Below are 57,671 nucleotides of genomic sequence, written 5' to 3' on the forward strand. Positions count from 1 at the left end.
TTTCTTCGGTCCAAATTTCAAGATATCAATATGAGCCGGAGCATGTTTTACTGCCCACTCAATCGCCGATTCTCCACCCCAAGCAGCTACAACATCCACTTGACTAATGATTTCTTTTGCCTTTAATGCTTCTCCCTCATGAGGCCAGTACATAACAGATAGAGAGCGGGAAATCGGATGATGTGCGTCGACATCAATAAAGCTCATTGCTAAAGCATGAGCCGTAAATGGATCAGACGCTGAAACACGAATAATATTCTGATTTTTTGTCAAGATACCTCTTAATATTGAGGTGACACCAGCTAATGGAACATTTCCAGCCAGTAAATGTAATAAACGCCCTTTTGGAAAAGCTTTTACGTAACATTCACCTTGTGGATACCATTCATCTTGAATATGGGTTGAACCTAGCTCGGTTTCTATAATATCGTATAGCGCACTTTTCGAACAAAGAAGCATTGCAATCCAGTTCGCTTCTAATTTCGCCATTTGAGGTGAATAACCTAAAAAGGTGATAAGGGAACGAATATAAGCTCTTCTTCTAGAGTACTCTTCATTTTTCCAACGCTGACCAACTGTGTAAATAAAATTGATTATTTCATTGACACTTTTAGATATATTACTTCCAGAACTAAATATCTCTGAAACATCAATAGATTCTAAGCTAGGCAATTTCACAGACGCATCATTAAACTTCAATTGATAATAATCATCAAAGTCAGATAACACGCGTCCATTTATAATCAGGGGAAGGTTTTTTTCCATAATAATTCAGCTCCTCTTATCGTTAATTCAATCTAGTAAGAAGAGTAATAAATGGAAAGTAGATGAAAAATTTTTAAGTATAAACTTAACGAATGTCTGATTTTAAAGTCAATTTAATGTCTTTAATAGCAGTAGAATTAAAAATGCTTATTATCTCATTATGTTTAAAACAAGGGGTTAAAATATAGATTCTGACAATAAATGAGAGTTAGAATCGACTTATAGTAACAAAATTGATTTTAGGTGAAATTTATATTTAAGTATACAAGCACTTAAAATAACCATCATAAAATTGTGAATATTAAAAGTTAGAGAAACAAAAAAATAACTCCAACCTAATTTACGAAAGATCTAAAAGGTTAGATCAACGAAAAAAAGATTTTTTTGTAGTAATGAAATATCACCTTGTGAAACCAGCACTAAAACCTCTCGCTTTTTGAATATCAAAAAAAGAATCATACAAGGGTTAAAAATATAATAACTTATAAAACAGTAGCTTATATCTGGCATGTTTTTTTCATGTCTTGCCTTACTATCCACACAACAGGACTCACTTATGAAACATCTGCCTACCTCAGTTGGTGTGCTCGGAATGCTGATGGCAAGTTCAGCACTCAATGCGACACCTTTTTCAACTTGCCCTAGCGAAGCATACCTGATTCAGGGCCAGCCAGCTTCGGTAAATGCAGTCAACTTAGTAACGGGTACCTATTCTGAAGTTGCTGCTAACATAGGCCTTGGCGATTCAAAGTTCAATGCTGCGGGTTTCAATCAATCTGACGGCTACATATATGGTAATGATGGTGAGCACCTTCGCTTCCTTCGTATGGGAAGTGACTTTCAAGCAGAGGTTCTAAACGTCAGTAATCATCCCAACTACAATTTCTCAGCTGGGGACGTATATAACAACCACCTTTATTTGTACAAATCCTCGAAGGGTATCTTCAAAATTGCTCTCGCCCCTCTCGCTTCTGATCCTTCTGCATCTCTATCGATAGTGACGGTAAAAAGCTACAATTCAACAAAAGCCTCTCACGCTGATATTGCTATACATCCTATTACTGGGGTGATGTACGGTATTGATAACAATACAGGTATCCTATATGAATACCAATTATCAAACGGCAGCAAGACGAACAGAGGTCATACTGGTCTAGGTGGTGATGTATTCGGGGCTCTATATTTTGATGGTGCGGGTTACTTGTACGCTGCGAGCAACAATACGGGTGATATATATCGTGTCAACCTAAGTACTCCTGGTGATTTTTCTGATATTGCTGGCACCTACTTTGCCACTGGTCCTGCTTCAGGGAGTAACGACGGCGCTCGATGTGCTACTGCACCTTTAGTTGCAAGCAGCTCAAATATTGATTTTGGTGATGCACCTGACTCTTACGACACTCTTATCTCTTCAAATGGCCCGCGTCATGAGCTTAATGGCATTACGTTTCTTGGTTCCAGTCCAGCAGATGGTGACCCTGATGGGCAAGCAGATGACAACCTTTCAGGTAATGCCGACGAAGATGGCGTAGGCTTTGTTTCCGCCCTTGACCCTGGTTTGAGTTCTGTCATCACCGTCAATGCATCAACCACAGGCTATCTATCTGCTTGGTTTGACTGGAACCGAGACGGCGATTTTTTAGATCCTGGTGAACAAGTCTTTACCGATGAACTTCTCAGCGCAGGCACCAATGTAATGCCATTTGTGGTCTCTACATCTGCAACAGCAGGCGCAAGTTGGAGCCGTTTCCGCTTTAGCCAAGAAACAGGGTTAAGCTACAATGGCGGTTCAACTTCTGGTGAAGTAGAGGATCACCCAATTACGATCACAAATAACGGTTACTCCATTGAGTACTTCCCAAGTGCAAACAGCTTCGCTACGGTTGCATTTGAAGATAACTGGCCGTACACCGTCGATTACGATATGAATGACGTTGTCGTCAAGTTCCGTATCACCGAGATGCTTCTTGCCAGTCATATTGAAAACATCCAAATCACCGGTGATTTAGCTGCCTATGGTGCTAGTTACAAAAACGGGTTTGCGATTCGTCTTCCTGGCATAGATAAGAGCATTATTGAAACGGGGCTAACAACGCTCTCCATTAATGGTGTCGAACAAGCAACAAGCGGGCTAGAAGCCATTTCTAATGAAGCGATCTTCATCATTGATGATAACTTGAGTGACTTTGCTTCAAGCAGCTGTGACTATTTCCGAACAGAGTCAGGTTGTACCGACAGCATTGCCCTTAACTTTACTCTTAATATCTACTTTACTGAAGACTCTGACCGTTCTGGACTTCAAACTAAGCCATACGACCCATTCATCTTTGCAACACCAGACGAATACCACGGTGAAGGCATTTCTTTCCAACCTGGTCGTAAATGGGAAGTACATTTACCTGGTCAAGCACCAACCGAACAATTCGATACTAGCCTATTCGGCATAGGGCTGGATGCAAGTAACAGTGGTACGAATAACTACTTTAAAACAGCAACCTATCTGCCATGGGCTCTATTAATTGTCGAAGATTGGAAGTGGCCTTTAGAGCGTGTAGACATGGTCGTAGCCTATCCAGAATTCAAAACATGGGCTGAATCAGGTGGTGTTCAAAGTACAAACTGGCATGAATCACCAACAACAGCTAAATGCTACATTCCATAGGGAGAGAAGAGTATGAAAATTCTATTCACGATATTAATGGGATTAGTGTTAACCGCTTGTGGTGGAGATGGTGGGAGCTCTGGCTCTTCCACACCGCCGATCAGTGTAACACCGGAAGCTCAACCAGAAGTCACCATGACAGATTTGGTTGTACCAGATGACTTTAACTTTAATCCTGTAACAGAGAGCTCTTTAGAAGTTGATATTAGCGGTTTAACAACGCAGCGAGCTCACTTAAGTCTCTACAAATCGTTTACTAATGACGACAATGCAGGTTATGTGGCGAACTATGCTTCCAAAGTTGCTTCTGTTCCTTTGAGCGATGGAGTGGCAAACTTTGATTACACCATTTCTGACAATCAAGGGGAAATGCTGGTAGAGATTTGGTTTTACGATGGGTCAGATCCTATTCAAAAAGTTATCTCTGCGGGTAATTCAAGCGTTGTGATGTAGAATGCACCTAGCATAGTACATTTGTTACAACGACTAAATAAATCGCATGCCTCACAAAGCATGCGATTTTTATTTGCCACTCGTACATACCCAATTAATATTTATACTCAAGTGACCTCGCTCTGAATCAAGCACCTTGAGGTCACTTGGGGGGATAAGCTCACTCATCAACGACAAAAGCGCTCTAACGACATTTATCATGAACACACCCAAGAAATACCTTTCTGCTTTCTTATTCACGGTCATTATTGCGGGTTTACTTTTTTACTATGCCTCACTAGGAAAAAGCACCCCAATATCAGCTTTTGTGATCAATAATACCTTAACTCAATCACTCGATGGTCAAAGGCGTTATTTAACGGTACACTTTGAATCTATTGGACAAAGGCGTGTGCTCGTTCCGGTCACCGCTAACTGTCCTGAAAGCTTCCTAGTAACGTTTTCTCAAGTTCGTCGTCCTTTTATTGAACCTTCATTCACTTTTTTACACTGTAAGCCGCCAATACCATCGGCAAACTGACGACTTTCAGGGCTGTTTAATCGAATCAAAACGTTAGAACAAAAAATCATTCACTCAGCAACCGTTCAATAAGCAAACTATTTATTAAAAAGAAAGGAAAACATTATGAGCGCTCTTATTTCCGTCGATGAGTTACAGTCAATAATTGGACATAGTAATGTAAAGTGCTTGGATGCCAGTATTGCTTTCCAAATACCCTCAGAAACCACGAAAATACAAGATTGCTGGATTCCAGGAACACTTCGTTTTGATTATGACAACGTATTTTGCCAGCCTAATTCTCCTCTGCCTCATATGATGCCAACGGAAAATGATTTTAATGAACAAGCTCAGCAATTAGGTCTTAATCATGATGATATTCTTGTGGTCTACGACAATTCAGGCACTCTCGCCTCTCCTAGAGCTTGGTGGATGCTTAAGGCGATGGGCCATAAGAAAGTTCATGTTCTTAATGGAGGGCTGCCAGCTTGGATTGCAGCTGGTTTACCGACGCACTCATCCATCACAGAGTCACAATCAACAGGGGACTTCTGTGGCAAATTAGACCCAACCGCTTTTGTAGATGCACAAACGGTTCTCAGCCATGTTGACAATATAAGCGCTAATATTGTTGATGCTAGAGCTAAGCCTCGCTTCCTTGGACAAGTTGCAGAACCCAGAAAAGGGCTTAGAAGTGGTCATATCCCCCATTCATGTTGCCAGCCTTTCCAAGAACTGATTTCAAATGGAAAGATTAAAGACAACAGTGAACTTAAGCCCTTTTTCGATGCACTTAACCTCAAGCAAACTAAGCCGACTATTTTTAGCTGTGGCTCTGGTGTGACCGCATGTATTTTACTTCTCGCAGCGTATCAACTGGGCATAGAAAAGCTGTCTGTCTATGACGGTTCCTGGACAGAATGGGGCTCCAATGATACCTTCCCAATAGAGAAGGGCTAATGGCCTAAGATAAAAGGTTAAGCGCCTGAAATAAAGTATTAAGCTCTTGAAATAAAAGGTTAATCACTTGAAGTAAAGGATTAACCTCGCAATTATCTCAATACCTAGATCATATCGATACCTAAGTCATATCAAGACCTAAGTAAGCTCAAGATGCTGTACTCAACGAGACGGCATAGTTGAGCTGCTTGGGTACAGTAAGCAACTCTTAAAGTACATTGAGACAAAGAAGCTCTAGCTTGTAAATAAATCACTCTTCGCTTGCATTTGCTCATCAAGATTAAGCACCGTCAAAGCATTACTCACGCTTGTCGCGATGACATCAATCACACCTGTACGTAAAGCACCTAATAGTGCTAAAGGCTTACTGTTTTCGGCAGCAATAGCAATCACCTCGGCAATTGGCCTAAACTCTTCGATGCCCAAGCCAATCACTCGATCACTCATCACTGTATTAGCCACTCTGCCATGAATGTCAAAAAAGTCATACCCCGCGAAGTCTCCTATTACTCCTTGAGTTAAACGGGACTGGACGACTTCTTCTGGTGTAAACCATCCAAGGTCAACCATGTAGCTATTTTCATTCATATCACCCACCCCTACGAGGGCAATATCGGCTTTGCGGGCTAAATCTAAGGTTTGTTTAACCGTTGCATTTTGCATAAAAGCCATTTTTTGCTCAAGATTTTCCGCATAAGCAGGCGCATAAAGTGTTTCAGAGCTACCACCATATTTCTTGGCAAATTGCCGACAGATATGATCGGCATTGTACTTACCACCACGAGGGTGAATTCCTCCAATACCACAAACAAATTTACAATCCCTTGGGGTGATCACACCGATATGATGAGCCACTGAGGAGACATTCCTTCCCTGCCCAACCGCCACTACCATGCCATTTTTCAGTGAGCTTGTTAAATAATTCGAGACAAGGCCGGAGACTTGTAAGCGCTGTGCATCTTCGTTAGGTTGATCCAGTGCTACCAAAGCTCGTTTTACACCAAAACGTTCAATCAAGCGTTGCTCAATTTTAGCACTGAAGACCGGATGGTATTTCACCGTAATTTCAACAATGCCCTCATCACGCGCCTGCTTTAGCATTCGACCAACTTTTGCCCGTGATATCGCAAATTTTTTCGAAATCTCTTCTTGAGTTGCGCCATCCTGATAATAAGCGATAGACATTTCGGTCAGTAACTCTGTACTCTCAACAGTAATTTCTTGATTTGAATGACTCATGCCATACTCTTCTATAAGTCTGCATTAAAGCAAAATGCTCATGCACCTAGGGTCTGCTGACTTTTTGCAGTCAAATTTTGCGCAATCAATCAACAAATATTCATTAATTTAGCCGTAACTTTTGCTCACATCAAGAACATTTGCTCAGTTAAATTTCGTTTCTCACAATAGCACCCTTTGCAACTTCATCTCTAAAGTAAACGATTACTTTGATATTTAATTCACACCTCATAAAAAAACGTTGATAAAGTTTCGTTTAAATCGTTTTCCATGATTGACTTTCCTTATAGATAAGATAAATATGGATACATCATTTACTCAGCTACTGAGCAATTGTTCAGAAATGATTGAGTATTCGCTTTTTGAACAGCGAGCTTAAATAAAGCAAGCTGGCCTAGAAACAAATAAGCCGTGGCAAAGTGAGCCACTCTTTAAATAGGATGAACGATTATGAGCAACAAGTTAGAGCAACTTCGTAAACTAACCACAGTCGTCGCAGACACTGGCGAAATTGACGCAATCAAAAAATACCAACCAGAAGATGCGACAACGAACCCATCTCTTATCCTAAAAGCGGCTCAAATTGAAGAGTACGCTCCTCTAATCGACGCTTCTATTGAATACGCAAAAGCACAAAGCAACGATAAAGCACAACAAGTTCAAGACACTTGTGACATGCTTGCAGTAAACATCGGTAAAGAGATTCTAAAAACGATTCCTGGTCGTATCTCAACAGAAGTAGACGCTCGTCTATCTTATGATACGGAAGGCAGCGTAGCGAAAGCACGCCAGCTAGTAAAAATGTACAACGACGCAGGCATCACTAACGACCGCATCCTAATCAAACTGGCTTCTACTTGGGAAGGTATCCGCGCTGCAGAGATCCTCGAAAAAGAAGGCATCAACTGTAATCTAACCCTTCTATTCTCTTTTGCTCAGGCTCGTGCTTGTGCTGAAGCTGGCGTATTCTTAATCTCTCCATTCGTTGGTCGTATCATGGACTGGTATAAAGCGAGAGAAGGTCGTGACTTCGAAGCTCAAGAAGATCCAGGCGTAATCTCTGTAACAAGTATCTACAACTACTACAAAGAGTACGGCTACAACACGGTAGTGATGGGCGCAAGCTTCCGTAACATCGGCGAAATTCTAGAACTTGCAGGTTGTGACCGTCTCACTATCGCTCCAGCTTTACTTGCTGAATTGGAAGCAGCAGAAGGTGAAGTCGTTGAGAAGCTGGTTGACTCTAAAGGTGCGAAAGAGCGCCCAGCAGCAATGACTCACGCTGAATTCCTATGGGATCATAACCAAGATGCAATGGCTGTTGAAAAACTAGCTGAAGGTATCCGTAACTTCGCTATTGACCAAGGTAAACTAGAAGACATGATCGCAGCAAAGCTGTAATTTCACAGAATTAATCAAGGGGAACGTTGGCGTTCCCCTTTCAATTTCCAATTACAATATTGAAAGACTGGTAGTTATTATGGACCGCAAAAATCTAGCTAATGCTATTCGTGCACTAAGCATGGACGGTGTACAACAAGCAAACTCTGGCCACCCAGGTGCACCTATGGGCATGGCTGACATCGCTGAAGTTCTTTGGCGTTCTCACCTGAATCACAACCCATCAAATCCGGAATGGGCTGACCGCGACCGTTTTGTACTGTCTAACGGTCATGGCTCTATGCTGATCTATTCTCTACTGCACCTTGCAGGCTACGAGCTTTCTATCGACGATCTTAAGAACTTCCGCCAGCTTCATTCGAAGACCCCAGGTCACCCAGAATACGGCTACGCGCCTGGTATCGAAACAACAACGGGCCCTCTCGGTCAAGGCATCACTAACGCAGTGGGTATGGCAATGGCTGAGAAAGCACTAGCCGCTCAGTTCAACAAAGAAGGCCACGAGATTGTTAATCACTTTACTTATGCTTTCATGGGTGATGGCTGCTTGATGGAAGGTATTTCGCACGAGGCTTGCTCTCTTGCAGGTACACTAGGCCTTGGCAAACTGATCGCATTCTGGGATGACAACGGCATCTCTATCGACGGTCACGTTGAAGGTTGGTTCTCTGATGACACACCTAAACGTTTTGAAGCTTATGGTTGGCACGTCATTCCAGCGGTAGATGGTCACGATCCTGAAGCAATTAACGCTGCTATCATTGCTGCAAAAGCAGACCCACGCCCTACGCTTATCTGTACTAAAACGATCATCGGTTTTGGTTCTCCAAACAAATCGGGTTCACACGACTGTCACGGTGCGCCACTCGGTGCTGAAGAAATTGCAGCGACACGTAAAGAACTAGGTTGGGAACACGGTCCTTTTGAAATTCCGCAGGAAGTCTACGCAGAATGGTCAGCAAAAGAAGCAGGCGCAGCTAAGGAAGCTTCGTGGAACGAGAAACTTGCAGCTTATGAAGCAGCATACCCTGAGCTGGCCGCTGAATTCAAACGCCGCGTAAACGGTGAACTGCCTGCTGAATGGGAAGCAAAAGCAAACCAAATCATTGTTGACCTTCAAGCAAACCCTGCAAACATCGCATCACGTAAAGCTTCTCAAAACGCACTAGAAGCGTTTGGTCAAATGCTTCCGGAATTCATGGGCGGCTCTGCTGACCTAGCGCCGTCTAACCTAACCATGTGGTCTGGCTCTAAATCTCTAGAAGCAAACGACTTCTCTGGTAACTACATCCACTATGGTGTACGTGAATTCGGTATGACCGCGATCATGAACGGTATCGCGCTACACGGCGGTTTCGTGCCTTACGGCGCTACATTCCTAATGTTCATGGAGTACGCTCGTAATGCAATGCGCATGGCGGCTCTGATGAAAATTCAGAACATCCAGGTGTACACGCACGACTCTATCGGTCTTGGCGAAGATGGCCCAACTCACCAACCGGTTGAGCAAATGGCCTCTCTGCGTCTTACTCCAAACATGAGTACATGGCGTCCATGTGACCAAGTTGAGTCTGCAGTAGCATGGAAACTGGCGATTGAACGTAAAGACGCACCAACGGCACTGATTTTCTCTCGTCAAAACCTAGCGCAACAAGCACGTACAGCAGAGCAAGTCGCTGACATCGCGAAAGGTGCATACATCCTGAAAGACAGTGACGGCAAGCCAGAGCTGATCCTAATCGCGACAGGTTCTGAAGTTGAACTCGCAATGAAAGCAGCTGAGCAACTTACCACTGAAGGTAAGAAAGTACGCGTTGTTTCAATGCCATCTACTGATGCATTCGACAAGCAAGATGCTGCTTACCGTGAATCTGTACTACCATCAGACGTCACCGCTCGTATCGCAATCGAAGCGGGTATCGCTGACTTCTGGTACAAGTACGTAGGCTTTGACGGTCGCATCATTGGCATGACGACATTTGGTGAATCTGCGCCGGCAAATCAGCTGTTTGAAATGTTTGGTTTTACGGTAGAAAACGTCGTGAATACAGCAAACGAACTGCTTGCTTAATCACTGATTATTAGTTTCTTCTACTGCCTGTCTGATGGCTTTTGACAAGAAACAAAAAAAAGCCCCGTCATGAATGCGGGGCTTTTTTGTTATAGCAAACTCGTGATGACGTTAGCCTCGCTTGTGTTCAAGTCACTTTTCTCCAAATCACTTCTCCTCAAATTGATTAGCGAGTTGATAAAAGTCTTGCACTTGTTCTTTTAATTGTCTGCTGTTTTGCTCGACGGAGTTCGTCGCTGCAAGATTTTGCTCAGCAGTGGAGGCAATAGAGTGGATATGTTGATTCACGTCACTAGACAACTGAAGCTGTTTATCTGCAGAATCTGCTACGTCGACCATTAACCCGCTCATACTTTGCATCATTTCTTCTACCTCAGATAAACGCCGAGTGCTTTCTTCAGCCACTTTTGAACATGTATCCGTTTGCTCTTTATTGGCGAGGATCTCTTTTTGCCAACTTTGAATCGTATTCAGCATTGCTTCAAGAGAAGAATGAATTTGTTCCGTTGCACTAGACGTTCTGCCAGAAAGCGCTCTTACTTCGTCAGCTACAACGGCAAAGCCACGTCCTTGTTCACCCGCTCTGGCCGCTTCTATTGCCGCATTTAATGCCAATAAATTGGTTTGATCGGCAATACCAGCGATCTCTTCCATGAGATGACTTACCTTTTGCGCTTGATCACTCAGTTGATATGTCGTTTCCGTAGCTTGCTCAGCTTGTTGGCTCAATTGCGTTAAGTTGGTATGTGTTTGGTCAATGGTTTCTTTAGCCACGAGGCAAGACTTTAGTGTGTCATCAATCAATAGGTGCGCATCATGAGTACTCGATGAAACCGAATTTGCCGAGATTTGCATCGACTCAGCCGCATCACGAACTTGTTTGATGTTTTTATTTTGTTGATTAAGTGCAATGGAAGCTTCGGTTGTGGTCTGACTCAGCTCCTCAGCACAATCTTGTAATGGCAAAGCAGAGTCTGTCATCCGGCCTAACACTGTACGAATTCGAGCAGAAAGCAACTTTATATGATAATCAGCAATCGAAAATGGCTTATCCCCTGAATAAACCAAACGACTGATGCTATCGTATTGAGATTGCAACTTCTTAAACTGCAAGGGGGTATCAATAAGTTCATGACGAAATAGAGCTGCAAGCGTTCCTATCGGAAGCAATGCAGCAAGCCACGCCAATGGCCCGTCAAGTGTCAAGCCAAGACTTAAAGGTGGTGCAATTAATGCAGCGAAAAGAGTGAGATAACGTAGATTATCTTTACTCTTCCAACGTTTGGTATAAGGCCTTTTTTCCGCTTTCAAAAGATTTCGGTAAGCTTTCTGTGCCGCATTTACCCATACTTGCTTTGGTTTGACCCGTACAGACTGGTAACCCACGATCTGATGCGATTCATAAATTGGGGTAACATAGGCGTCTACCCAGTAATAACCCCCGGATTTAGTTTTGTTTTTCACGATCCCACGCCATGCTTTACCTTGCTTTAAATGTGCCCACATATCAGCAAAAGCCGCTTTCGGCATGTCATGGTGCCTCACAAGATTATGGTGCTGACCTAACATTTCCTCTTTGGTATATTCTGCAACGTCACAAAATGCATCGTTACAATAAGTAATAACGCCTTTAAGATCAGTTGTAGAAACTAACTCATCTGTTTCTTTAAGGTGTGTTTCTTTGTCGGTATGAGAATCTAAAGCAGGCATAGGATGAGACTTCTTGTTTTATTAATACATCGTTTGAAAACAGCGCCAAATTGGCTTCTTAGTCGCCGGTATTACTCACTTCAGCATATTCATTTTTTATCTAGGCTAAACAACAAAAAGCATACTGGTATGAGTGAGGTTACGCTTTTGTTTTGGCAAACCATGATAAAGGCGCTGAAATTGTTTTAAACAACAGGATGTTAAAGAAAAACACTCATGAAAGCGACAGGCAAAACACAAAATATTTACCCAGATAACATTACATCAACAGTTACTTTGGAAGATGTGAAGTTTTTCGCAAAAAAGAATTTACTCTACGGGGAGCGGCTTAGAACTAACAAAAAAGCCAGCATGTTACGCTGGCTTTACCTTCAATCATTTAGATATTATCCAAACTGGAAGTGGTTTCTATTTCTCACGACGAGCTTCTACAGCGTCCGCAAGCTGACGAAGAACCGTTTCAGTATCTTCCCAGCCAATGCATGCGTCAGTGATCGATTGGCCGTAATTGGCCGCCTTACCATTCACTAAGTCTTGACGACCTTCTACAAGGTGAGACTCGATCATCACACCAAAGATTGCGTCTTCACCACCAGCAATTTGTTCAGAAACATCATCTGAAACCAGCATTTGACGCTTAAATTGTTTAGAGCTGTTCGCATGACTGAAATCAATCATCACTTTCTTCGGTAAACCCGCTGATTCCAGTTCATCCTTAATTTGAGCAACATGCGCTGCGCTATAGTTTGGCTCTTTACCACCACGTAAGATAATGTGGCAGTCAGGGTTACCGGCGGTCTCGACAATGGCAGAGTGGCCATATTTAGTCACAGATAAGAAATGGTGTGACGCGCTTGCTGACCGAATCGCATCGCTCGCAATTTTAATATTACCGTCGGTACCATTTTTGAAACCAACTGGGCAAGATAAGCCTGATGCAAGCTCTCGGTGTACTTGAGATTCAGTTGTACGAGCACCGATCGCGCCCCAACTGATTAAATCTGCAACATACTGAGGTGTGATCATATCTAGGAATTCACTGGCGGTAGGCAAGCCCATGTCAGTAAGATCAAGCAGAAGTTTACGCCCTATTCTCAAACCATCATTGAGTTTGAACGTGTCATTCAAATAAGGGTCGTTGATTAATCCTTTCCAGCCTACCGTTGTTCTTGGCTTTTCAAAATAAACACGCATTACAACTTCAAGCTGCTCTCCGAGTTCATCACGTAAAACTTTCAGCTTTTTACCGTAAGCAACAGCAGCTTCAGGGTCATGAATCGAGCATGGGCCAACAATAACAAGCAATCGATCATCTTTGCCTTCTAATATGTTGTGAATGGCATTTCTACATTCAAATGTGGTCGAAGAAGCCGTCTCTGTTGCTGGAAATTTCTCTGTTACTGCAATAGGTGGCAACAACTCTTTTACTTGATTAATTCTTACATCATCGGTCTGAAACATTACTTCTACTTCCTAGTTACATCTGGCTGATTATTTGTCTTATTTAGCCGCATACAAAATGGCCCTGTCGGATGACGTATCAACCTTAAGCTCATTTACTTTCTTGGTATAGATAACTTATCGACTTAGAAGTAGAGTTTCAATCATTTTTTATCAAAAAATGCAAATAATCTCATTCGTTAATAACTAAATACAGCGTAAATAAAAACTTACACCCATTACTTGCGAGCATCTGCTGTAAATCGCCAATCAAACATGGATAACGCTCATAGCGCTGTGACTGAGTTTGTGATTTGACGATATAAATAAAAGACTCAAGAAATACACCGAAGCACAACATACTGACGCTGAGTTCACATAAGTCATTTAAAGCTAACCTAAGTTTTTCTTTGAATGAAAATTTTTTGACTATACTTTGAAGGTTTGTGATGAGGCTCGCGTCGCTTTTTGTAACACCGTCTAAGCTGTTGAAGCCTGTGTCCAAATCGAAATAATACTAAACAGGTATCTTAATACTACTTAGTACTTCCTGCCAATAAGGCTAAGTAGAAGTGAACATGTAATCAATACAAGGAAACACTATGAAAAAAGTAGCAATTGCAGTAGCAGCAGTGGTGGCTGGTGGTCTAATGAACTCTGCCCAAGCTGAGATGTACCTTGGGGGCAAATTAGGCATGACTAGTCTGGATAATGCTTGCTATCTAAACAGTCCTTGCGATGATGATGCGTTTGGCACTGGTTTGCATATCGGTTATGACTTTACAGATATGATCGCTCTTGAGTATGGAGTGGATTACCTCGGTAATTACGAAGGTAATTTCAAACACGCCAATACCGTTGACACTATTGATGGGCACCTGTGGGCACTTACACTAGCTCCTAAGCTTAACTGGCACGTAAATGACACCTGGAACTTATTTGCTAAGCTTGGTGGTGCATACATGATCTCAGGAAGCGAGAAAGACATCGTTCCTACTGGTTCTTTGGGTGCAGAGTACACTATCGATAATAACTGGAGTGTACGCGCGGAATACCAACGCTACCAAGGTTTCTCTGATAATGTGATCGACGATATGGACGCTGACTTCTTTGGTCTTGGTGTGAACTACCGTTTTGCTCCAGCTCCTGTTATCGCTGCTGTTGTGACAGAAGAAGTCATTGAAGTCGAGCCTGTTCTTCTTACTCGTACTCACAAAGAAGAATACGGTACAGGTACTTTTGAGTTTGACAGTGCTAAGTTAACAAACTCTGTGACCGAGCGCCTAAACAATCTTGCAAACTTCTTAAAAGAGTTTCAACAGGCTCAAGTAGAGATAACAGGTTACACGGATAACTCTGGCCCAGCAGCTTACAACCTTAAGCTTTCTGAGCGCCGTGCTCAAGCTGTTGCGGATTACCTAATCGCGACAGGTGTTAATGCAGACCGCTTTACTGTGACAGGTAAAGGTATGGAAGATCCTGTAGCGAGTAACAGCACTGCAGAAGGTCGTGAGAAAAACCGTCGTGTTGAGGTTGTGGTTCCTGAATTCCAATACGAAGAACTCGTTCAACCAGAATAATATAATTGGTTCAATGGGTTTCTTGGCCCATTTTATCATTAATTCGTAACTAAAGAGGGGCTTGATGCCCCTCTTCTTTTTTCGTCTACTCGTATCACCAATCTGCCCTTATCAAAGTAACCGTCAAGGGATTTAAACTATAACTTGAGCAATATAATGATCGGCTAACAAAGCGATAAACAGCCCCAATAAATGACCTATAGAAAACTTAAAGGTATCCATTGCAGTATTAGGTTCAGGAGAAAACTTGAGTTTCCATGCGTAATAAATAAAGCCACCGTTAAGGAGTAGAGCTGAAAATAAATAAATCATTCCAACCATGCCAACCAATACAGGTAAAATACAAACCAAGGTTAAAAGAACCGTGTACAAAAGTATGGATGTTTTTGTATATTCCACGCCATGAGTAACAGGCAACATTGGAATGTTCACTTTTCGATAATCCTCGACTCTATGAATCGCTAAAGCCCAAAAATGAGGCGGAGTCCAAATAAATATGATCATAACCAGTAGCCAGGCATTAGCATGCAGCTCACCCGTTACGGCAGTCCAACCCAATAATGGGGGCATTGCACCGGCAATACCGGCTATCACAATATTTTGTGGGGTAGCCCGTTTTAAGTAGAGTGTGTAAACCACAGCGTAACCCAGTAAACTTAATAACGTCATCCAAGCCGTTAATGGGTTAACCCATAGATAAAGTAACACAAAGCCAAAACAACCCAGAACGGAAGCAAAAGTGGTCACCGAGAAAGGGTTTACCTCTCCAGAAGGCAATGGCCGCTGATGAGTTCTGTCCATCTGTCTGTCAATTCGTCGGTCAATTAAGTGATTAAACGCAGCGGCTGAACCTGCCATGCAGCCGATGCCCGTTAAACCCAATATCGCCTCTAGCCATGGAAAATTGACGACAGGTGCAAGGCTCATTCCAACGATAGCTGTGATCAGCATAAGGAGCACAACCTTAGGTTTGGTCAGTTGCAAATAGGTTGACCAAGCTTTCTTACTGCTCTCTAACATTAAAATCGATTCATTATTCATAGCGAACTCCTTTCGCTTGAGCATACCGATAGGTATGACTTTGCCATATATAAAACTGACTCACACAAATCAAGGCCAGCATTAGAGCCGCCCCAAAGTTATGTGCAACGGCGACATAAATAGGTAACTGAAACAAGACATTGCTGATACCCAAAGCAATCTGACACAGAAGAACAAAGCCAAGCCAAAAGGCTATTTTTTTGGCTGAAGAAAACTGTTGTTGGTATAGCACCACAATGTAGCCTAGAACAACGGCGGCTGTAACCATAGCCCCGATACGATGGCTAACATGAATAGTCATGCGTGCCGGATAGTCCAACACACCAAATTCGTAACTATCAAACCCTGTTTGCCAAAAAGAAAACGCTTCTTTCCATGATAAATGTGCCTGCCAATTACCTTCACAAATTGGTAATGAGGTACACATAAGTGCGGCATAATTTGAGGAGGTCCAGCCTCCAAGTAAAATTTGCATGGTAACAATACCAAATGTAAACACTGACAGTAACTTGACCCCTTTTGAAACTGAAGCAACTGCCTCTAGAGGAGGAGAATGAGACTTCAATTGGCAATAAAAAACAGCTTGGAGTGCCAGTAGAGTAAAACCACCGAATAAATGCAGCATGACAATGCTTGGCATCAGTTTTAATGTCACCGTCCACATTCCTAAAGCGGCCTGACCTAAGACCAACAGACAAAGTAAAATTGGGATGGTTGCATCAACATCTTGCTTGTTTGTTGCCCATATAGCCATAACTAGGATAACAATCCCAAGTGAGCCAGCAAAATAACGATGAATCATTTCTAGCCAAGCTTTACCTTGCTCGACAGCCCTTTCAGGAAACAAAGCATTGGCTGTAGAGACCTCCTCTTGTGTTTGAGGGACAAGTAACTGCCCATAACACCCTGGCCAATCGGGACATCCCAAGCCAGCGTCAGCTAAACGAGTGTAGGCGCCCAGCATAATAACAACGAGCGTAAGACAAAGACTGAATTTCACTAAGTGCTCTAATCTCATGATTTCTCCTTAGCCAACCCGTGACAGCTTAAGTAGCTTACGTAAATCAGACAGCATATCTTTATTTAGTTGAACCAAGTCATCTTGACCTAAAGTGGTATAAGCCATTACCAACTGCCCTAACGGATCAACAATAACAATTTGCCCGACATGTACCTGTTGAGACAAACGTTCATTCATTTCCATTACGGCTATTGAGTCATTGAGTTTTTGAGTGTTTTCAGATGCCCAAATAATAGGGATAACGCGTTCCTGATATTTTCCTAAAGCAATATGGCTCTGCTTAATTAAATGAAGCTGCTGCTGACAACGGTTGCCGCACTGAGAAGGAAGAACATAGGCTAATTGCCAACCTTTTTTGATATAAGGAGAGGCTTGTCCTAATTCGGTTAAGGTGGTGTATGGTTCGACTAACTTGCCTCGATTTGTTGCTCCAGGTTGGTACCAGCCTTGACTCAGTATCAATTTAGCAATAATGACGGGTAGAACAAATAAGCTGATCAATGCGATTAAAGCAAATCGCCCTTTTGTTACTTTAGATATCATGCGTCACCTCCTTGTGAGCGTATACTAAGTATCCAGCGAAATAACACCATTAGGGTTATCAATAAAAACACCCCTGCCATTACAAACCATTGAAAAGAATAGCCAAAATGTTTTGCACTGGTCATAGGAAGTGGATTCCATGGAAATGAGTAAGGCCAAGATTTGAGATTATCTGGCTGAATAACAAACGGGGCTAAATCAATATTGAAGCTCTTAGCCAGTTGCTTAATATTCAAGTTTTGTATGCGGACAGGGTTACCCTTTTCTGCCATCAGATCTGAGCTTAGAGGGTTGTTTGACTTTTGATAGGTGCGACCTGTAATGAATTGCTCTTCTTCGAGTTCAATCACTTTCGGCAATGCTTTTCTTGATACGAGCCCTTCAACGAAACCAAGTTCCAACAAAACCAATGGATTCTCAACCAATGACTGCTCAGAAGGCAAATTCACAGCATTGATTGCCACAATTTGATAAGCAAGGTAACCCACTTTTCCAACATAAATCTGATTATCCAACAAAATAATAGGGAACTCTTGTGGCAAGACTTGTGCTTGAACTTTAATCCCTTGAAAAGGATTTTTACTTTCACTATGACTTAACAAGGCCGAGATATCTTGATATGGCGCTTTGAGCTTTTGTTCCATCGATTGCTCCAAGGCTAACTTTTCATTACCTCGATCTAGCTGCCAGATGCCAAGTTTGACCAATGCTAAAAACACAGCCACAGTTAAGCAAGCTGCTACCCAAAAGCTGGCAGACAAAGCTAACCATGAACCGGGAGATTTCATGTCCATCGCTTTTTTATTTAAAACAACGTTGGTTTTACTGCTGCTTTTTATCATATTCAACCTCGCCAAAGCGTTGATCGAAATGGTTAAAGACAACCCAGAAAACAGTGAGAACAGTAAACCAATGAGTCATTACCTTGGACGCAGAGTGATGTTTTCTGCTCTCGTGATACTGCTTCTACTTTTTGCTCTAAGTGCTGGCTGGATCTCACCGAATCCCAATCCGTATTAGTCATTCCATTTATATCAGCTCAGCAATGCGTATTTTAGTGGCTCTTACTTTAGAGATGCATGCCATTGCTTTATCTAAAATTTACCTATATTACAAAGACTTAAGTTACATACACTTAGATTACATAGACAAATACAAATAAACATAACCAAACCACATCAACGAAATGCCAATACCAGCTCCCCGCTTGAAATGCAAAATGATTGTGAGGAGAGAAGTGATCTTTCGCAATCCTCGACAATAGAATAAGCAAGAAGATGGCACCAAGACACACATGCAACCCATGAAACCCGGTCAACATAAAGAACGTATTACCGTAGATTCCAGATTGAAGAGTGAGCCCCATTTCTTGATAGGCATGAGCATATTCAACATATTGGTAATAAAGGAAGAAGCCTGCAAGTACGATGGTAAGCTCTAACCAAACAATCAACGCTGTCCGCTTATTTTTTTCTAAACTGACATGGGCCATATGTAACGTAATGGATGACAGCAAAAGTAAAATAGTATTCATTAGCGGGATACCATTCCATGGCATCGCTTCTGTTGTCGTCCCATCTGGTGTCGAGGTTAAAGGCCAAATAGCCTCAAAATCAGGCCATAACACTTCGTGTGTCATAAAATTATTATCAGCCCCGCCCAACCAAGGCACAGAAAGGATTCTGGCATAAAAAAGAGCACCAAAAAATGCACCGAAGAACATCACTTCTGAAAAGATAAACCAACTCATCCCCTGCCGAAATGAGCGGGTAATTTGTGCACTGTATTTACCCGTTAATGATTCAGTAATTACATTACTAAACCACCCAGCTAAAATATAAAGCAAAGACAGCATACCTAAAATCAGAATGATTTTACCAAAGGTCCCTATTTCACTTTCCGCCTGAATGCCTTGGACAGTTAAACCAGCACCAACCGCAATCAAAAAAAGAGCAAAGGCAGCGACAATAGGCCAACTACTTTGTGCAGGAACATAATAACTCTCGGGCTTGTTACTCATAAAAATCGCTCCTTACAGACGAATTGTCTGGGGCTCGCTCCTCAGAAGGCTGACTAGAGATGCTTGGTCAGACTGAGGGGGAAACTTGTAGAGTGTGTAAGACAAGGTCAACGTATGAATTGAATCCGGCACATCAGGTTCAATATAAAAAATTAATGGCATACGTGCTTGCTGCTTGCCTTCAAGAGGCTGTTGGTTAAAGCAAAAACATTCAATTTTATTAAAATAAGCAGCCCCTAAGCCAGGAGATACCGAAGGGACAGCTTGGCCAATAAGCGCTTGTTCACTCTGGTTAAATGCAAGATATTCTGTTTGAATCACTTCGCCAGGGTGCACATTCATTGAAACTACGCTGGGTTCAAACTCCCATGGTATTTCCGGTGTAATGTGGGCCATAAACTCGACTTTAATAGTACGCGTGCGGTCAATTTTCATTCCTGTAGGTTGGATTGCTGCAACATCACTGGTTTTACCGTTGATCCCAAGTGCATCACACATAACGTCATACAGAGGGACTAAGGCGTAGCCAAAGCCAAACATCAAGGCGGTGGCTAAAACCAGTTTGACGGTTAATTTTTTGTGGGAGGCTTTGGCTTCCATATCCTTCACCTTACTCTGCTTTTAGTCGATCTTTGGTGGCGTTGAAAAGGTATGATATGGCGCAGGACTCGGCACCGTCCATTCTAGGCCTTCTGCATGCTCCCAAGGTTTGGCTGGTGCGGGCTCCCCACCTCGTATGCACTTGATCACTACCCATAAGAAAATGAGTTGAGACAAACCGAAGGCAAAGCCACCGATTGAGACAATCTGATTCACATCGGCGAATTGAATTGCATAATCTGGAATACGACGTGGCATGCCTGCTAACCCTAAGAAATGCATCGGGAAAAATAAGAGGTTTACTGAAATAATTGAACACCAAAAGTGCCAAAGACTCAGCCTATTGTCATACATATGCCCTGTCCATTTAGGCAACCAATAGTAGGCTGCTGCCATAATCGAGAAAACGGCTCCCGATACCAAGACATAATGGAAGTGAGCGACGACAAAGTAAGTATCATGATATTGGAAGTCTGCAGGGACAATCGCAAGCATTAGGCCTGAAAGCCCACCAATCGTAAATAAAACAATAAAAGCAATGGAAAACAGCATGGGTGTTTCAAACGTCATCGCACCACGCCACATGGTTGCGACCCAGTTAAAGACCTTCACTCCGGTCGGGACCGCTATGAGCATCGTACAGTACATGAAGAACAGTTCTGCAAATACAGGCATTCCCGTTGTAAACATGTGATGCGCCCATACCAAGAATGACAACAGTGCGATGCTGCAAGTGGCGTACACCATGGAGTGATAACCAAAAAGCTTTTTGCCAGTAAACGCAGGAATGATCGCAGATATAATGCCAAACGACGGTAAAATCATGATGTAAACTTCTGGATGCCCGAAGAACCAAAAGATATGTTGGAACATGACAGGGTCACCGCCACCAGCAGCATCAAAAAAGCTCGTGCCAAAGTATTTATCAGTAAGCACCATGGTTACGGCTCCAGCCAGTACAGGCATGACAGCAATCAATAAAAACGCGGTAATCAACCAAGTCCATACAAACATTGGCAGCTTAAACCAAGTCATACCAGGCGCTCTCATGTTGACGATGGTGACAATGACGTTAATCGCTCCCATAATCGAGCTGATACCCATAATATGAACAGAAAAAACAAACAGTGCTGTACTATCGGGGCCATATGTAGTTGATAACGGAGCGTAAAAAGTCCAACCGAAATCCGGCCCGCCTCCAGGCAAAAATAGCGAGCCAATCAAAATCAAAAATGCAAAGGGAAGAATCCAAAAACTTAGGTTATTCATGCGAGGCAACGCCATATCTGGAGCGCCAATCATCAATGGGATCATCCAGTTAGCTAATCCAGTAAAAGCAGGCATAACCGCGCCAAATACCATAACCAGCCCATGTACTGTCGTCATTTGATTGAAAAATTGAGGGTCAACAAGTTGCAAGCCTGGTTGAAAAAGTTCGGCTCGGATGACCATCGCCATCGCCCCACCGATAAGAAACATCGCAAAGCTAAACCAGAGGTAAAGCGTACCAATGTCTTTGTGGTTGGTAGAATATATCCACCTAGCAAGCCCTTTTGGTGCATCATGGTGGTCGTGTTCATCTTCAATAACCATGGTTGTGTTCGCACTGGTTTGTGCGTCAATAGGCGCAGACTTAACCGCAGGATCGATTGGTTTACTCATATTCCCTCCTTGGCACTTTCCTGTGCTTTAAAGGCATTGATATCAGATGCTTGGACCGTCTCACCAGTATCATTACCCCATGCATTGCGTTGGTAGGTAATAACAGCAGCGATCTCTTTATCACTGAGTTGATTCGCAAATGCCTGCATAGCGGTACCAGAACGACCATTCACTATGATATCAATATGATTTTCGACAGGCCCTAACGCAATTGCACTTCCCTTAATAGCTGGAAAAGCGCCTGCAAGCCCTTCTCCGTTGGCTTGATGACACACCGCACAGCGCGCAGCATAAACCGATTGTCCTTCTTCCATCAATTCTTCCATAGAAAGCTCCTGTGTTAGGGAGGCTTTTGCGGCGGCTTTTTGTAGCGCGAGTTCTTGTTTTTTCCCTTCCAGCCATTGATCGAAATCATCTTCTTCCATAGCGTGAACTACAATGGGCATGAAGCCATGAGCTCGACCGCATAGTTCTGCACATTGGCCTCGGTAAACACCCGGCTTATCAATTTTGGTCCATGCCTCATTGATAAAACCAGGTATCGTGTCTTTTTTGACAGCAAAATCAGGCACCCACCAAGAGTGGATAACATCATCCGAGGTCATGAGAAAACGAACTTTACGGTTAATAGGCAATACTAGAGGGTTATCAACTTCAAGCAGATAATGCGCACCTTTTGCTTCGATGCCATCGATTTCTTTTTGGCTGGTGGCCAAGAGACTAAAAAACTCAACATCTTCGCCAAAGTAACTGTAGTGCCACTTCCACTGTGAGCCAGTGACTTTGACCGTCAGGTCTGATTGCGTTGTATCTTCCATTGCAATCAAGGTTTTCGTTGCGGGTATGGCCATCGCGATTAAAATAATAACGGGGATGACCGTCCAGATTATTTCAACTTTGGTGCTTTCATGGAAATTCGCCGCGACAGCACCTTTCGACTTGCGATGACGTAAAATAGAGTAGAACATCAACCCAAACACAATCAAAGCTATGGCACAACAAATATAGAAGATAAGCATATGCAATTCATAAACTTGTCCACTAATCGCTGTCACACCTTTGGTCATGTTGTATTCATTTTGCTCTGACCAACTGGACGAAGAAAACGTGATAAAAATCACATTCATCAATAAGGCTAGAGTAGTTGCTAATCTTTTCAAAAGAACTCTCCCCTGTTCTCTCGCCGTGTACTAGCGAGCTGCTTTGCTTCCTGATGCAAATATCGAACAAATTTAATAAAATTCGTAGAAACTTATGATTCACCACCTTTTGTTGTATTTATGTTAAAAGGCTAGTAATAGTTCTATCTTTCTTCAAGGTATTTGATGTGAATAAATTCTCAAATTAGGGGCTTTTCTTAGCCATTTACCGATGTACAACTTTGAAATCTAACTGAGAAACATTTACATTAAGTAGCCTTGATGGTGTGGGTAATGATGAGGGCTGTTCACCTTCGTAATTCAACGAGATTTGAAGAAAAAAGCTCTTCCCTACCTTCACCGATGTTGCCAATGACTAAGGAAATCATCACTATGACAATGCAGACAACACTATGGCTTGCAAGAGATCCTGATCCCAAAACACGCGAAGAGCTTCAGCAACTTATCGATGCTGGTAATGAAAGTGAATTGCAAGATCGTTTCAGCTCGCGCTTGGCTTTTGGGACCGCAGGGCTTCGTGGTAAAGTAGGTGCAGGACCAAATCGCATGAACCGCTTGGTGATTCAAGAAACGGCGACTGGTCTCGGCCACTATCTGATTGAACAAGTACAAGACGCACCCTCTCGTGGCGTGGTTATCGGTTACGATGGTCGGCCAGATTCGAAACAGTTCGCACACGATACGGCTTCCGTACTTACTGCTTTAGGCATCAAGGTTTACCTAACCTATAAAGTAGCAGCAACACCCATTGTCGCTTTCGGTGTTCGTGAGTTAAATGCAGCAGCAGCGGTCGTCGTAACCGCAAGCCACAACCCACCAGAGTACAATGGCTTTAAAGTATACTGGGAAAATGGCGCACAGATTATTCCACCGCACGATTCTGGTATTGCCGCAAAAATCGATGAAGCAACAGCAAAACCGCTTCCTCTAATGTCACTGGACGATGCGAAGCAAAAAGAGTTGTTGGTATGGCTTGAAGACGAGTACTACCAGACGTACCGTAATGCAATCAACGATAATACCCTGCTAACACCTGACAGCAACACAGATATCTCGATAGTTTACACCGCGATGCATGGTGTCGGTGCAGAGATGGCAGAAACATTACTCGCAGATGCTGGCTTTGAAAAAGTGGCAAGTGTTCCAGATCAGCGTGAACCGGACGGTATGTTCCCTTCCGTAAACTTCCCGAACCCTGAAGAAGCTGGCGCAATGGACATGGTTATGGCACTGGGTAAATCTGTCGACGCTGACATCGCCTGTGCAAACGACCCTGACGCGGACCGCTTTGCTGTGGCGGTAAAACGCCCAGATGGTGAATACCAAATGCTAACAGGTGACCAAGTGGGTTCATTGTTCGGTGATTATTTACTACAAGTTCAGCCAAAAGCGCTCGTTGGCAATACCATTGTGTCTTCTCGCCTATTGAGCAGTATTGCTAAAGCACACGGTGCAGAATACTACCAAACGTTAACGGGCTTTAAATGGCTGACCAATGTAGCTATGACAAAAGAGACAGAAGCAAATCCGTTCCTATTTGCTTACGAGGAAGCTCTTGGCTACACCGTAGGAAACAAGGTATGGGATAAAGATGGCTTGTCAGCACTGGTCGCTTTCTCTCAATTGACAGGAAAACTGAAAGCACAAGGCAAAACGCTGTGGGATAAGTTAGAAGAGCTATATCGCCAACACGGTTTCTACTTCAACGCACAACGCAGTATTGCACTTGACCCTAAATCACCACCAATCGGTGACAAACTGCGCGCAACCCCACCGAAAGAGATCGCGGGTAAACGCATTGAAGTGATCGAAGATCTGAAATCATCACTTCGCTTTGTTACTGATGGTCCAACAGAAGCGATTAACTTACCAGCGAGTGACGTACTGGTTTACCACCTAGAAGACAAATCACGCGTGATTGTCCGCCCTTCCGGTACCGAGCCAAAGTTGAAGTGCTACTACGAAGTCATCAGCGACTTCCCTGCTGAGATGGATTACGCGCAAGCTAACCAAGCTGCGGAAGCGAAGATGAACGCATTGATCGAAGCACATCAACAAAGCTTGTAATTCGAGTTTAAAACATTGATTCTGGAAAACAGAAAAAGAGGCGTATCGAGCGCCTCTTTTTTTTGTTTAATTCAAACCAAATCAAGCAATCTGTTTTTGCAGGAAATGTTTATCAATGCCTGCTGCTGGGTAACCTGAATACTGCCCTACTTTTTCAAAACCCAATTTCATATAAAAATCGAGTGCTTGAAAGCTGTACGTATCGAGGTACAAATGCGTTACTCCACGCGGTTTCACTTGTTCTTCCAGTAGAGCGATCAGCTTGCTTCCCAACCCCGAAATGCGTGCCTCTGCATCTACCCAAAGATATTCAACGAACACGGTGTTATTGAACATCTCTCCCGTGAGTCCTCCAATCACTTTGTCCTCATCATTACGAGCAAAACAACCAATGGCGTCTACATCACCATCCGGTAAATACATGCGGTTATATGCTCGGATGCCATCACGGATAAAGTCGAGATCGTTTTGTTCTGGTTTGAGTTTAAATTCAAGTTTCATACTGCCACTCCTTGGAAATCAGTGTGATATTAAAACAAAAAGCCAGCAAGTGCTGGCTTTTGTATAAAAATCTGATTTCTTCCTACACGTTACATTACAAAGCTACTGAGCATCCACACCGCGAGAATAACGAACACCACCCCCATCACTTTACCTTGGTACATACGGAATTTTTCATTTTCCAATAACCCTTTCCCTAATGTACCCGCCAGTGCAACCAGCAAGATGTTAAATAGCAAACCCAGTACATTTAACAACAGACCAAGCGCAAGCATTTGCTCACCCGAAGATGCAGTAATGTTGCTAGAGACAAACTGAGGTAAAAACATGACAAAAAAGACTAAGGCCTTAGGATTGAGCAGATTACTCATCAATGCACGCTGATAGTAGGTCAACGCCATTTTATTTTCTTTCACTAATTCAGGAGCTAAAGAGGCTTCTGATTTCAAACAATCCCAGCCCATTTTCAGTAAGTAGGCACCGCCAAGCAGGTGTAACACCTTAAGAGCAACAGGGCTCATTGCGATTAATGTCGACACCCCCATTGCTGCCAACATGGTCAAAATAATACCCGATGTCGCATTACCTAAACTGGCAAATAACCCTACTTTTTTACCGTAGCTCATACTTGAACTAGCAATCAATAACATATCAGGGCCAGGTAATAGAAGCAGAGCGATTACTGCGGTGAGATAAACTGGAAGTATCGTAAAATCAATCATTCTTTTGCCGCCTTTTATAACAAGCAGCACATTTTATACTAATACTTCTATTACAACCAGACTAAAAATAAAAGACACAAATCACTTTAATTGGAGCTGATATTAGGAGTGATGTTATTAAAGACGCTCTAAGTAAGCCACTTTAGCAAGTTAAACAGCAACCCATTCGACTTCAAGTAAAGTAACCTCGGCGCATTTTAGACGACCAAGAAACACATCCCCTTTATGAACTTCACCGACTCCCTTTGGCGTCCCCGTCATCACTACATCGCCATCTTCAAGTGTTGTAAAAGAACAGAGTTCATTGAGAATGGCTATGGGGGGGTAAATCATCTGTTCTACATGCCCTTTTTGCACATGAACGCAGTTAATCAGTAGCTCCATATGTAAGTCATTAACATCAAGGTCCTCTAAGGGAAGGAAACGACTAAATACTGCTGAGCCATCAAACGCTTTAGCACGTTCCCAAGGTAACCCTTTTTGCTTTAACTCTGTTTGAGTATCTCTTTTGGTCAGATCAAGGCCAAGGCCTACCGCAACGTATTTGCCTCCTTCAATCAAAAAACAGATTTCCGTTTCATAATGCAGAGCAGTTTTTTGGTGACTTGAATACAACGTTGGCGAAATAGCAGTAGCAGGTTTATTGAATACCACCATTTGATCTGGCATCAAGTTATCGAGTTCCTTGATATGCTCTACGTAATTGCGGCCTACGCAAACAATTTTGCTCGGTTTGATCGAGGTGTCGTTAAGATGAATGCTTCCCATTACTGCTCCCTGTAAAACTGACTTGTAAACCTACACTCAAGCGCTCTGTAATGCCTCAATCTAATACAACATTATTAATGGGCTAAGAAACACTTTTTGTTGGCTAACCTACAATTTAGAACGTATGATTTCAACCATAATTCCTCCAACATACAGATCTTGGACAATAGTGTTGAATCATAATCCCATTCAAGGAGCATCTTGGATGCTCACCGCAGGTTTTGCGTTTGCTGTTGTAAATAGCTTAGCTCAAATCGCAAGCATCCACTTTGGTGTGACCTCCACGGCATTTGCTCTATTTCAATACGGTATTGCTCTATGTGCGATACTGCCTTATTTAGCATCACTTGGTATCAAGCAATCTTTACAAACTGAACATCTGGGGCTGCATATTGTGCGTGTTTTCCTCGCAGTAATCGGCATCCAATTATGGCTTTGGGCATTAGCTTACCCTGTTCCCATTTGGCAAGGTATCGCTCTTTTAATGACTTCCCCACTTTTCGCGACTATTGGCTCTGGTTTATTCCTAAAAGAAAAAGTTGGCGGGGCGAGATGGATTGCAACCATAGCTGGCTTCATTGGAGCCATGATCATCCTTGAACCTTGGTCTGATAGTTTTTCATGGGCATCACTCCTCCCTGTTGGTGCTGCATTCTTCTGGGCATGCTATGCATTAATGGTCAAGAAGCAATCTTTAAAAGAGCCCCCACAGACTATTCTCGTCTACCTTTTTTTACTCATTACCCCTTTTAACATTCTGCTTGCAATACCGTCCTTCGCAGTACCGCAAGAGATTAATGTATGGGGGGTCATTCTTGTGGCAGGAATATTAACCGCGCTAGCACAGTGGGCAGTCATTAAAGCTTACGCTGTTGCCGATGCATCTTTTGTTCAGCCTTTTGATCATGCCAAGCTGCCGCTCAATGTCTTAGCTGGATGGATAGTATTTGGTTGGGCCCCCCCGGGAAGACTTTGGCTTGGAGCGGCGATCATTATTGCTTCGATTGCCTTTATTACCCATTGGGAGTCCAAAAAGACAAAGTAAATAAACTACAAGCTACTCAAAGGTATTAAAAACATTCGAGTAGCTCCAAGATTCACTATTCAATATTGATACTCAAAACAGCATTTCCGGTGAATGGACCAGTGGCTGTTGCTCCCTCGGAAGGTTCAGTGAAGAAAAACCTTGAGTATACGCCAATAGTACCTTTTTGCATTGTAAAAGAGCCTTCATTATAAGAGACATCATTATAAGTAAAAGAAACTCTACACAAACCTTGCTGACCACAACTAAAAAAGTTTTGAGGCGAGTCGAGAGGCGAATTGTTTAAACTTTTCGCTTTCACATGAATAGTCGTATTTTCTTTACAGCTGATATGTAAATTCTGAGTATCAGACTTGTGGCCATTAGCGCTATTATTTGCAGGGATACTGCCATGATCAAGATGTATCTCGCTTGGACTGAATTCACATCTATTTGTTACGCTTAAATGAATATTTGCCATTTGTATATTACTATAACGTTGTACGTAGCTTATTGCCTGTTCTGCGTTGATAATACCTGATGAAAGATACTTATTTTCTAAATAACCGTAGGTATAATCGAACGAAAGATCATATTCTCCACCGGGAATATGTGAATTTGCTGCAAGGGACAGCCTTAGTTCGACATCCGGCATCCAAAAACGTACGTATTTATAGTCCACACCTGTCTCAGTACAGTCACCTGTAACTCCATCGACAGTATGTCCAACAAGTATCCAATCAGCCCCTCCATCACGTAACTCAAAGCCTGGAGGAGGAATGAGCTGTGTCTCTATCGTCACATTACTACCAATTTCCTGAAACTGAAGTCTCTTAGGTATTTTTAAAACAGCCCATTTAGTCTGCGCTCCTTGTGAATAAGAGGTTGGATAATTCGACAATTTTACATTTAATCTATCAGTCGGCTCAGCAAAAAGAGAAGTACCACTTGCCACCCAAAAACCATCTCTATCAGAACTTGGGTTTCCGACAATAGTCACAGATGTTTCATAACTGTTTCCTTGTATCAGATCTATGTTTAGTACAGGCATAGGGCTACTCGTCGCCCAAAGTACCATACAAGAAGGAGCAACTGGCGCTGCAAATAAACTTACACTACCCAAACATAAAAAACAAAATACGATAATATTTCTCAACATAAATCCACCGCTATAGCTATTCAAAAATAAAAAACATCCAGAGTAGCATGCGCATAAAAACTACCCGCTTCTAATGGTTTACTATCACGATTGTATAGTGTTGATAAAAAAGTAAATAAAAATGAACCATTACCATTTTCTGACATACCATCAATCAAAGGGCTGCCATATTGCCCGCCTTTACCTGATCCGATTAATAACTGAGTATCTCTCGTATCACCCTGCCAAAGTTGGATTCCAAAACCATCGTAGTTTTGCTCAGATGAAAGTGACGCCTTCAGAATATTTTCATAAGATTCAGGATTCCAATTTAATGTCTCCCCGAGCACCTTAATAAATACCGAAGTGTAAGGCGAGCAAGAAACAGGGATTGTGGTTAGAATAGCAGCATCATCAATTTCATTGACATTGACCGTCTTAAAATCAACTGAAATTGTATTTCCATTATTAACAGTGCAGGGAATCATAAGTAAATTACCTGTTACAGTAATTGGAATGTCATCTGCTCTAGCGCTAGAGTTTAAAGAAGACAAAAATAATAATAACCCCATTGCCATTACATTAGATATTATTATTTTACTCATAACGCACCTCGAATGTTGCTCTAGCGGAGTAGTTATCAGCAACAACACTTTTGTTTTCTAAAGCATCAGGGGTACTTTTAATAAACGCTGAGAAATTTACAGTTATATTTTCGTCATTTATCTCAATGGGATACCCAGAGTCACCCTCTCCAATTGTGACTAACTCACCTTGTTCATCAAGAACTCCAAGACCTATCTTGCCTTCATTTTGACCGGAGACTTTGAGGTATTTGTGCTGTAAATTACCCATGCCTTCTTCAGTTTCACCATTGAAATAAATACTTATTGCGCCAGCTTGATTAAGGTTACAGTTTATAAGCTTAATTTGAAAAGGCATTTCAACTGATTTACCAGGCAGATAATTCATATTTAATGCAGGTATATCACGTAAAGTGACATCTATATCAGAGTTGTTGGGATCTATTATACAAGGCGAGTCCAGCAGCTCACCTTTAAAGTTCATATCAACTGCAAATGAATGAAAAGAGAAGCTGAATAAAAACAGTGATATATAAGCGTTGAAACGTATCATACTTTTCATACCTAAATATTTACTTCTTAACCTTACAGGTTTTTCTTAAGCAATTAAATTCTAAGACCTTAGTTCCACCCCAATCATTGATATAAGAAAGATAGAATTGCTTGCCTAAATTTTTATCTAAGAACTTATCACTTTTAGGTTCAATCATAAAAGGTTTGAAGTCATAACTGTTTTGTTTATCTGCTGAGCCAGAAACACCAATCACAGAGATATAATAAGGAGTAGGGTTTTTTATAACATAACCCTTAGCTTGTGCTTCACCAATCAATTCCTCTTGCCATATATAATTTTTTCCTGGCAAGATCGATTCAGGTCGATAGAAAAATTTTATTTTTGTTTGAAGAGCGATCTGGAGTGAATTACTTTGATCGCTTTTGGGTGGAACTTCTCTTAAGTTAAAGTAATATAATGACTCTCTATCTGTGGGTAAGTCTTTTATTAAATTTGACTGTGAAATACGAACTGAACTTTTCTGACCGGGTTCAATTCTCTGAACCATAGGAGAAACAATAAAAGGACCAATACGTACTTTATTGAATTCACTGTCTTCCAGCCAAGACTGTGCAAGATAGGGAGATAATTCATTATCATTTTTGACAGTCAAGGATATGGCTTTTTTATCACCGGGAAAAATCACTCGGGTTCTATCCAGTGAAACCGCAGCTAAGCAAAGTCCTGGTAAAGTAGCCAGAATAGAAAAAGTCATTAGCTTCTTCAATTTACTGTTTATCAACAACATAACTTTTTCTCCAATTTAAAATTCTTAATAAAGATTATAAGCATTTAAGGTGAATAACTTTATTCACATCAACTGATTCAGGGGTTTGAACATGACATTGTTGGCCATAAAAATTAACCGATAAGGTTTGACTTGCCTCAAACCCAGTCGCCCAGACAATGCCATCATCACCAATAATCCCTAACTCTAAACCTTCTTTATCGTTCAAAGTCGCTCCGAATGGAGCTACTCCGCCATCTTCAAGCTCGATCTCAAGAAAAGCTTTATGGCCTTTGATTACTTTGATACTGCGATAACCAATCGCTCCCTCAGTTAAAATAGTTTCAGTATGCGGTTGCTTAGCATCTAAAGTATCGGGCAGTTGACTCATATCAACGGAGTGGTCCTCAACTCTATAACTGGATATATTCGAAATAACCGCAAGACCTTGACTGTTCGTTTTTGTGTTTGAGCCACTAATAGGAACGTCTTCGTAGCCATTTGTATCAATAATCAATCGAGTACTACCTCCGTATCCGCCAGAGTTAGCAGCGAAACCGTACTTACTGAAAGTTAAGCCACCATCAAGAGAGGCACCAACAGAAAGATAATCGTCTTTCACATAGTTTGAGTTGAGATTTACGCCAGTGTAGGGCAAGTCATAACTCAAGTAAGTACCAAACGATTGTGCATTTTCTCCATCTTCAACCTGATTATATCCAGCTCTTAAGCTGTAGTTACCTTTTGAATCGGCTAAACGGCCACTATAAGTGACATTATGAGTAATCATTTCATCACGAATATTAGTGTTGTAACTCACATAGCCAATGTCCAAAGGTATCGATAAGTTAAAGAAGTAAGACGTTTCGTACTTCTTTTGTTTATTCATACTTATCAATGTACTACTTTCTGTCAGTGAGCGGGTTGCACTCAAATTAGCTTTTATGTATTTAATTCCAAATGCGTCAAAAGAAGTGCCTAACGAGATATTGTAACTTTCCGCACTGTTGTCGTCCCAGTATTGAAAGTTTGAGTATTGAACTGATATTGAAGAATTCAACACATCAATATTATGGTTGATATTTGCGCTTATAATGCTTTTGGTATTGTTGTAAGCAATTGAGTTATCTAGGTAACTGACTAGATCGGGCAAACTGTAGTAATTTCTATCAAAAAATTGATAGCCACTAAAATTAATGCTTGTATCCAATTCGCTAAAGTTTTTGGCATAGGCTAGTTTGAAGGAGTTACCCGTTTTGTCATTATCAGAGTTATCAACTTCTGCGTTAGACGTTAGCATATCTAAAGAAGCGGAACCTAAGGTGCCAAGATTAGTACCAAAACCAAAAGCCCAAGACCTATAATCCTCAGACAATGTTGTACCAGTATGTAGGGTAATATTATTACTGTATCCATACTCTATCTCAGCCGTCACAAAGCTGAGATCGTTGGATGAATCCTGTGCTACATCAGTTTTACCTGCATTAAGGCTATAGTTAAAAGTTCCAGGTCTCAATAAGTATGGTATGGTGTCGGAGCCAACAGTAAAAGAAGCAACATCCCCATTTTGCTCAATCACTTTTACATCAAGGATGCCTTGTACTGAGTTGAGATCATTGATCTCAAATTCACCCGCAGCAACATTGGTTTCATAAATAAGGTATTTACCACGATAAACTTCAACTTTTGCGTTTGTTTTAGCTATACCTTGAATTCGTGGTGCATAATCACGAAGTCTTGGAGGGCGCATTCTCTCATCGCTTTTTAAGGAGATACCCGTAAAACTGTAAGGTTGAAATATTTCACTACTGAGAAAGCGCTCACCGATAAAGAGTTTTGAGTTGATGGGGCCTAATGCGCGGTAGGCATAAATTTGCTGAAAGTCTATCCCTTCAGAATCAATATCAGAGCCAGCAATATCACCGTTATAATTCGCTCGTATTCTCCAAGCGTCAAAATTAAGCCCTGCAGTGCCAGACACTGAGGAGGAGTAAGTATCTTTTTTATTTTGATTAGAAGTGTATAAACTGTTTATTCTATAGTCTAAAGTAATACCGTTTATCCCTTCATCCCAGTGTTTATAGGATAACCAACCTCTTTCTGAATATTCCAGTTTATTTTTGTCAATATTGATGTTTATAACTTGTTTATAGAGATCAATATTGTAATCAATAATTGGTAATTTATTGATATTCAGGCAGGATTTCTCTTTAAATTTTTCGATAATGTTTGAATTATTTTTTAAGCCAATATTTTTGATTGAATTCTGATCTAAACAAGGAAATGTAGCACCTTCACCATTATCAATTTCTTTTACTTCAACATCGACTGGCGCAGTACTAATACGCTCACCATTAACCAATAGTTTAAGAGTATAAAGCCCTGGAAGTATGTAGCCCTCGTTCGAGAATCTTTCAAAGTTTATTGCTGAACGGTCATTGGCATCAATAAAATCTAGGTTGAACTCAGTAGCATTTGCAGCCGCAACAAAAAAAGTTGATAATACAATGAGCTTTTTTCTAGTGTACAGTTTCATTATTTACCATTAGACCTAATAAAAAATAAGCAAAAAACAACATTATTAATAGTAGACAAAGTGCAGACGTTTTGGTGGGTTTTTCTAAGGAAAAGCAGTTTCTAAAAACACAAAGTGTAAGGGAAGAAGTACCGACTTCTTCCCTTAATTTCAACTTTATTGGTAAGTTAGTGTGAAGGTTGCTTCTGTATTAAAGTCACCTTCTGTAACAGTACCGCCGTCTGATTTTGCAGCAATTGCATAAAAGTGCAGTGTATTCATCCAGCTATCTTCACCAGCGCCGAAATTACTTTCAATTGCTGTATCCATTTCAACAGGCTCTTCGCTGTCAGTGAACATTTTTACTACTACGTCACCAGCATCGCCACGTGTTAGAAGTTCGTCAGTTTTACCCTGAGCAGTACGACCGTTAAAAGTAATGCTTACCTTGTTCTGAGCACCGTCTTCATTTGATATCTGACAGTTCACTAATTCGATTTCAAACTCTTGACGTTCAGACTGACCGCCAGCATTTAAATTTTCAAGGCCAATTTGACCAAGATTTACATTTTGATTTAAAGAGTCAGCAGAAATACCACATGGAGTATCTGTTACTGCACCTTCAAAATTAATGCGACCAGGCTCAGCAGCATTTACCATTGCGCCAGAAGTAGCCGCAGTTACTGCCATAGTAATAAGTAGTTTATTAAATGAAGTTTTCATATTTAATATCTCGATTGTTTAGATTAATAATTCATTAGGCTGCTTTAGCCCGTCGGTATGGAATATATTTTCCATATCTTAAGGTGCATTGTCAATGAATGTTATTTTCAACTCATAAACCAAAAAAAACAAATCATCACAAACTAAAAACAAAAACTAACAAAGCCATGACACACTTTAAATAAATAACAGTGAGATGCATTACTGTATACATTAATTTCAATCACTTAGATAACAAAAATCATATATAAAAGCAGCCAAACGTAAAATAGAAATCTTACTTAAAGCTCACTTTTAAATAATCTATTGACATATAAATCACAAATAAATATTAAAAACTTTGCTCTACTAGTAAAAATTAAAATTTATTCTTTGATATCGAACTAAGATAGCAATGATGTTAAAGCATAAAAGTTAACAGTTAAAAGTTAACAATCTAACTATTATGATTAATAAAATAATTAGATTGAAAGTATGTCTAGGTAACATCAAACAGTTTTTAGCTTCTGTAAATTACAAAAGTGGAAAGTAACTATAGCTTTAATAATTTCCCCCTATAGCTAGAGAAATTATCTTAAACGTTGGTTTTATTTCTGGCTAGATAACTAAAAATACAACAAGTTGAATATCTCACACCTTTAAAAAGATTAAAATATGAGAATTAGGAGGTAAGATCTCTACACCCATATGACTTCAAACAGCTATGTTTCGCAAACAACCTATGGAAGAATGCAACGATAAAGCCTTTGAGAAATAAAAATAGCGCATAAAGCACTGCGAAATCACAAAGAAGATCAGAGGATATATGACTAAGTGACTTCAAGGTGCTTGGGTATATACCCAAGTAACCTCAAGATACTGTGTTCAGCGAGATGACCTTATCTCTCAGGCGCGGCAACGATTCGGAGATATAGTCGTTCTACATTGAGAATCGTTAACAAAGTATGAGAGTTAAGGTCACTCGCCCTTTGGGAGCGTGTCACTGAGCCAACTTCTTGCGTCAGACAACCGTTCTTCTAACAAAAAATGAAATAGAATACTATTCCGCTTCGTTGTCTTACTTGAATTCAACTCAGTGACCTCGCTCTGAATCAAGCATCTTGAAGTCACTTGGGTATAAAGGAAGATGTATTTTAAAAGAGGAATCAAACTTGAGGGAAGGCATTTTAACTACATCACCCCAGGATGCTAGATTTAATACATCTTGGGGTGACTTGGGTATATCTTAAAAAAGTATCAGCTTACTCGTAGCGAAGTGTAAAAGTAGCTTCTCCACTAAAATTACCGTCAAGTACACCGTAGATACCCGTTCTCTTTGCTGCAACAGCATAGAAATGTAGTGTATTCATATAGCTATTACTAGGACCAATTTCAGTCGGATCTAGCTCTTCACCTAATTGGATTTGCTGCTCACCTTCGGTAAACATTTTAATAACGACGTCACCAGCATCACCATGAGCGAGTAACTCTCCATGGTTCTCTTCTGAAACATCACCTCTAAAAGTGACTGCCACTTTATTTTCATTTTCAATTTGGCAATTTACTAGTTTGATTTCAAATTCTTGACGTTCAGAATTACCGCCATGCATTAAGTTTGCACGACTCACTTGGCCAAAGTCCACCGTTTGATTAAGAGAGTCTGCAGAAATTCCACAAGGAGTATTGGTCACCGAACCCTCGAAGTTAATCTTTCCAGGTTCACCTGATGCATTTACCGTAAAGCTTGAAATTGCAGCACTTACAATTGTGGAAATCAATAATTTATTCATTAACAATTTCATTTTCAACTCTCTAAAAATAAGTTAAACAATAATTTTTTAGAGCGATTAAGCTCTTTAAATATGCAGCTTATTTTCTACATATAAGATGTATTGTCAATGAACCTTATTGATTTAAACTTACCCTCACCCCCTACATTTACTACAAATAAAAAACATTTCTTTACACAAACATGACAATAACAACAAAAAGAAAAAACAAAAAAATCCCCGTCTCATACATATCAATAAGTTACATTCTTTAAAATCTGATTCGCTCAGCTCACTCAAAAACATAACCCTGACTTTGCATATCACTTATAACAAATAAATCACAGATATATTTTTAGTCTATTGCTCTTTTAAGATTGAAGGTGAGTCCCTTGTACAGGAATAGCTAAGGGGATAGGCACTTTTAGGTAGCTTGGGTATAAACAGCTTTAACGAAGTGTCGTGGATCTAAATTGAGGAAAGGTGAATTATGATTGATAAAGTTCTGATCCAAATTAAAAGATGAACATCAGCTATCAATGCTTTTATAACCACGTAACCTCAAGGTACTGTGTTCAGCGAGACGACTTGAGGTCACTTAGATATTGGGTTAATTACCTTTTAGGTTGTTGATAGGTTTTACCTGCAGATTTATAGGTGTCTTTGGGCTTTATTTCAAAAAAAGTCTCGAAAAACCATGCAGCAAACTTAATTAGGGGCTCACCTTCATTCATTACATGCTCAACAAACTCGGTTTCCTCACCTGATTCGTTATCTTGCATGGTAATATGGTAGATTCGCTTCTCACCTTCGGCTTCTGCAAGTCCAAACTGCCCTTTAAGAGATTGTGCAGCAAGTGCGACTTCATCTTCTGAACATTCGCCTAAAAAGCTCAATGCTTCAACAAGCGTCTCTTTTTGGCAAAGCTGTTTAAGTAGAACTTCAAATTCGTTTTGTTGCATCACGTCACCTACAATTATTCATTAAGTCGGTATAAGACTGGGTAAAATTCACAAGGAATAAACGATGCCCAAGTAATCTTAAATTACTTGGGCATCGAGCACTTTAAAATTATTTTACGGCACTTGCGATCATTTTATCGAAGTCATCACGACGTTTTGTAAACTCTGTCATCTTCTCTTTAGGTACAGAGCTTGCCATTGGTATTTTTGCTTTCATAGCATTAACAGCTCGACCATATTCGAGCAATTCGTAGTGCAAGTGGGGGCCCGTAACTCGACCACTCCTACCGGAGAGACCGAGTCGTTGGCCACGAGAAACTTTCTGGCCTTTTTTGACCAAGATTTTGCTTAAGTGTAAATAGCGAGTTTTATACTTATTATTGTGCTCTATAACGACATAGTTCCCTGCATAAGGGTGGCTACGTGCAATAATGACCGTTCCGTCTCCCGTAGCAGAAACCGCAGTCCCGGTGGGAGTCGCAAAATCTGTACCGTTATGAGGCGCCACTCGACCGGTTACTGGGTGTAAACGTCGAGGGTTAAAGCCCGAGCTAATTCTCCAGCTCCGGCTGACAGGGTAACGCTGAAAAGCTCTTTGTAAACTCTCACCGTTTGCATCATAGAATTGGCCATCAGAGCAAAGATAAGCCGAAATTTCTCGATCGCGATTGTAAATCTTAATCGCTTCAATCTCGCTTTTACCCGTACTAGTACCATCGATCGTTTGTGTTTGACGTACTACGGCAAATTTATCTCCAGCCCGCAAATCTTTAGAGAAGTTGACTTTATCTTTAAGTAGATTCACGACCTGGCTAATTTCTGCAGAATTTAAACCCGCTCTGTTGGCTGAGACTGAAAAACTCCCCTTAACAACCCCACCTAGAGGCTCTTGGTGCCATACACCGGGAATAGAAATATCTGAATAATCAAAAGTTCCATCGCTGTTACGCTGATAGATGATTCGATCTGCAAGAGTAAACTGGAGTTCCATCTTTTCCAATTCACCGGTTTGTTCATCACGCCAAAATCGTAATATGTTGCCTGGCCTTAGTGTATCTAGTGCCAATATATTTAAATCAGCTTCCATTACTTTCATTAATGAACTGTAACCAAAACCTAATTGACTAAAAATTGCGCTTAGGTTATCCCCCTTTTGGATCTGATACTCCATTTGTGGGGGGATAACAATATCCGATTCCTTGGCTGAGTAAATCTCTGCCTCAACTTTCGTATCTGGAAGGTTTAAGGCGATCGTTTTTGTCAGTCCTGAATCTTTAAGTGACTGAGAAACACCAATACTAATTGCAAAAAAAACAGGCACTGAGTACAACAACATCGTTTTACGATTGGGTAACCATCTCGTTGCCATTTCATTTGTAAACACGGAAATTAATACCTAGTCATTAACAGGACACATAGCTTATGCATTCTTGCACCAGAAATCACGCCTAATTTATGACTTTATATGAATAAAATTAGAATTTGTTTCATTATAGAGATAAAAATCACTACTGTTGCATATAAAGGTTATTATTTCGCCACCGGAATAGTAATGAAACTGATTGATTAGAATCTACAGACATCGCCTGAGTTCCAAAATGTTTCAAAACATTCAATGAGGCTTTACCATCACTACCTGAGTTGATAGTAATCGCCTGGATCTGCTATTCAATGTGCAAAATAGGATCAAATAATTATAAATGGGCAACGATCACGTTTATTAGGTATTTTCTTCGTCTAATCACACTGTTAATAATAACCGACTGCACAAAACACACAATATGATACAATTCTCTAACAAAATTAGAACTTTTGCCTACTGTATCTTGAATTTTTCACTTCAACAGGCATTAAAATCTGAATAAGTAGATATGTTTACTGAATAGTATTGCAATTGACAATGTTTATCGGTAATCTCCGTTAAACTTTGATTGATGACAGATGTTTAGTGAATATTTATGTATTTATATATGGCAAATATTGACTAGAAGTAACACGAGAAACCTATGCATAACAAGACTAAAGCAGAAGCTCCCAAAAGCAACTTTTGGATGTTTTTCATCCCATCTTTAATTGGATTGCTTCTCTTTTTGGCACCTATCTCTTATGAAGGTGATCTGACGATTCCTGTTGCTATAATGGCAAAGCTAATCCCAACTTTACTTGGTGACAGACTCGTTACTATTATTACGATCATTATTGCCTTTATGGCATTTTCCTCTCTCGCTTGTGTCATCTTTAAACCCGCCGCAATCCTTCGAAATGGCTTCCTTAATGGCCTTTTCAATCCATCACCTTTGTGGTTGATTGTTCGCTTGATCGGCGGTACCGCAGTATTAATGACATTTTTCCAAGTCGGACCAGAATCTGTCTGGGAAGAAAATACCGGAGGTCTTGTTCTCACTGGCCTATTACCAACGCTTTTCGCGGTATTTATTTTTGCTGGGATGCTACTACCACTTCTCCTCAACTTTGGTTTACTAGAGTTATTTGGTGCCTTATTGAGTAAAGTGATGCGACCTATATTTAACTTACCAGGCCGAAGTGCTATCGACTGTATGGCATCCTGGCTAGGTGATGGTAGCGTTGGCATCTTGCTGACAAGTAAACAATATGAGAATAAATTTTATACACAACGAGAAGCCGCTGTTGTAGGCACCACTTTCTCCGCGGTTTCAATTACATTTAGTTTAGTTGTCATTGCTCAAGTTCAATTGGAGCACCTTTTTCTGCCCTTCTACGGTGCTATATGTCTTGCTGGTGTTGTTGCCGCGATTATCATCCCCCGCCTTCCTCCACTTAGCTTGAAAAAAGAACATTACATTGATGGTACTGAACCACAAAAACAGTTAGATGCTGTTCCTGAGGGTCACACTGCTTTCTCTTGGGGTATGGACCTTGCTCTTAAACGTGCCGGACAGGTCACTTCATTGCGTACCGTACTAAAAGAAGGCGTTCATAACGCAGTTGATATGGTTTTTGGCGTTTTACCCGTTGTGATGGGGCTTGGTACCGTTGCCTTGGTGATTGCAGAGTACACTTCAGTATTCGAAATCTTAGGTAAACCATTTATCCCATACTTGGAGCTATTGCAAATCCCAGAAGCTGCAGCGGCTTCACAGACCATTGTTGTGGGTTTCGCAGATATGTTCATTCCTGCTATTTTGGCAGCATCAATCGATAATGAAATGACACGCTTTGTGATTGCAGCCATGTCAGTAACTCAACTGATTTATATGTCTGAAGTGGGTGCACTGCTTTTAGGGAGTAAAATTCCAGTTAATATCTTAGAACTTTTTGTGATCTTCATCTTACGTACTTTAATCACGTTACCAATTATTGCGGGTGTTGCTCATTTAATCTTCTAGTCCCCCAAAATGTTGATTGAGGCTCTGTTAAATACAGGGCCTTTTTTACATTTCTCTTTGTTACACATATCTTTATAAAAGCCATCAATCAAATACTTAAGCGCTGATACAAAAGCTGCACAGTCACTCACCAACATTTTTAATGTCGACTTGTTATTTTTATTGTTGATATAAAATTCAATATCAGATTGGTAAAACTACAGAAGCCTCACAACTTATATAAAAACGTCAGATTTTATTCGTATTTATCTCTCAGGCAGGGCAAATTATGTTGAAATTTGCCAGTATATCCCGTGCTCATATCTTAATTACACCAAAGTAAATAAGGTATGACGAATAAAAACAAAGCGATCAGAACTGTTGAATTCATCCTTCGCTGTTATATTAAATCAGTCTGGTGACGCTAGAGGAAAAACTTATGAAATTTAGGCACAAAGTTGTCACCGCTTCTTCAATTCTGTTATTGATTACTGTTATGCTCTTGTCAATCAAGCAAGTCATGACGATTCGGTCTCAATTGCAAGAACATATAGATAAGAGTGTCGATCAAATTCTAACAAGTGTCAGTAACACCGTTGAGTTAGAAATGAATGCCAAAAAAGACTTGGCACAATCATTCACAGATATATTAGCCATTAATCCTCTTGATCGAGAGCATGTAAGTGCCGTGTTAGAAACACCAAACGCTAAAGATAACTTTCGTGCAGCTGGATTCGCTTATGCTGACGATGGTTTTATGATTGAGAATGATTCGATTTGGGAAGCTGGAGCCGATTACGACGCTAGGACAAGACCGTGGTTTACTTCCGCCAAAAATGCTGGCAAGCTGACATTAACCCAACCTTACATTGATCTTTCATCCAAGGAAATGATAATTTCCATTGGTTCCCCCGTCAAATTAAACAATCAGTTTGTTGCTGCCATGTTTTTCGATATAGAATTAACCGCTTTGGCTGACTTGGTAAATCAAGTTAACCTATTCGATGCAGGTTACCTCTTTCTCGTCACCAAGGAAGGCATGACGATTGCGAATCCAGATGACAAATACAATGGTGAGCAACTGTCTGATTACCTGCCACAAGTTCAAGTCAAATCAGGTATTCAACACATTGAAATAAACGGCACACCATTTATGCTCAACTTTAAATCAATACCAAATGAAGGTTGGTTTGTTGGGGCAATTATCGACGAGAATATTGCTTACTCTGCGGTTACCACATTAAGAAGTAGCGCTATTATTTACTCTCTTATCGCAATCGTTGCTTCCATTTTTGCGCTTACCCTCTTGATTCGAATACTTATGCGGCCGCTAGACCAACTAAATCAGGCCATACAAGGTGTCGCAACGGGTAGTGGAGATTTAACACAGCGACTTACAACTCAGACTGATAAAGAGTTTTCGCAACTCGCTAAAGGTTTTAATTCCTTTGTGGAATGTCTCCAGAAACAGATCATCGACTCCAAAAAGCTGTCTGCCCAAATTACCCAAGGTACGGAATTAACCGTTCAGGCATCCAACTGTGCGGTTGAATCCATCCAGACACAACAGCAAGAACTAGAACAGTTAGCCACTGCGATGCAAGAAATGTCAGTAACCGCAGCAGAAGTCGCCAATAGTGCTCAGAGTGCTGCGATTGCTGCAAAACAGGCTGATGAAGCCACATCTGAAGGGTCTCTTGTCGTTGCTGAGTCAACACAAACCATCGATTTACTGTCAACGAATATTGAGCAAGCGGTTGAAGAAGTAAGAGGTCTAGAATCAGCAACAGCAAATATTGAAACTATTCTGAAAGTTATTAATGATATTGCTGAACAAACTAATTTGCTCGCTTTAAACGCTGCAATTGAGGCTGCTCGAGCAGGTGAGTCGGGTCGAGGGTTTGCCGTTGTAGCTGATGAAGTTCGTACACTAGCTCAACGCACCCAAGAGTCTACGACCGAAATCCGTCATATGATTGAGAATTTACAGTCTGGTGCTTCTTTAGTCGCTAATGCTATGCAACAAAGTAGAAACAGTGCTGCGGAGGCCGTAGACAAAGCTGAACATGCCAATCAATCTTTACTATCAATTCACGAAGCGATTCAGCGTATTACCGATATGACCGTGCAAATTGCTTCTGCCGCTGAAGAACAAAGCCTTGTCGCTGAAGAAATCAACAATAACACGGTTAATATTAAAGATCTTTCCAATAAAGTTTCTGACTCAGCCAATCGGACCAATCAGGCTATGCAAGCCCAGCATAAAAACGTTGCTGAACAAGACGAGATTTTAAATCGCTTTATTGTTTAATCGCAGAGCTTGCTGCGTAGCTTTATATTGTTTTCTATATATTAGTGACCACGCTCTGAATAGTGACATCGTCTGAATGGTGGCTTCGCTCTGAATCAAGCATCTCGAGGTCATTTAGGTATAACTCTTTCAAAAAAGCCACTTGCTCTCACACAAGTGGCTTTTGATTATCTTTGCTAGCAAACCCAAGTTACATCTGTGCTTGGTGATATTACCGCTTATATGAGCTGTGCATAAATCAAAAAACAGCCAAATGCAAAAATCAGCACGATTCCTACAGTGCCACCACCGACTTGGTATACATCTCTAACATTCCCGTATTGACTGCGTGCAGACATCATCATTGCTAGTGGCAAAAATATTGCTAAAAACACAAGGATAAAACCAGCATAGCCCAGAATGGCCAGAAAATATTGATGAGCAAGCAAGGCACCGACTAATGGGAGAATAAACGTAATACCAAATACGACAGGCTTATTCGCATTTAACAAGTCTGCATTTTGATCGTAAAGCGCCATTGCAACGCCCAAAAATGAAGTTAGTAAAGCAAGCCCTGTAAATATTGAGAGGATAAACTCAAGACCAGAGTACTGTTGACCAAGTGTAGCAATCAGCTCAGATAAATCATTGAATTGCGTTAACTTTTGAGTAGGAAGGTTGCCAATTACGGCAAATAACCACAATAAGTAGCACACCAAGGGGATCAGGGAGCCCACAATAATCATATTTCGAAGCTGAGATTTAGTTGCGTCTTTATTGTAGCTCACCAATGATGGAATCACGACCATAAAGCCAAAGCTTGTAAAAAGAACAGAGCTGGTTTGGAATAATGAAAATACATCGGTATTGACAGCATCGCCCATCCCAGAGAATGAAATATTAGGAGCCAAGAAACCTAATGTTAATACAAGAGCGGTAATCATCGCGATGAATAAACAGCGATTCAACAAATCGACAACTTTGGTCCCCGAAGAGATAATCAGGCCAAACAATAACGTAAATGCAATTTGGCTAATGTAGGGAGCAAGTTCAAACTTAAATGAAGATGCTACTTGCGTTATGACGTCACCAGCACCAATGATATAAGCCATGAGTAGGCAAACTAATAGAGCATACAGAAGAATATTTGTAATCACCTGCCCAGGAGCACCAAGTGTATCTCTTGCGACGGCGTTCATACTGATGCCGCCACCGACTCTACAACTTGCTTCCAATAACATTAATGCCGCATAGGTTGTTCCCAACCAGATAAAGAGCATAAAAAGTGTGCCCCATAAGAGGCCAAATTGAGCCAGTACCATAGGTATAGCAAGCATACCAGCACCAAGAGCAGTACCTGCAACAATTAAGGAACTGCCAAGAAGTTTCAGATTCACGGTTAATACCTCTAAATTTAATCCGTTTGTTGTAAATTTATCATCATTTATTCACAGCACGGTTGAGCCGCCAGCAAACAGTGCAATAGAGGCTCGCTCTATAACGTTTTCAACACGTACGTGAAAAGGGGCACCGTATCTTGGGTTCGAAGCAAAATATCGGTACTCTATACCCAAGTAACCTCAAGGTGCTTGGGTAGACCCTACCCCATTAAATAAATATTCTAAGAAATTAATTAGGGCTAGAGGATTGTAAGGCATTAGCTGGAAAATTGAAAAGCAAAAGCACGGTTTTTCCCCAAGAAAGACAATCTTTTTCTATATTGGTAGATTTTATTGTGTATCACTTAAACTTTTGCAAGGAGGTTTTCAAGTGAAAAGTGTATTTATTTCGTGACAGTACGATAAGTATTTCGTACAAAAAAATTTACAAAAAACTAGCCAGAGTTAGAACTCGAGAACATAGCCTTAATAAGCTAATAGCGTTATCATTTTTGTGTACTGATTTTTCGGTTAAATACCTTTAAAAGTGGATTTACGGTTCGAAATCATTGGTGAATCCATAAAACAAATGCTGGGAACTCTCCCAGCATTTTGATATTTTTCTATTTGCTAAAAATAAAAGCAACTTTCAATGGCGTTGATTAGATCTCTTTGTCCAGCGCATCAATAATAAAGGTAATTTCTGCCGTTCCCATATCTGCGATTTGTCTCTCGATACTTGTCATTTTTGCGTAGGCAAGCTTAATTTCACTGTCAACCACTTTACCCCGGTGAAGATACAACTCTTTATACTTCATCAACCGCATTTGTGACTGTTGCGTCAACCAGACAAAATCGTACTTTGTTTGTTGGCAACTCAGACGAATTTCTTCCAACAGTTTTTCCAAAGTGCATTGCATTTTAAGAACTTTTGATTTGTCCTTGATTGTTTGATAGTGCTGATACTTTTCCATTACAACAAGTAGACCGAGTAAAACCATCCCATACCGTTCATTTTCATGTCTCTAACATAATGGGTAAATATGAGGTAGTTAAACTGGTCCACTTATTGCTCATCTTAGGACAAAAGTGTCTTTTAAGGAATGATGATGCAACTTGATCCACTCATCGAAGTTTTAATTGCAAAACGTAAAGCCTTGAGCTTATCACGTGAAAAGATGGCAAGCATCGCAGGCATGAGTACCAAAACTTACCAAAGAATTGAACGAGGGGAATCTGACCTTAAACTCTCCCAATATCGTTCAATTTTACGAGCTCTAAATTTAACTGATCTCGATATCGCTCTCGATTTAAGGGGGGTTTCAAATGTTGTTGCTGAAGATGTCGTCGCAGCGTCGCGGCTTCTGTCTCCGGAAGCTCAATATCTTCTGATTCGATTTATCTTTATGACGTTTAAAAAACCGACACCTAAGTAAAGTCGTATACCCAAGTGACCTCAGGTTCTTGGGTATACATTTAGGCATTTTGAACATTCAGTATAAAAGCCAAAAGTGCCTTATTGCTCTAGTGAAAAACCATATTCAAAAAGCACTTCACCAAATTCACCTTGTTCATTCAGTTGACGAACAGTTACAGGAAGTTTTCCTAACGCCTTATCATTGCCCATAATGATGTTAGGCACCTCTTTCACTGAAGGACCTTTGAAATAATTATTGTCAAAACCAAATGGGCTATAAGTTGCCAAAATGACATTCGCGATATCATTATAGTTAGCCACATCATGTGGTGAACGCATACTCACTAAGATTGTTTTTTTGTTGTTTTTATCAGCAAATTCCAGAGCAAATCGAGCAAATTGATTATTCGCTATTTTACCAGACTCTGTAACTTGAGCAGGATCAGCATTGGCAGTAACAGGGCTGACACCGTATGCGGAGCTTCCAACAATTAGAGTATCGGCTTTCTCAATGTTCGATTTCTCTGTTTCCCAATCCGTTTGGCTCATTTTCACAGTGGTAATATCATCTTCATTTACTCCATTTTGAAGAAAGGTCTGTTTCATTGCTGCCGCTTGCTCTCCCCAAGGAGTAATAATATGGATCTTACCGAGCTCTTTAACTGTCAAAGGTATAAGTGATTGATTGTTCTTTAATAAAGTTATCGATTTTTTAGCAATATCTCGCTCAATATCTCGGTGTTCTTTATTACCTAATGTTTTGTGCATGTATGCTTTTTTAGCTTGTAATGAAGACTCACTATTATCATTTATGTTAAGTATTCTTCTTTTTTTCTTAAGCTCTAAAATTCTCATAACAGATTGATCAAGCTGAGCCTCATCTATCTTATTCTCTCTCACTGCTTGAGCAACAGTCTGAATAAGATCTTTCACTTTATCCGCTTGGTCAGTACGACTGAACTGAGTTGGCATTAGAGCAATATCAACACCAGCTTGGAATACTTTTATTACAGCATCCGATTCAGTAAAAAAATTAGCAATGCCTTTCATATCCAAAGCATCACTGATCGTAATCCCTTGATAGCCCAGTTCATCTCGTAAAATTTGATGTTGAATTTTATAAGATAGAGTCGCAGGCTTTATCATTTCTTGCTGATCTTTTGTATACACAATACTGTCATCGAGAGCTGGATATTGAATATGCGCTGTCATAATCATATCTGGCGCACGCTTCTCCTCAATAGCTTGCTTGTAAGGAGCTAAATCAATCGCATAAGCTTCTTCTTCATCTTTAGTTACTATAGGAAGTTCATAGTGTGAGTCTGTCTCAGTATCACCGTGCCCGGGGAAATGTTTCATAGATGCGATGACACCTTGCGACGCCATGCCAAGTGCAGCTTGACTGCCAAGGAGACTGACTGTTTCAGGCTTTTCACTGTATGCTCTCACATTGATGATCGGGTTTAATGGGTTAGTGAGAACATCGACAACTGGAGCCATGTTAAAATTAAAGCCGACAGCAGCGACTTCAGCGCCTAGTACCTGTCCTTCCTTATAAGCAAGAGTTTTATCTTGCGTAGCTAGATAAGCAGCACCGACAGCCATATTACTTGGCATACTCGTTGCCTGACCACGAGGTAAAAGTGAAATGGGCCCGCCTTCTTGATCAATCGCCATGAATAAACCGAACGGATTTTTATCTGGAACCGCATCTTGCATATGATGGATTAGAGTTAGTGTAGAGTCCAAATTTGGTTGATTTTCTCGGAACAAAATCACACCGCCAATGTTATTTTCATTAATAACCTTGTAAATGGTTGAATTCATCTCAGTGAAGCCCTCTTTACATTCTTCTTCGTCAGGGGCTTCACACCAATTTCTGAAACTCATAATAATTTTTTGAGCTACTTTATCTTCCACTGTCATCGAATCAACGAGTTGGCGAATATCTTTATTTGACTCTGATTTAGGTCCACACCCTGCTAATAAAGCTGCTGTTGTTATAGTGATTGCAATTTTTTTCATAATTATATTCTTATTGATTAGAATACCCAAATAACCACAAGATGCTTGATTCGGAACGGGCAGTAAGGTTCAGAAACAAAGCATCATTAGTATTGATAGGCGAGCAAAGGAACTATGGACAAACCTTATTACAAATAAAGAAGAAATAACACCATTTAATAAAACTTTCTATATCTGGCATTGATTTACAAAGTTAAATCACTTTCAATGTTCATACATCTTGCTGCTAAAAAGACATGTCAAAGGGAAAAGTTGGCTTGAAGGCAACTAGAGGAAAATAGGGCTTCATGATAAAAAGGCATATATAACCAAGTGACCTCAAGATGCTTGATTCAGAGCGTGGTCACTGAAGCGAATCCAAGGAAGACAACGAAGCGGAATAGTATTCTATTTCTTATTTTTTTAAGAAAAACGGTTGTCTTACGCAAGAATCGGCCTCGGTGCCCCACTCCCAAAAAGCGAACGTCTTTAACTGTTAGCTAACAGAGCAACTTGGAGTTACTTTGCAATATCAGCACGCCATATTGTTTTTAACAAACTGAGCCTTGAATTGCCGATCCTAATGGCTTGCCTTTGTATGACATAAAGACAGACGCCGCCGCTTCACCTGTTGTAAAGCTGGTAGAAGAGCTATAGAAGTATCTATTTTGCCAACCACGATTGTAGAATCTTGCCCAAGATTGAACCTGAGTATTACCTATGATCTTAGTTTTTATCGTGTATCTTGTGCTACCGACGTGACTGGCGACACTGATCTGAGGGCTCCATACCATTGGTGGTGCGTAAGAAGAAAATCGTTTACATCCAAACATTTTGTTCTTTTTGTGTTTGCCTAAAAGTGTTTTAGAATAATCTTTTTTATCAATAAAATTATTGTTTGGATCAGACTCTTTGGCACTACTTTCAATATAACAGCTCGGTCCTGGTAAATCTTCAGGTTCGACTTCAGGTAGAACAAGCGGATCTAAATACAGTTTTGCTTTTGTACATGAACGCTCGACCATATTACCAAATTCATTTGGCACTTCGTACATCCCTTTAAGAGAGTATGTGTTGCCATAATTATCATAAGCGGTACCACCGTTATCAGTTTGATAAAGGGTATGAATATATACCTTATGCTTTTTTCCATCTTGACTAACGACGTCTATAGTGGCTTTCTTATTTAATTCAACGGCAAGCTCATGGGGAATCTCCCCAAATAACTTTTTATTTTCAGTAATATCTTTGTTTTCAGCAAGTATTTGGCTACTTAATAAAAGAGGGGCTAGTGTTAGTGCTAATTTATATTTCATCAAACGAACTCCTTATTACGCTTATTTAGGCAACTATACGCATATAAGTTAAAACATAAAGTGCTTGATATCTCATAAATATAATTAATTTCTATACACTTAGCTCTAAGCAACCTCAGGAGCTCTGTGCAAAAAAGCTGATCACTTTATTCTTAATATCGCAAACCCTGAATGGGTAGCGATAATCAATTCCCCTTTTATACCAAAGTAATCCCAAGATGCCGTGTTCAGCAAGATAACCTTAGCTCTCAGAGTCAGCAACGATTCGTAGATAAAGTGGTTCTAAATTGAGATTCATGAATAAAGTCTGAGAGCGGTTCAGTTGGCCATATTTATTAAGGGAAAGACTCATTGAAATAAGGAACAAAAATATTACGTTTTCTCTGTTTTTCTGGAGATGAATGTCGATGATACTCTTCACAAGCCAAATCGATTAGAAACGGCAACAGCATAAAAAGCAGAGCTTAGCTCCTGATGCAATCACCCCCAACGTTTGTATTTTAGGCTCTGCTTTTTCTACTCCCTTACTTCTTGTCTAACTATTGAAGTCAGCGTATATTAAATCGTAGATTAACGATAAATAGAAAAGGTCTAAAAATGAATGAACCATGTAGCAATAGCTGCAACGCAACTTTTGAGACCACACCGTCTCAACTTGTCGCTGAGCAAGCACTTTCTGCACAAGCGAAAGCACTCGCTCATCCCGCACGAGTTCGCATACTGCATATTCTTCACAAGCTGGACACATTAGGCGGTTGCCTAAATAGTGATCTGGTTTCTGAATTAGGATTGGCGCAATCCACTGTCTCAGAACACCTACGTATACTCAAACAAGCAGGCTTTATTTCAGCAGAGCCCAACCCACCAAAAGTTTGTTATCGTATTCAACGAAATACCTTAGAAGCCTTTCATGCAGGATTTTCAGCACTCCTCTTGAAGTAAACCACTTTTTACTATTTGATATCTGTACCTAAGAGGTTCCAATTTAATTTAATATCCAACAACGGTTGTTACTAGTCGGTGATCTGAGCCTTCAGGGTGACTCAATGACTGACGACGACAGATCTTTCTCTGCATACTTTTCGATTTTAGCCAAAAATGATCAATCCCTATCATAGTAAAACCCGGGATAGGAAAACCTTTGACTGAAGTTGGCCAGCTCGATACTGGCGATGACTGAAATTCTTCAAAAAGTCCTGAAAAACTCGGACTTGCTGCAGAAATATTAAAATCTCCAACAACCATCATCTCATCACTCGGATACACTTCAGCCAACATTTCAATGGTACGAATCAATGCATTACGTCGCTGCCAAAGACGTTCATTTCTCGGTGATGGTGGATGAGCGGTCATCAGAGTTATAGCTTCTCCTTCTTCCACTTGCCATGTTGCCCTAACCATTTCTTGACCATCAGGTGTATGATAAATAGTAACAGGCTCTAAGGGGTATTTGCTTAAAATCATTTGATTAGAAGGATAGCCAACATGATGTTGCCCCCCATAATAAAAAGGATAGAGGTCATCAAGGAGATGCAGTTTATCACCGACACTTGGAGATAACTCTTGCATGATAACTAAATCTGCTGGATTTCTTATTAGGTAGTTTATGAATTGGTTTACATCAGGGTTTTCGTAGAAAAGATTAAATTGAATCACTTTAAGCTTTCCCTCACATTTCTCTGTTCGATGTGCTTCGCTGGTCACGAGAAAAGGAATAAAACATAACGTGATAATAAACGAGGTTATTCCAATAACCCATTGGCGCCTAAATAAGAGGAAAACAGTATAGATTAAATATGCAAGCAAAATAGCAGATGGAATTGAAACAATGTTATCTATCCACCAAAGGTCGTTGTGCTGCCTTAAGAGTGCCCAAAACAACACTGGTAGTACCAAACAAATCCATTTGAAAACACTCGGCATAGGCTCTACTTGAATGAAAAATTTCTTCTCTAAGCATATACAAAAAATACTCACTTACCCAATTTTGAAGTGATGAGTGTCATCGTAAGAACATTGATATACCCAAATGACCTCAAGCTACTTGATTCAGAGCAAGGACACTGGGTATAAGCGCAGCTATGACCATACTGCCCATACAAAGAGTAAACTCTGTCAATTAATACGAGATTTTTCTTTTAGCCACTGAGATATATGGAAATAATTAATAAAATTAAGAAATGTTAAAGATTGACATGTTAAGAATAAAAATTTGTCGCTATAATTTATACAGGCTCTGCTGTATTGCTCGACCCGCATACTGTTAGCAAGTGATATCAGCTTGTAAAAGATGTTAATCAATGAGATGAAATGAAAAAACGACTACTACTTTTACTGCTTGTGTTATCTCCTTTTTTCAATTATGCATCTTCACTGGAAAGTGCTATTGCTATTTTAGAGGAAGAAACCTCAAGCCGAATCGGGGTTTCTGTTTGGGATACCCAATCCAATGAATGGTGGGATTATCGAGGTAATGAGCGTTTTCCTATCTTAGGCACTGCGAAAGTGTTTGTCTGTGCGGCAATGCTTGATGCTATAGAACGTAATGTTTTCAGTAAGAATACGACAGTCACCATAAAACCAGAAGAATTGACTACATACTCCCCCTACGTAACGCACTGGATTGGACAGCCGATAAAACTTACATCCCTTTGTGAGGCAGCAGCATTAGAAGGCGATAATACGGCCGCTAACGTCATTATGCGAGAATTAGGTGGCCCGCAAAGTATTAACACTTTCTTTCGTTCCATCGGTGATAAAAGCACCCATATCACTCAATTGTTTCCAACCAATAGTTCTCTTAAAGGCAATTCATCAAAACCAAACACAATGGTCATGAACCTGCATAATATATTCGAAGGTGACCGATTAAACTATGAAGATCGAGAACAAATAGAAACCTGGATGAAAAACACTAATCGTAAAAAGTCTAGGATCACTCCGGCTCTTCCAGAAAATTGGTTTCTCGCAGAGCGAAGAGGTATAGCTCATGATTCACGGGCAGAATTATTTACGATATGGCGTGAGGAGCATTCACCAGTCTATGTGGGAATTTACATTAAAGACTACGACCTATCGCTCCAAGCCAGCGGTCAGTTGCTCACTCAAGTGGCGCAGCTGGTTCTCCGAGAATATGATGAAATGTAAGCCAAATTAAGCTCCTCATCCCCCCATGTAACGCTTAAAACTGAGTATATTGATTTGTCCTAGATGATATAATGGCTCCCCTCTCCTCATATCCCCAAGCAACCTGAAGGAGCTTATAATGACTTGGGCATGTAATATTTTCAAAAACCTACCACAACAAAGAGTCTAAACATGAATTACCAAGCTGCCATTTTTGATATGGATGGATTGCTGCTCGATACCGAACGAGTGTGTATGCAAATCTTCAAACAGGCTTGCATAGCGCAACAATTACCTTTCTACGAACATGTATACCTTTCAATTATTGGCCGAAATGCGGCAGGCATCCAAGCCATTTTTAAACAAGCTTATGGCGATGATTTAGATAGACTACATAATGAATGGCGTAAACGTTATGATGCCGTAGTAAAACATCAGGCTATCCCAGTAAAAGAGGGGGTGATTGAACTGCTCGAATGGCTGATAAAAAATAATATCCCAACAGCCGTCGCCACCTCAACTGCTCGAGATGTTGCACAAAAAAAACTGAAATTAGCTGGATTGGACAAATATTTTGATAGTGTTACAACGGGCTGTGAAGTCACTCATGGTAAACCAGACCCTGAAATATTTTTACTCGCCGCACAGCGTTTAAACATCAAACCGACTCTTTGCTTGGCTTTTGAAGATTCTAACAATGGTATACGTGCGGCCGTTGCAGCAAACATGATCGCTTATCAGATTCCAGATTTAGTCGAGCCTGATGATGACATACGTCAATTAGGTCATTCTATTCTGCCTTCACTTTCCGATGTCCTTGCACAACTTCAGCGTGCGGAAAGTCCCGACACAAAGTAAGGATTGTTAACCGACTCCTTATGCTAAAGTCTGTTGACTATATCCAAACGACCTCAAGATACTTGGATATAATAAAAACACGCCCCCAAAATGGAGAGCGTGTTTTTCTATATCGCTTGGATTTTGATTAAGCAGTTAAATCTGAGCTTGATGATGAAGCATTGGTTAAAGCGTGCTTCTTCTGCCAACGGTCAATCACAAGTGTAGCGACTAAATCACCCTCTACATTCACCGCGGTTCGGAATGTATCCAACGGGCGCTCAATCACAAGCAAAATAGCAATAGCCTCTAATGGAATACCAGCAGCCAGTAACACAAGTTGCATTCCAGACATCGAACCGGAAGGCATACCTGGTGCACCGACGGAAGATACCATTGCCATGATGAAGATCATCACAAGGCCCGTAGTGCTCAAATCGATCCCAAACAGCTGAGCAAGAAAAATAGCGGCTACGCCTTCAAACAGAGCGGTACCATCCATATTCATCACTGATCCCAAAGGCAGAACCATACTGCTTACCTCTGGGGAAACATCAAGGTTTTCTTCCGCCGTTTGTTTCGCTAATGGTAAAGTTGCAGCACTTGAAGAGGTGGCAAATGCCATCGCAAGTGGAGCAGAAATCGCTTTAAAAAGTTTGATGGGCGAAATACCAGCCAGTGTACGAGCAAGAGTCGGCAATACAATGAGTCCGTGGATCATCGTTAAAGTAAACACCAATAATGCGAACAGAGCGAGCTGTTGAATTAGGTTACCATCCGACGTCAAAGTGATATCAAGCACAATTGCAAAGATAGCAATGGGTGACAGCTTAACAATGCCACGAATAATCGTATTAACACTTCGGTTTAAACCAGAAACAACGTCTAATAATGGGTGACCAGCCGGCACAGAAAGTAAAATCGCTACCCCAGCCATAAATGAGAAGACAACAATAGCCAGCAGATTACCGTTTGCGATTGCAGCAAAAGGGTTAACCAGAGCCATTTTAACGAGATTCGTTAAAATAGCAGCCCCACCGGCAGCTTCCGCGTCAATCAACCTGACGTCACTTGCGACCGGGACTGTTTGGCTCAATGGCTCCCATGCAGGTAAAGCAAGTGAAGCACCTAAACCAAGTGCGATGGCGATTAACGTAGTAAAGCTATAAAAGAGCACCGTTCGGCCGCCTAACGCTTTTAGTCGTAAGACCGAACCAATGTTTGTGATCCCCTCGACAAGCGAGAATAGCACCATCAAGCCTACAACCATTTTTAATAAACCAAGATAGGCCGTTTTACCCAGCATCAAAGTTTGGTAATAACCGTTGTCAGCAAGCATGGCTTTATCGACAGAGCCATCAAAGAAATACAGTGTTAATTGGGCGGCAACCCAAGCAAGCAACGCTGAGATAAGAAGTTGAATCGGTAATGATAATTGAAATTTACGCATAAAATGGCCTAACACCTTAATCAGTCAAACTCTATTGAGCACATTCTGGCATTTATTAAAATAGGAGAATTGAGCTTAACGATTAAAAATTTGTAATAAACAGGCTCATGTAAAACGTTACGTAAGATGAATGTGAAATTGCTTAAGAATCACTCCATCATTACTTACTGTTTTAGCCTGACAATAATATCAGGCAAGCATCGCATAGAATGACCAAAGAATACAACCAACGATCCTTGACCACTGAGAAGCCAAAGGATCACCAAAAACAGATAAGCAACTGATTAAAAAGAAATTTTATAAATTAAGATTCAAATCATAATAGTCTATTACAAATATGTAATAAAAAATGGTTATAAAAAGTGGTGATAAAAAAGCCACCCTAGAAAATGGGTGGCTTGTTTTCTATCATTTACTTAACAGAGAGTTTACTGTGGATTAAGACCCAGTTTCTGCAGTACGAGCATGAAGTTTTCACGGCGCTCTTCTACGTTATGTACATCACCTGTAGAGCAGGTTAAATCAGGGCAACCACGGTTTACGATGCCAGAGACATCATCAATAAACTGCGATCCCGTCATGCCACTATCTACATATTTTTTCAGTTCAGCATGGTAATTCCAATCACTGTATGGACCGCCCACATCGTTATACGCTTGTACAGACGTTACCCAATAGAACAGACCTGCGATCCATTTGATTTCTTTGTTTTCTTCAGAGCTACAGATCAGTCCTGGGTTTGAACAGAAATCAAGGTCGGCATAAAGTGGATTCGCTGGTGGTGCCTCAACCGTTACTCCATCAATTGTTGTACCAATGGTATCGGGATCGACGTGCGAGCGTCCAAGGTAATGGTTAAGAGTACCGAAGTTTTGGCGTCCAGTCGTTTGAATAACACCACGTCCCCACCAGCCACAGCCTTCAACACTTTCTTGGCTGCTGCCATCCCAAATAAAGCTACCTGCTTTTTGTCCAACGTAAGTTTTACATAAATCACGTTCCCAAACTTGTTTAGAAGTATCTACTTTTTCTGGTACTTCATTACAGTGACCATTATTTGTCCAACGGCCTACGTGACCATTAACCAATAACCCTTTTTCTTCTAAAACGGCATCAGGCGCAGCAAAGACTGGTGCTGGCGCTCCGTACCATTTCGCATGAGTTAGAGCACTGACTTCCATTTTATTATCACGAGGGCAAGAGTAAGCATAATCTAGACCTGAGACTGGGTTAACGCCATAATCTGCGTATTTCTGACCCAACTGACCACAACTTGCAGACATTGGGTAATCCGTTGGCGCACCATATCTGACTTCAGACCAGTTATTTTCATCACACGCGTTGTAGCGAATCGTCTCCTGCATACTTTGCGCGAGGAATGCTGCAATCGCGACTTTGGCATACTTGATATTGGTCGCATCATCAACGCTGCTGTCTAACAACCAGAATTTATTGCCTGCTACCCCGATATTGTGCATTGCATTCAAGCCATCGAGAAAGTCTGCCCACTTGTAAACTGTAGAAGGCTCCCATTGTGATTGTGGCGTTTCATATAAGAACGCTTCATTGTTCATCACATTTTCAACAGCGGCTAACTCTTGGTTAAGTGCCTCAATACTTGTTAACGCACCTTTCTCTAGCTCCTCTCCTACGTAATAAAGAGGTACTTTGGCATTTTGGTAACGAGCAATTTTACTGGATAACGCATCTGAATCTTTATCAAATAACAGAGCGAAAACGTTACTGTATGCTGATTTACGAATTTTCTGTTCTGCCGTCGTTTGCCCCATAAAGTAATTTGCCGCTTGTTCAGTAGGAATGTTCGCCAGCATTGCTGGTGCTTCCACATAATCTGTAACTTGTTTTACATATTCTAATGCATTGTGCCACTGCTCACTGGTTAGCGCAGCTGTTGCACCAGATTTAGTAAAGGCCAAAAAGTCAGCTTTCGTTGTTGCATCAAGTTGATACAGTCCAAGTTTACTCAATAAGTCGGCGGTATAAACAGACGCAGCATCCCAAACAGACTGACGCCCAGAATGTGTATCAAAAGCAAAATCACCAATATTTAGCGACCAACCAAACTTAGCTTGTGGAGCAAGTGTACTCAGGATTAAGTTATGTGCCTGAGCCCAACCTTTAACATCGTCACTAAGCGCATTCACCGCTGCACTATCAATCGAGCTACCTGTAAGAGTTAATGCATTTGTGAGCGCTTGCTTAACGGCAACCGAACCAATCGAGTTACCTTTGTCTTGAGTGACCTTATCCAACACGTCACTGCTGATAATGAGGGAAGACGTACCCGCATTTTCAGCCTGTTCGATAAGTTGCACAAATTGATTGGTCAGTTGTTCGAGGTTTTTTAATTCCGATACTGAGCTTGTATTGAACGTCAATGTTGCGGGTGCCGCTGTTGATGGACTAGCGACAACGAAAGTATTTGGCCAACCAGCAACCTCTAAGCGAACAGGATCCATTGGATTTCGTAGAGACAGCAATGGCGCGGTGCCCGCTTCTGTTCCATCACAATTGAGGTGGTGTGTCCATGATTGATCGCTACCGGGAATAGTTTGTGTCCAGCTCGCTGCTGAGTAAGCGATGTTTTTATGTACCATAATGTCACCAGCTTTCGCATGATCCCCACGTGTCCAATCTGGGTAAACATTAAACTCTGCACATAAGCCGTCTGGTGTTGGTGTGCTCGCTTCTTCAACACTGATACTGATTTGTGCTGTTGAAGATAAGTTTTGTGCATCCGTTGCTACCGCTTGTAAAGTAACATTACCGACATTGGTTGCATTCCATTGACAATTAAATTGTGTTGTTACTGTCGCGTCAAACTCACAAATAGCCTCATCATTCGCTTTTACAATGACTTGAGATAGATCATCATTTAAGTCAGAAGCTTGAACATTAATATCTAAAGCTTGATCTTTAATGATACTTGAACCGTTACTCGGTGTTGTAAATCTGACTTCTGGAGCAATTGGCTCCCCCGCCTCTTGAGCGGTTACATTTATGGCAACGGTTTGCTCTTGAACTAAACCAGAAGCATCCTCAACGACGACTTTAATGGAATGAGCCCCTTCACCAACTGCACTCCAACTTGCTTGATAAGGTGATTGTGTAAGGCTTGCCACTTGCGTACCATCCACGAAAAACGTCGCCGATTTTACGCTCGTATTTGTTGCCTGAACATCGGCTAAAATAATGACCGTTTGCCCTTCAATAAATTCAGCGCCATTCGTAGGTGACGTTAATTGAAAAGACAATTCGGGGTCTCCGCCTGTCCCACCATCACCATTGGTTTCCAAACGCACAGTATTTTGCAGCAGATTGAGATCGAGCACCCCACTCACACCCAATGTGAGCTGAATACTTTGCCCTGCAGGTAACTGTGACTGAATCCAACTGCCATTGTCAAAAGAGATATTTAATGTATTGCGATAGATTTGTCCCTGAGCAACACTCGAAAATTCCATAATAGGATGACTGAGACTTGAAGCAGACCAAGCAGGCGCCGCCATCGTTAGGTTAGAGTCAAATATAATTTTTGAGTCTCTTAACTCGACAGGAGAAGAGCCATTATTGGTAAGAGTAACCAGATAATTATTCCACCATTGCCCTTCGGTACCCACAACAG

The 57,671-nt window shown here is 40.9% G+C and carries 47 protein-coding genes (2 of these 47 only partly in view); 16 read left to right on the top strand and 31 right to left on the bottom strand.

The annotated features are described in order from the left end of the window. Window positions 1-765: the 5' portion of a long-chain-fatty-acyl-CoA reductase LuxC gene (luxC, locus tag BS333_RS19185; RefSeq protein WP_021711225.1), read on the bottom strand. Its footprint begins 669 nt before the window's first position; the window shows 765 of its 1,434 coding nt (coding positions 1-765); it begins with the start codon at window positions 763-765; the stop codon falls past the left edge of the window. Window positions 766-1,321: 556 nt separating this feature from the next. Between luxC and BS333_RS19190 the strand changes: the two genes are divergently transcribed. The 4 genes from BS333_RS19190 (at window position 1,322) to BS333_RS19205 (ending at window position 5,339) form a co-directional block, all read left to right on the top strand. Continuing rightward, complete coding sequence (locus BS333_RS19190; RefSeq protein ID WP_021711226.1) at window positions 1,322-3,427, top strand: LruC domain-containing protein; 2,106 nt, start codon at window positions 1,322-1,324, stop codon at window positions 3,425-3,427. A gap of 12 nt (window positions 3,428-3,439) precedes the next feature. Next, window positions 3,440-3,880, top strand: a complete 441-nt coding sequence (locus BS333_RS19195) for a hypothetical protein (protein WP_021711227.1) — start codon at window positions 3,440-3,442, stop codon at window positions 3,878-3,880. 199 nt (window positions 3,881-4,079) lie between these two features. Beyond that, on the top strand, window positions 4,080-4,400 hold the full coding sequence (locus BS333_RS19200; RefSeq protein ID WP_021711228.1) for a hypothetical protein: 321 nt from the start codon (window positions 4,080-4,082) through the stop codon (window positions 4,398-4,400). A gap of 105 nt (window positions 4,401-4,505) precedes the next feature. After that, a complete protein-coding gene (locus BS333_RS19205; RefSeq protein WP_021711229.1) occupies window positions 4,506-5,339 on the top strand; it encodes a sulfurtransferase in 834 nt (277 codons plus the stop codon). A 234-nt stretch (window positions 5,340-5,573) separates the two neighbouring features. On the opposite strand, the gene BS333_RS19210 is transcribed toward BS333_RS19205, so the two are convergent. Beyond that, on the bottom strand, window positions 5,574-6,578 hold the full coding sequence (locus tag BS333_RS19210) for a sugar-binding transcriptional regulator (RefSeq protein ID WP_021711230.1): 1,005 nt from the start codon (window positions 6,576-6,578) through the stop codon (window positions 5,574-5,576). 450 nt (window positions 6,579-7,028) lie between these two features. Here BS333_RS19210 and tal point away from each other — a divergent pair, with 450 nt between their 5' ends. Both tal and tkt read left to right on the top strand, forming a co-directional pair. Then, complete coding sequence (tal, locus tag BS333_RS19215; protein WP_021711231.1) at window positions 7,029-7,979, top strand: transaldolase; 951 nt, start codon at window positions 7,029-7,031, stop codon at window positions 7,977-7,979. A 79-nt stretch (window positions 7,980-8,058) separates the two neighbouring features. Beyond that, a complete protein-coding gene (gene tkt, locus BS333_RS19220; protein WP_101903958.1) occupies window positions 8,059-10,050 on the top strand; it encodes a transketolase in 1,992 nt (663 codons plus the stop codon). Between the two features lie 147 nt (window positions 10,051-10,197). Here the strand turns inward: tkt and BS333_RS19225 are convergent, their stop codons facing one another. Both BS333_RS19225 and aroG read right to left on the bottom strand, forming a co-directional pair. Beyond that, complete coding sequence (locus tag BS333_RS19225; RefSeq protein WP_021711425.1) at window positions 10,198-11,760, bottom strand: methyl-accepting chemotaxis protein; 1,563 nt, start codon at window positions 11,758-11,760, stop codon at window positions 10,198-10,200. A 408-nt stretch (window positions 11,761-12,168) separates the two neighbouring features. Then, entirely contained in the window at window positions 12,169-13,221 is a 1,053-nt protein-coding gene (gene aroG, locus BS333_RS19230) for a 3-deoxy-7-phosphoheptulonate synthase AroG (protein WP_021711426.1), read from the bottom strand. A gap of 581 nt (window positions 13,222-13,802) precedes the next feature. On the opposite strand from aroG, the gene BS333_RS19240 reads away from it, so the two are divergent. Then, window positions 13,803-14,780, top strand: coding sequence for an OmpA family protein (locus tag BS333_RS19240; RefSeq protein ID WP_021711427.1), 978 nt, complete (start codon window positions 13,803-13,805; stop codon window positions 14,778-14,780). A 132-nt stretch (window positions 14,781-14,912) separates the two neighbouring features. Here the strand turns inward: BS333_RS19240 and cyoE are convergent, their stop codons facing one another. The 4 genes from cyoE to BS333_RS19260 are packed head-to-tail and all read right to left on the bottom strand — an operon-like array spanning window position 14,913 to window position 18,173. After that, the gene (gene cyoE, locus BS333_RS19245) at window positions 14,913-15,821 is read right to left on the bottom strand and encodes a heme o synthase (RefSeq protein WP_021711428.1); all 909 of its coding nucleotides are present in this window, start codon (window positions 15,819-15,821) and stop codon (window positions 14,913-14,915) included. Beyond that, window positions 15,814-16,839 carry a COX15/CtaA family protein gene (locus tag BS333_RS19250; protein ID WP_021711429.1) on the bottom strand — a complete coding sequence of 342 codons (1,026 nt, stop codon included), beginning with the start codon at window positions 16,837-16,839 and terminating at the stop codon, window positions 15,814-15,816. The genes cyoE and BS333_RS19250 overlap by 8 nt, the downstream gene beginning before the upstream one ends. A 9-nt stretch (window positions 16,840-16,848) precedes the next feature. Next, complete coding sequence (locus BS333_RS19255; RefSeq protein WP_021711430.1) at window positions 16,849-17,385, bottom strand: hypothetical protein; 537 nt, start codon at window positions 17,383-17,385, stop codon at window positions 16,849-16,851. Beyond that, window positions 17,382-18,173: an SURF1 family protein gene (locus BS333_RS19260; RefSeq protein WP_033004420.1), complete on the bottom strand. Its 792-nt coding sequence runs from the start codon at window positions 18,171-18,173 to the stop codon at window positions 17,382-17,384. The genes BS333_RS19255 and BS333_RS19260 overlap by 4 nt, the downstream gene beginning before the upstream one ends. Here BS333_RS19260 and BS333_RS19265 point away from each other — a divergent pair. Beyond that, window positions 18,172-18,405, top strand: a complete 234-nt coding sequence (locus BS333_RS19265) for a DUF2909 family protein (RefSeq protein ID WP_033004422.1) — start codon at window positions 18,172-18,174, stop codon at window positions 18,403-18,405. The genes BS333_RS19260 and BS333_RS19265 overlap by 2 nt on opposite strands. 115 nt (window positions 18,406-18,520) lie before the next feature. On the opposite strand, the gene BS333_RS19270 is transcribed toward BS333_RS19265, so the two are convergent. The 4 genes from BS333_RS19270 to coxB are packed head-to-tail and all read right to left on the bottom strand — an operon-like array spanning window position 18,521 to window position 22,827. Further along, window positions 18,521-19,405 carry a cytochrome c oxidase subunit 3 gene (locus tag BS333_RS19270; protein ID WP_021711432.1) on the bottom strand — a complete coding sequence of 295 codons (885 nt, stop codon included), beginning with the start codon at window positions 19,403-19,405 and terminating at the stop codon, window positions 18,521-18,523. 12 nt (window positions 19,406-19,417) lie between these two features. Continuing rightward, the gene (locus BS333_RS19275) at window positions 19,418-20,005 is read right to left on the bottom strand and encodes a cytochrome c oxidase assembly protein (protein WP_033004424.1); all 588 of its coding nucleotides are present in this window, start codon (window positions 20,003-20,005) and stop codon (window positions 19,418-19,420) included. A 21-nt stretch (window positions 20,006-20,026) separates the two neighbouring features. Then, complete coding sequence (ctaD, locus tag BS333_RS19280; protein ID WP_021711434.1) at window positions 20,027-21,667, bottom strand: cytochrome c oxidase subunit I; 1,641 nt, start codon at window positions 21,665-21,667, stop codon at window positions 20,027-20,029. Continuing rightward, on the bottom strand, window positions 21,664-22,827 hold the full coding sequence (gene coxB / locus BS333_RS19285) for a cytochrome c oxidase subunit II (RefSeq protein WP_021711435.1): 1,164 nt from the start codon (window positions 22,825-22,827) through the stop codon (window positions 21,664-21,666). Before coxB ends, ctaD begins: the two co-directional genes overlap by 4 nt. Window positions 22,828-23,199: 372 nt before the next feature. Here coxB and BS333_RS19290 point away from each other — a divergent pair, with 372 nt between their 5' ends. Then, window positions 23,200-24,894, top strand: a complete 1,695-nt coding sequence (locus BS333_RS19290) for a phospho-sugar mutase (RefSeq protein WP_021711436.1) — start codon at window positions 23,200-23,202, stop codon at window positions 24,892-24,894. Between the two features lie 81 nt (window positions 24,895-24,975). Here BS333_RS19290 and BS333_RS19295 read toward each other — a convergent pair whose 3' ends face one another. The 3 genes from BS333_RS19295 to BS333_RS19305 all read right to left on the bottom strand — a co-directional run bounded on the left by BS333_RS19295 (window position 24,976) and on the right by BS333_RS19305 (window position 26,885). After that, the gene (locus tag BS333_RS19295; RefSeq protein ID WP_021711437.1) at window positions 24,976-25,395 is read right to left on the bottom strand and encodes a GNAT family N-acetyltransferase; all 420 of its coding nucleotides are present in this window, start codon (window positions 25,393-25,395) and stop codon (window positions 24,976-24,978) included. 89 nt (window positions 25,396-25,484) lie between these two features. Further along, a complete protein-coding gene (locus tag BS333_RS19300) occupies window positions 25,485-26,117 on the bottom strand; it encodes a LysE family translocator (protein ID WP_021711438.1) in 633 nt (210 codons plus the stop codon). Window positions 26,118-26,267: 150 nt separating this feature from the next. Further along, window positions 26,268-26,885 carry a fumarylacetoacetate hydrolase family protein gene (locus BS333_RS19305; protein WP_021711439.1) on the bottom strand — a complete coding sequence of 206 codons (618 nt, stop codon included), beginning with the start codon at window positions 26,883-26,885 and terminating at the stop codon, window positions 26,268-26,270. A gap of 205 nt (window positions 26,886-27,090) precedes the next feature. Here BS333_RS19305 and BS333_RS19310 point away from each other — a divergent pair, with 205 nt between their 5' ends. Beyond that, complete coding sequence (locus BS333_RS19310; RefSeq protein ID WP_021711440.1) at window positions 27,091-27,930, top strand: DMT family transporter; 840 nt, start codon at window positions 27,091-27,093, stop codon at window positions 27,928-27,930. Window positions 27,931-27,985: 55 nt separating this feature from the next. On the opposite strand, the gene BS333_RS19315 is transcribed toward BS333_RS19310, so the two are convergent. From BS333_RS19315 to BS333_RS19360, 9 genes are all read right to left on the bottom strand, one after another. After that, window positions 27,986-29,068 (bottom strand): hypothetical protein, encoded by a 1,083-nt coding sequence (locus BS333_RS19315; RefSeq protein ID WP_033004426.1) that lies wholly within the window; start codon window positions 29,066-29,068, stop codon window positions 27,986-27,988. A 20-nt stretch (window positions 29,069-29,088) separates the two neighbouring features. Further along, on the bottom strand, window positions 29,089-29,652 hold the full coding sequence (locus BS333_RS19320; protein ID WP_021711442.1) for a fimbrial protein: 564 nt from the start codon (window positions 29,650-29,652) through the stop codon (window positions 29,089-29,091). Beyond that, complete coding sequence (locus tag BS333_RS19325; protein ID WP_033004428.1) at window positions 29,645-30,184, bottom strand: fimbrial protein; 540 nt, start codon at window positions 30,182-30,184, stop codon at window positions 29,645-29,647. Before BS333_RS19325 ends, BS333_RS19320 begins: the two co-directional genes overlap by 8 nt. 19 nt (window positions 30,185-30,203) lie before the next feature. Further along, window positions 30,204-30,899, bottom strand: coding sequence for a fimbrial biogenesis chaperone (locus BS333_RS19330; protein WP_227739137.1), 696 nt, complete (start codon window positions 30,897-30,899; stop codon window positions 30,204-30,206). 67 nt (window positions 30,900-30,966) lie between these two features. Next, the gene (locus BS333_RS19335; protein ID WP_021711445.1) at window positions 30,967-33,447 is read right to left on the bottom strand and encodes a fimbria/pilus outer membrane usher protein; all 2,481 of its coding nucleotides are present in this window, start codon (window positions 33,445-33,447) and stop codon (window positions 30,967-30,969) included. A gap of 156 nt (window positions 33,448-33,603) precedes the next feature. Continuing rightward, on the bottom strand, window positions 33,604-34,149 hold the full coding sequence (locus BS333_RS19340) for a fimbrial protein (RefSeq protein WP_021711446.1): 546 nt from the start codon (window positions 34,147-34,149) through the stop codon (window positions 33,604-33,606). A 1,241-nt stretch (window positions 34,150-35,390) separates the two neighbouring features. Beyond that, entirely contained in the window at window positions 35,391-35,918 is a 528-nt protein-coding gene (locus tag BS333_RS19350) for a fimbrial protein (RefSeq protein ID WP_050568037.1), read from the bottom strand. A gap of 593 nt (window positions 35,919-36,511) precedes the next feature. After that, complete coding sequence (locus BS333_RS19355; protein ID WP_021710795.1) at window positions 36,512-36,859, bottom strand: hypothetical protein; 348 nt, start codon at window positions 36,857-36,859, stop codon at window positions 36,512-36,514. A gap of 109 nt (window positions 36,860-36,968) precedes the next feature. Further along, complete coding sequence (locus BS333_RS19360) at window positions 36,969-38,243, bottom strand: peptidoglycan DD-metalloendopeptidase family protein (protein WP_021710796.1); 1,275 nt, start codon at window positions 38,241-38,243, stop codon at window positions 36,969-36,971. Between the two features lie 622 nt (window positions 38,244-38,865). On the opposite strand from BS333_RS19360, the gene BS333_RS19365 reads away from it, so the two are divergent. Together BS333_RS19365 and BS333_RS19370 are read left to right on the top strand one after the other, a co-directional pair. Beyond that, window positions 38,866-40,227: a YjiH family protein gene (locus BS333_RS19365; RefSeq protein ID WP_021710797.1), complete on the top strand. Its 1,362-nt coding sequence runs from the start codon at window positions 38,866-38,868 to the stop codon at window positions 40,225-40,227. Window positions 40,228-40,645: 418 nt separating this feature from the next. After that, window positions 40,646-42,517 (top strand): methyl-accepting chemotaxis protein, encoded by a 1,872-nt coding sequence (locus tag BS333_RS19370; protein ID WP_021710798.1) that lies wholly within the window; start codon window positions 40,646-40,648, stop codon window positions 42,515-42,517. A 218-nt stretch (window positions 42,518-42,735) separates the two neighbouring features. Here BS333_RS19370 and BS333_RS19375 read toward each other — a convergent pair whose 3' ends face one another. Together BS333_RS19375 and BS333_RS19380 are read right to left on the bottom strand one after the other, a co-directional pair. After that, window positions 42,736-43,893 (bottom strand): amino acid permease, encoded by a 1,158-nt coding sequence (locus BS333_RS19375; RefSeq protein ID WP_021710799.1) that lies wholly within the window; start codon window positions 43,891-43,893, stop codon window positions 42,736-42,738. Window positions 43,894-44,537: 644 nt separating this feature from the next. Then, a complete protein-coding gene (locus tag BS333_RS19380) occupies window positions 44,538-44,876 on the bottom strand; it encodes a hypothetical protein (protein WP_021710800.1) in 339 nt (112 codons plus the stop codon). A gap of 108 nt (window positions 44,877-44,984) precedes the next feature. On the opposite strand from BS333_RS19380, the gene BS333_RS19385 reads away from it, so the two are divergent. Further along, a complete protein-coding gene (locus BS333_RS19385) occupies window positions 44,985-45,311 on the top strand; it encodes a helix-turn-helix transcriptional regulator (protein WP_021710801.1) in 327 nt (108 codons plus the stop codon). 80 nt (window positions 45,312-45,391) lie between these two features. Here BS333_RS19385 and BS333_RS19390 read toward each other — a convergent pair whose 3' ends face one another. Together BS333_RS19390 and BS333_RS19395 are read right to left on the bottom strand one after the other, a co-directional pair. Beyond that, window positions 45,392-47,317 (bottom strand): glycoside hydrolase family 3 protein, encoded by a 1,926-nt coding sequence (locus BS333_RS19390; protein ID WP_050568006.1) that lies wholly within the window; start codon window positions 47,315-47,317, stop codon window positions 45,392-45,394. A gap of 530 nt (window positions 47,318-47,847) precedes the next feature. Continuing rightward, entirely contained in the window at window positions 47,848-48,612 is a 765-nt protein-coding gene (locus BS333_RS19395; RefSeq protein WP_021710803.1) for a hypothetical protein, read from the bottom strand. Window positions 48,613-49,209: 597 nt separating this feature from the next. Between BS333_RS19395 and BS333_RS19400 the strand changes: the two genes are divergently transcribed. Further along, the gene (locus BS333_RS19400; RefSeq protein ID WP_021710804.1) at window positions 49,210-49,554 is read left to right on the top strand and encodes an ArsR/SmtB family transcription factor; all 345 of its coding nucleotides are present in this window, start codon (window positions 49,210-49,212) and stop codon (window positions 49,552-49,554) included. Between the two features lie 48 nt (window positions 49,555-49,602). Here BS333_RS19400 and BS333_RS19405 read toward each other — a convergent pair whose 3' ends face one another. Then, complete coding sequence (locus tag BS333_RS19405; protein ID WP_021710805.1) at window positions 49,603-50,535, bottom strand: endonuclease/exonuclease/phosphatase family protein; 933 nt, start codon at window positions 50,533-50,535, stop codon at window positions 49,603-49,605. A gap of 387 nt (window positions 50,536-50,922) precedes the next feature. Between BS333_RS19405 and BS333_RS19410 the strand changes: the two genes are divergently transcribed. Both BS333_RS19410 and BS333_RS19415 read left to right on the top strand, forming a co-directional pair. Then, window positions 50,923-51,759, top strand: a complete 837-nt coding sequence (locus BS333_RS19410; RefSeq protein WP_021710806.1) for a class A beta-lactamase — start codon at window positions 50,923-50,925, stop codon at window positions 51,757-51,759. Window positions 51,760-51,930: 171 nt separating this feature from the next. Continuing rightward, window positions 51,931-52,596: an HAD family hydrolase gene (locus tag BS333_RS19415; RefSeq protein WP_021710807.1), complete on the top strand. Its 666-nt coding sequence runs from the start codon at window positions 51,931-51,933 to the stop codon at window positions 52,594-52,596. A 127-nt stretch (window positions 52,597-52,723) separates the two neighbouring features. Here BS333_RS19415 and BS333_RS19420 read toward each other — a convergent pair whose 3' ends face one another. Further along, window positions 52,724-54,025 (bottom strand): dicarboxylate/amino acid:cation symporter, encoded by a 1,302-nt coding sequence (locus BS333_RS19420; RefSeq protein ID WP_021710808.1) that lies wholly within the window; start codon window positions 54,023-54,025, stop codon window positions 52,724-52,726. A 428-nt stretch (window positions 54,026-54,453) separates the two neighbouring features. Then, window positions 54,454-57,671, bottom strand: the 3' portion of a protein-coding gene (locus BS333_RS19425) for an Ig-like domain-containing protein (protein ID WP_021710809.1). It continues 97 nt past the right edge of the window; only the last 3,218 of its 3,315 coding nucleotides appear in the window; its start codon lies beyond the right edge, outside the window — the gene reads right to left on this strand; it ends in the stop codon at window positions 54,454-54,456.

It is taken from the genome of Vibrio azureus, from assembly GCF_002849855.1.
GTDB lineage: Bacteria > Pseudomonadota > Gammaproteobacteria > Enterobacterales > Vibrionaceae > Vibrio > Vibrio azureus.

Excerpts from the sequence above, each read along its gene's own strand:
- BS333_RS19190 (WP_021711226.1), top strand. The coding sequence starts at position 1,322 with ATGAAACATCTGCCTACCTCAGTTGGTGTGCTCGGAATGCTGATGGCA.
- BS333_RS19195 (WP_021711227.1), top strand. The coding sequence starts at position 3,440 with ATGAAAATTCTATTCACGATATTAATGGGATTAGTGTTAACCGCTTGT.
- BS333_RS19200 (WP_021711228.1), top strand. The coding sequence starts at position 4,080 with ATGAACACACCCAAGAAATACCTTTCTGCTTTCTTATTCACGGTCATT.
- BS333_RS19205 (WP_021711229.1), top strand. The coding sequence starts at position 4,506 with ATGAGCGCTCTTATTTCCGTCGATGAGTTACAGTCAATAATTGGACAT.
- BS333_RS19210 (WP_021711230.1), bottom strand. The coding sequence starts at position 6,578 with ATGAGTCATTCAAATCAAGAAATTACTGTTGAGAGTACAGAGTTACTG.
- tal (WP_021711231.1), top strand. The coding sequence starts at position 7,029 with ATGAGCAACAAGTTAGAGCAACTTCGTAAACTAACCACAGTCGTCGCA.
- tkt (WP_101903958.1), top strand. The coding sequence starts at position 8,059 with ATGGACCGCAAAAATCTAGCTAATGCTATTCGTGCACTAAGCATGGAC.
- BS333_RS19225 (WP_021711425.1), bottom strand. The coding sequence starts at position 11,760 with ATGCCTGCTTTAGATTCTCATACCGACAAAGAAACACACCTTAAAGAA.
- aroG (WP_021711426.1), bottom strand. The coding sequence starts at position 13,221 with ATGTTTCAGACCGATGATGTAAGAATTAATCAAGTAAAAGAGTTGTTG.
- BS333_RS19240 (WP_021711427.1), top strand. The coding sequence starts at position 13,803 with ATGAAAAAAGTAGCAATTGCAGTAGCAGCAGTGGTGGCTGGTGGTCTA.
- cyoE (WP_021711428.1), bottom strand. The coding sequence starts at position 15,821 with ATGAATAATGAATCGATTTTAATGTTAGAGAGCAGTAAGAAAGCTTGG.
- BS333_RS19250 (WP_021711429.1), bottom strand. The coding sequence starts at position 16,839 with ATGAGATTAGAGCACTTAGTGAAATTCAGTCTTTGTCTTACGCTCGTT.
- BS333_RS19255 (WP_021711430.1), bottom strand. The coding sequence starts at position 17,385 with ATGATATCTAAAGTAACAAAAGGGCGATTTGCTTTAATCGCATTGATC.
- BS333_RS19265 (WP_033004422.1), top strand. The coding sequence starts at position 18,172 with ATGTCCATCGCTTTTTTATTTAAAACAACGTTGGTTTTACTGCTGCTT.
- BS333_RS19260 (WP_033004420.1), bottom strand. The coding sequence starts at position 18,173 with ATGAAATCTCCCGGTTCATGGTTAGCTTTGTCTGCCAGCTTTTGGGTA.
- BS333_RS19270 (WP_021711432.1), bottom strand. The coding sequence starts at position 19,405 with ATGAGTAACAAGCCCGAGAGTTATTATGTTCCTGCACAAAGTAGTTGG.
- BS333_RS19275 (WP_033004424.1), bottom strand. The coding sequence starts at position 20,005 with ATGGAAGCCAAAGCCTCCCACAAAAAATTAACCGTCAAACTGGTTTTA.
- ctaD (WP_021711434.1), bottom strand. The coding sequence starts at position 21,667 with ATGAGTAAACCAATCGATCCTGCGGTTAAGTCTGCGCCTATTGACGCA.
- BS333_RS19290 (WP_021711436.1), top strand. The coding sequence starts at position 23,200 with ATGACAATGCAGACAACACTATGGCTTGCAAGAGATCCTGATCCCAAA.
- BS333_RS19295 (WP_021711437.1), bottom strand. The coding sequence starts at position 25,395 with ATGAAACTTGAATTTAAACTCAAACCAGAACAAAACGATCTCGACTTT.
- BS333_RS19300 (WP_021711438.1), bottom strand. The coding sequence starts at position 26,117 with ATGATTGATTTTACGATACTTCCAGTTTATCTCACCGCAGTAATCGCT.
- BS333_RS19305 (WP_021711439.1), bottom strand. The coding sequence starts at position 26,885 with ATGGGAAGCATTCATCTTAACGACACCTCGATCAAACCGAGCAAAATT.
- BS333_RS19310 (WP_021711440.1), top strand. The coding sequence starts at position 27,091 with ATGCTCACCGCAGGTTTTGCGTTTGCTGTTGTAAATAGCTTAGCTCAA.
- BS333_RS19315 (WP_033004426.1), bottom strand. The coding sequence starts at position 29,068 with ATGTTGAGAAATATTATCGTATTTTGTTTTTTATGTTTGGGTAGTGTA.
- BS333_RS19320 (WP_021711442.1), bottom strand. The coding sequence starts at position 29,652 with ATGAGTAAAATAATAATATCTAATGTAATGGCAATGGGGTTATTATTA.
- BS333_RS19325 (WP_033004428.1), bottom strand. The coding sequence starts at position 30,184 with ATGATACGTTTCAACGCTTATATATCACTGTTTTTATTCAGCTTCTCT.
- BS333_RS19330 (WP_227739137.1), bottom strand. The coding sequence starts at position 30,899 with ATGACTTTTTCTATTCTGGCTACTTTACCAGGACTTTGCTTAGCTGCG.
- BS333_RS19335 (WP_021711445.1), bottom strand. The coding sequence starts at position 33,447 with ATGAAACTGTACACTAGAAAAAAGCTCATTGTATTATCAACTTTTTTT.
- BS333_RS19340 (WP_021711446.1), bottom strand. The coding sequence starts at position 34,149 with ATGAAAACTTCATTTAATAAACTACTTATTACTATGGCAGTAACTGCG.
- BS333_RS19350 (WP_050568037.1), bottom strand. The coding sequence starts at position 35,918 with ATGAATAAATTATTGATTTCCACAATTGTAAGTGCTGCAATTTCAAGC.
- BS333_RS19355 (WP_021710795.1), bottom strand. The coding sequence starts at position 36,859 with ATGCAACAAAACGAATTTGAAGTTCTACTTAAACAGCTTTGCCAAAAA.
- BS333_RS19365 (WP_021710797.1), top strand. The coding sequence starts at position 38,866 with ATGCATAACAAGACTAAAGCAGAAGCTCCCAAAAGCAACTTTTGGATG.
- BS333_RS19370 (WP_021710798.1), top strand. The coding sequence starts at position 40,646 with ATGAAATTTAGGCACAAAGTTGTCACCGCTTCTTCAATTCTGTTATTG.
- BS333_RS19380 (WP_021710800.1), bottom strand. The coding sequence starts at position 44,876 with ATGGTTTTACTCGGTCTACTTGTTGTAATGGAAAAGTATCAGCACTAT.
- BS333_RS19385 (WP_021710801.1), top strand. The coding sequence starts at position 44,985 with ATGCAACTTGATCCACTCATCGAAGTTTTAATTGCAAAACGTAAAGCC.
- BS333_RS19390 (WP_050568006.1), bottom strand. The coding sequence starts at position 47,317 with ATGAAAAAAATTGCAATCACTATAACAACAGCAGCTTTATTAGCAGGG.
- BS333_RS19395 (WP_021710803.1), bottom strand. The coding sequence starts at position 48,612 with ATGAAATATAAATTAGCACTAACACTAGCCCCTCTTTTATTAAGTAGC.
- BS333_RS19400 (WP_021710804.1), top strand. The coding sequence starts at position 49,210 with ATGAATGAACCATGTAGCAATAGCTGCAACGCAACTTTTGAGACCACA.
- BS333_RS19405 (WP_021710805.1), bottom strand. The coding sequence starts at position 50,535 with ATGCCGAGTGTTTTCAAATGGATTTGTTTGGTACTACCAGTGTTGTTT.
- BS333_RS19410 (WP_021710806.1), top strand. The coding sequence starts at position 50,923 with ATGAAAAAACGACTACTACTTTTACTGCTTGTGTTATCTCCTTTTTTC.
- BS333_RS19415 (WP_021710807.1), top strand. The coding sequence starts at position 51,931 with ATGAATTACCAAGCTGCCATTTTTGATATGGATGGATTGCTGCTCGAT.
- BS333_RS19420 (WP_021710808.1), bottom strand. The coding sequence starts at position 54,025 with ATGCGTAAATTTCAATTATCATTACCGATTCAACTTCTTATCTCAGCG.